Genomic DNA, 56746 nt, shown 5'->3' on the forward strand with positions numbered 1-56746 from the left:
TCGCCGGCATCACCGGCCAGAAAGGCCGCGTGCACCTGCGTTTCGGCACCCCGCTGAACGCCGACTTCGACACTCCCGAAGCCGTGGCTGAGGAGATCGACCGCCAGGTACTCGCGGGCTATCATCTGTTTCCCAGCCACTTTCTGGCACTCGAGGCCCTGGGCGATGCCCCGCACCTGCTCGACATGAGCGAGGTCACCGATGCCGACCGCGCCCGCTTCCAGGCTCGCCTGGCCGACGTTCCCGAGGAACTGCGCGACTGGTGGCTGGCTCAGTACGCCAATCCGGTACGCAACCGCGCCGCCAGGGAGTGACGCCCCATGACCGCCATCCAGGAGCGTTCGACACAGGCCCGCGAAGCCCACAAGGTCACACTGATCGGCGCCGCTATCGACCTGGTGGTGGGCCTGGCCAAGCTGGTCGCCGGCTGGCTGGTCGGCTCGGCGGCCCTGATCGCCGACGGCATTCATTCCTTTTCCGATATCGTCACCGACCTCTTCGTGATCGCAGCCACTCACTTCGGCCGCCAGGCGCCGGACGACGACCACCCCTATGGCCACGGGCGCATCGAGACCCTGGCCACCCTGTGGCTCGGCGGCATGCTGATCTTCATCGCCGGCGGCATCGCCTGGGCCAGCCTGACCCGCTTGCTGTCCGGCGATGTCTCCACGGCGCCCGGCTTCTGGGCCATCGGCGTCGCCCTCGTCGCCCTGCTGGCCAAGGAGTGGATCTTTCGCTATACCCTGCGCATCGCCAGGCACATCGACTCACGGCTGCTCGAGGCGAATGCCTGGCATTCCCGCTCCGACGCTCTCTCGACACTGGTCGTGCTGATCGGCCTGCTGGCCTCTCAGGTCGGGATCGGCTGGATGGATGCCGCCGCGGCCATCGTGGTCGGCGTGATGGTCGGCCAGGTAGGCGGCCGCCTGCTGTGGGAGTCCGGCCAGGAGCTGGTCGACACCGCCCTGCCCGAGGATGACCAGCGCACCCTCCACGACACCGCCATGCAGGTCCCCGGCGTCGAAGGCGTGCACGATCTCCGTACGCGCCGGATCGGGGGCGAAGTGCTGCTCGACCTGCACATCGTGGTGCCCCCCAGAGTGACGGTCTCCGAGGCCCACGAGATCGGCAACGCCGTCAGCCGCCGATTGCGCGATGTCTTCCCCAACCTGTTCGATGTCACCTTCCATATCGACCCCCAGGACGATGCCGGCGAGACCGAACACAGCTTGCGCCCCGGCCTGCCCTTGCGTGCCGATATCGAAGGCATTCTGGATGAGGCCTGGCATGGCATCGCGGCCTGGCACGATCGCGTGGCGCTGGACCTGCACTACATCGATGATCATGTCGATGTCTCGATCTACCTCCACGCCCTGCCCGAGGGCCAGAGTCTCGACGATGCCGCCCAGGCGCTTCGCGACGCCTCACATTCGCTGACCTGGGTGGGCCGCCTGCGGGTCTGGCAAGGACCGGGCAAGGGCTGAACGCAGGCCCATGGTTGGCCATGGGGCCGGCCCGGCGCCAGAAGATACTTGCACTCGAGAGATGCCATCCCGGGTGCCAATCATGATATCGTGCCGCAAGGTAATGACCGTCGCGTACAAGGAGAACGCCATGTCCTCATCGGAGATTCAGAAAACCCGTGTCATCAATGAGCTACGCGGCTTCATCAAGAAACTGCTGCAGGACCCCCGAATCACCGAGCAATCCCTGGAGATCGCGCGTCGGGAGCTCAGCGAAGGCGAGCAGTCGGATGTCATGGCCCGTATCGCCAATCGGATCTCGGAGACCACCAGCGTGCACATCCCGGACGATCCCGCCGACCACTCCGAAGCCGACAAGCTGTTCCTCGAGTTGCTCAAGGAAGTCGTGAGCGAGGAACAGGCCCTCTACTAAGCACCCCAAGCCAAGCGCGCAACACCAGCGGAACGGCCCTCGCTCAGCAGAGGGCCTGCGCAACCACGCCTCGACTGGTAGAATGCCGCGACATTTACTGCTCGCATCGCCGCATGACCTACCTGATCAAGCTCTACCCCGAGATCACCATCAAGTCTCGCTCAGTGCGCCAGCAGATGACGCGCTGCCTGACGTCCAATATCCGCAACACGCTGAAGCGCCATGACGAGGGCGTGCGCGTCCGTGGGCGCTGGGATGCCATTCAGGTACGGCTGTCGCCCGGGCTGGCCCCCGCCCGAGCAAGGGATGCTGAAAGCGCCCTGACGCGGATCTCCGGTATCCACGAGATCCTGGCCGCCGAGGAACTCCAGGTCGACGACCTGGCCTCGATTGCCGAACACGTCGTGCCGCTCTGGGGCCCATCGATTGCCGGACGCCGTTTTCGCGTCAAGGCCAAGCGACGCGGCCAGCACGCTTTCACCTCGATGGATATCGAACGCTACCTGGGTGGCCGCCTGCTCGAGGCAGCACCGGACGCCCAGGTGGACCTCACCACCCCCGAGGTTGTCGTGCCGGTCGAGATCACCCATGACCGCCTGCAGCTGATCCGCGACAAGTGGCCGGGACTCGGCGGTTTTCCCATGGGCATCCAGGGCCAGGTCCTGAGCCTGATCTCCGGCGGTTTCGACTCCCCGGTGGCAGCCTGGCGCATGATGCGACGCGGCGTCAAGTCGCACTTCGTCTTCTTCAACCTGGGCGGCCCCGCCCACGAGGCCGGTGTTCGCGAGGTGGCGCATCACCTCTGGCAGCGCTACAGCGCCTCGCACAATGTCCATTTCATCTCGGTGCCTTTCGAGGGCGTGGTGGGCGAGATCCTGAAAACCATTCCCGACGGCCTGATGGGCGTGGTGCTCAAGCGCATGATGGTGCGTGCCGCCAGCCGGATCGCCGAGCGCGCCGGCATCCCGGCCCTGGTGACCGGCGACGCCATTGCCCAGGTTTCCAGCCAGACGCTGGCCAACCTGGCGCTGATCGACGCGGCCAGCCCGATGCCGATACTTCGCCCGCTGCTCACCGAAGACAAGCAAGCGATCATCGACCAGGCACGCCAGATCGATACCGCCCGCCATGCCGAGGTCATGCCGGAATACTGCGGCGTGATCTCCAAGCGCCCCCACGTCAAGGCCGATCCGGCCAAGGTGGCCGAGGCCGAGACAGACTTCGATTTCAGCGTTCTGGACGCCGCCATCGAGCAGGCCGTCACCACCCGCAGCAATCGCCTGATGGAGCGCCCGGCCCCGGTCACCGACGACGCGCTGCTGATCATCGACTCGCCGGCATCGCTCGACAACGTCGACGCCCCTTGCGTGATCGACATCCGCGCCCCCCAGGAGCGCGAGGAAGCGCCACTGCAACTCGACCGGGTGCCGCAACTGCAGATTCCGTTCTACGAGCTCCAGGAGCGCGCTCCGAGCCTGGATACGAACCACCATTATCTGCTGTTCTGCGATCAGGGCGTGATGAGCCGCATGCAGGCACTGCACCTTCAGGACCGCGGCCTGCGCCACTTTGGCGTCTATCGCCACCCCTGAGCACCGGGCGAGTGCAGCCAGCACGGAAGATGCTACAATCGAGGCCCTGATTTCACGGACATTTCTCGTGGCGACTCCGGCTCCGGAAGACGTCGAGTCGCCACGTCACGCTTCACGGGAAACCCAACGTCGCCATGTCGAATACCGCTCAGCGCAAGATCCTGGTCACCAGCGCCCTGCCCTACGCCAACGGCGCCATTCACCTGGGCCATCTCCTGGAATACATCCAGACCGACATCTGGGTGCGCTTCCAGAAGAGCCGTGGCCACGACTGCCACTATGTCTGCGCCGACGATGCCCATGGCACCGCCATCATGCTGCGCGCCGAACAGGAAGGCATCACCTCGGAGGCGCTGATCGACCGGGTCTCCCGCGATCACCAGGCGGATTTCGCCCGCTTCGGGGTGGGCTTCGACAACTATCATTCGACCCACTCCGAGGAAAACCGCTACTTCAGCGAGTTGATCTACACCCGGCTGCGTGACAAGGGACATATCGCCACCCGCGACATCGAGCAGATGTACGACCCGGCGAAGGGGCTCTTCCTGGCCGACCGCTTCATCAAGGGCACCTGCCCGAAGTGCCGGACCGAGGACCAGTACGGCGATAACTGCGAGGCCTGTGGCGCCACCTACACCCCGGCGGAGTTGATCGATCCCGTCTCGGCGATCTCCGGGGCCACGCCCGAAGTGCGCAGCTCGACCCACTACTTCTTCAAGCTGCCCGACTTCGCCGACTTCCTGCATGAGTGGATCAACGACGGCCATGTACAGCCGCAGATCCGCAACAAGCTGCTGGAATGGTTCGAATCCGGCTTCAACGAATGGGACATCTCCCGTGACGCTCCCTACTTCGGCTTCGAGATTCCCGACGCTCCCGGCAAGTACTTCTATGTCTGGCTCGACGCGCCGATCGGCTACCTGGCAAGCTTCAAGAACCTCTGCGATCGCGAAGGCATCGATTTCGACGCCTACTGGAACAGCGATTCCGAGGCCGAGGTCTACCACTTCATCGGCAAGGACATCGTCTACTTCCACGCCCTGTTCTGGCCGGCCATGCTGCACGGCGCCGAGCTGCGCACGCCCACCGCAGTGAACTGTCACGGCTTCGTGACCGTCAACGGCGCCAAGATGTCCAAGTCCCGCGGCACTTTCATCAAGGCCGCCACCTACGCCGAGCACCTGAATCCGGAATACCTGCGCTACTACTTCGCCGCCAAGCTCACCGCCGGCGTCGACGACCTGGACCTGAACCTTGAGGACTTCGCCCAGCGCGTCAATTCGGACCTGGTCGGCAAGGTCGTCAACATCGCCAGCCGTTGCGCCGGCTTCATCAAGAAGCTCGGCGGCGGCAAGCTCTCCGCCCATTGTGCCGAGCCCCAGCGCCTGGCACGCTTCATCGCCGCCGGCGACGAGATCGCCGAGCACTACGAGACGCGGGAATTCGGCCGCGCCATGCGCCGTATCATGGAACTCGCCGACGAGGCCAACACCTACATCGCCGATGCCGAGCCCTGGGTGCTGGCCAAGCAGGACGGTCGCGAGCAGGAGGTGCTCGACATCTGCTCGGTGGGCATCAACCTGTTCCGTCAGCTGATGGTCTACCTGGCGCCCGTGGTACCGGCCATGGCCGAAGACGCCCGGCGCTTCATGCAGCTCGACAGCCTGTCCTGGGAAAGCCGCCATACGTTGCTGCTGGATCACGCGATCGCCAAGTTCAAGCCTTTGATGACACGTGTCGAGACCGACCGCATCGACGCCATGATCGAGGCGTCGAAGGAGGACCTGGTGGAAGAACAGAAACTCAAGTCAACGCCCAAGGGCCCCTTGGCCGACGACCCGATCGCCGACGAGATTGCCTTCGATGACTTCGCCAAGGTCGACCTGCGGATCGCGCGGATCGCCAAGGCCGAGTATGTCGAGGGGGCCGACAAGCTGCTGCGCCTGACGCTGGATATCGGCGGCGAGACCCGCAACGTCTTCGCCGGCATCCGCTCCGCCTACGCCCCTGAGGCGCTGGAAGGCCGACTGACGGTGATGGTCGCCAACCTGGCGCCTCGCAAGATGCGCTTCGGGGTTTCCGAGGGTATGGTGCTGGCGGCCGGCGACGACGACGGCATCTACCTGCTCGAACCGCATTCCGGCGCGCAGCCCGGCCAACGGGTAAGGTAAGCCTGCGCGGTGACGGAACAGCCGACCCTGATCGAGGCCATCGACGCCACGCTGCCGCAGACCCAATGCGGCAAGTGTGGCCATGATGGCTGTCGTCCCTACGCCGAGGCCATCGCCGAAGGCGAGCCGATCAATCGCTGCCCGCCCGGCGGCGACGAGACCGTCGTGCGCCTCGCGGAGCTGACCGGCCGCTCCGCATTGCCGCTCGAGCAGCCCGCCCAGTCACCGCTGGTCGCGCGAATTCGCGAGGACGAGTGCATCGGCTGCACCAAGTGCATCCAGGCCTGTCCGGTGGACGCCATCCTCGGCGCCGCCAAGCAGATGCATACCGTGATCGAGAGCGAGTGCACCGGATGCGAACTGTGCGTAGCGCCCTGCCCGGTCGACTGCATCGACCTGCTGCCCCACCCCGAGTGGCAAGCCGCCGAAGACGCGCAACAGCGACGTGATTACCTGGCGAAACGCGCGACACTCGGCCGTCAGCGCCACGAAGCGCGCAACCGGCGGCTGGCCCGCCAGGCCGAAGAAAAGCGACGCCGCCGCGCCGAGCGTCAGGCAATACGCCGTACATCCCCGGACGCAGGCGCCGGCGGCACACCAGCCAGTGCCTCGAACAATCTGCGCACGACCAGGGTCAGCCTGCTTGCCAGCCTCAAGCGCCTCGACCGCCAGCGGCAAAGCGATGAACTCAGTGCCGAAGAACGCCAGTCGCTCGAGCAGCGCGCCCATGATCTGCGCTCACGTCTCGCCGATATCGACCGTCAGCTGGAAGGCACCAAAGGCGCTACCCCGACGACATCGGCCGAGCGCCAGCGGCGTTTCGCGGCCAATGCCGCCGAGCAAGCTCGGCGTCGTGCCCGCCAGCAGTTGGCGCACGCTCAGCGTCAGGGCGACGACGACGCCATCGACGCCGCCCGCCATCAGCTCGAACGCGCCGAGCGCATGCTCGAGCAGGCTCGCGACGCTCTCTCCCGCCCGTCCTGATCATCCCGGAACCGATCTGTCATGAACGCTCAGAAACGCCACGAGATCTTCGTCAGATTGCGCGAGCACAATCCCGAGCCGACCACCGAGCTCAACTGGAGCACGCCCTTCGAACTGCTCGCCGCCGTCCTGCTGTCCGCGCAGGCGACCGACGTGGGCGTCAACAAGGCCACCGCACGGCTGTTTCCGGTCGCCAACACGCCCGCGGCCATCCTCGAGCTGGGCCTGGATGGCTTGAAGGAACACATCAAGACCATCGGCCTTTACAACACCAAGGCCGAGAACCTGATGAAGACCTGCCGCCTCCTGGAAGACAAGCACGGCGGCGAGGTGCCCCGTTCACGCGCCGCCCTAGAGGCCCTGCCGGGCGTCGGCCGCAAGACGGCCAACGTGATCCTCAACACCGCCTTCGGCGAACCCACCATTGCCGTGGACACCCACATTTTCCGGGTTTCCAACCGCACCGGCCTGGCCAAGGGCAAGAACGTCAACGAGGTGGAACAGAAGCTGCTGCGCTACGTGCCGAAGGAATTTCGCAAGGATGCGCATCACTGGCTGATCCTGCACGGCCGCTACACCTGCGTGGCGCGCAAGCCCCGTTGCGGAAGCTGCGTGATTGAAGACCTGTGCGAATACCCGGACAAGGTCGATATCTAGGAAAGCGATTCAATGCCCGCGCAAGCAGGGCCAACTACTCGCGCGTCGACGGACAGGGCGCACCGCAGGGAGCACAGGCACTGGCGTCCCGCTGCATCAACGTGGTCTTGGCACGCCCATCGCCCATGTTGAAGGCAAAGGTGGGGCTGTTCAGGTGATCGACGAGGATCAGCACCAGAATGGCCAGCAGGATCCCGACGATACGGTGACGCTTATAGGCATCCGACATGGTCGTCTCTCCTCGTGATCAATTGGCCAGACGGAACCAGGGCCGCAGGCGAATACCCACCAGCGAACCGGCGAAAGCACAGGCAAACCACACCCAGGCGTGCACGCTGGCCGAGGCTAGCCCGGAGAACAGCGCACCGATATTGCAACCGAAGCCCAGGCGAGCGCCATAGCCGAGCAGCAGACCACCCACCACCGCGGCGAGAAAGGGGCGCCCCTGTGGCTTCTGTCGACTGGCCTCGTTGAAACGGCTCGCCATCCCGGCCGCCAGCATCGCCCCCAGCAGCAGGCCGAAGTTCATGACCGACGGAATATTGACAAGCACCGAGTCGGACAGCGCCTGGGCGGGATAGGCCCAGTTCCAGAACTCGAACTGGCCCATGTCGATACCGACCGCCTGCAGCGCCTTGGCCCCCCACAGGTTGAAGGCGAAGGTAATTCCCCAGGGCGAACCGCCGATAAGCAGCGTCAGGGCATTGCCGACGGCCAGCACCAGGGTCGCCCAGAGAAAGGGCCAGCGCCCCGTGAACAGGGCTCGCCACGCCCTTCCCTCGGCCGGGAGAAGACGCAGCTCGCCGTGCTCGATTTCGCCATGGGCGCGGCGTTCGATGCGGTTGACCCAGAGCGTCACCGCGCCCAGTCCCAGCCATTGAACGGCGATGGCGCCGGTCACGCCGACACTGTCGATGAGACTGATCGGGTCCACCGCCGGCAGGTCGAGCCACCAGGGCAAATGGATCGAACCAATCACCGCCCCGATGATGAAGAACAGCAGCGTGACCAGCATCCGCAGATTGCCGGCCCCCACCGTGAACAGGGTACCCGAGCCGCAACCACCACCGAGTTGCATGCCGATGCCGAACAGGAAGGAACCGACGACCAACGAGGTGCCCACCGGAGCCACGGCACCGATCATGTTTTCACGACCACTCCCCAGAAGGGGCACCATGATCAGAGCGGTCAGGGCGAACAGCAGTAGCTGAGCGCGCATGCCGGCCCCACGCTTCTTGGTCACCAGGTTGCGCCAGCCCGCGGTGAAACCGAAGGCACCATGGTAGAGCGCCACCCCCAGCAAACCGCCGATGGCGAACAGCGCCAGCAGAAAAGGCGCGGTCTCCAGGTAGATCAGGCCGCCCAGGACCACCATGCCGAGCAGCGCCAGGCCCACCACGAAACGATCCACGCCCGCCTCACGCACCGGCGGCGCGGCACTTGCCACTTGACTCATGCGCTTCTCACCTTGAAAGACTCCATTGCGATGACGCAGGCGAAAGGGATTGAAAGACTTCTCGCCATCGCTCAGCTACCCAGCCCGAAGATCTCGAGCACCTTGCCGAGGCCACGCTTGGCAACGGCCAGTGGACGCTCCTCGTCCTGCGTCCACTCGGCCATCGAGCCATCGTAGAGGGACACATCCTCGAACCCAGCGATCTCGCTCAGCACGAACCAGTCCGTCGCCGCCCAGTGCCCGGTATTGCAGAAGGATACCGTGGGCCTGTCGCCCTGAAGCCCGGCCTCGCGAATGCGCGATTGAATCACGCCCTGATCCAGGTACCAGGCTTGCTGGCTTTCCCCCAGCAGGGTCTGGTGCGGCAAGTTGCGCGAGCCTGGAATGGTGCCCGGCGCCGTGGCGGCCGGCGACTGGTTTTCACCACGGAAGTAATCGGCGGGCCGGGCATCCACCAATTGGGAGCCCCGTTCACGCGCCGACGTCACTTCATCGGCCGTGGCCAGCAAGTCCTCGCGCAGTTGTCCCTGAAAGTCAGCGAATGCCGGACGCTTGGAGGTGCCGCTCGCCACCTCGTGTCCCTGTGCCTGCCAGCCGGCGAAGCCGCCATCGAGAATGGCCACCTCATCATGGCTCAGCACCTTGAACGTCCAGTAGACACGCGCCGCGCTGCCGAAATCCGTCGGTCCGGTACCTGCCGGCACGATGACGACGGTATCGTCGTTGTCGATGCCCAGGCCGCCGATCAGCCGCTCCAGGCTGGAGATCGGCGGCAGGAGACCGGACACGCCATCCCGGGTCTCCCGCCAGCCATCGTCGGTATAACTGCTATAGAGACTGCCGGGGATATGGCCCGCCTCGAAACTGCCGCGATCGCCGCCATCATCGATACCGGACCGAACGTCCAGCACCACCAGGTTATCGTCGCCGAGCCTCTGAGCCAGCCAGTCGGCCGTCACCAGAGGCGGAACATCAGCCGCCAGGGCCGGTGATATGCCGAGCACCAGCAATGCCGTCGTCAACATGGACCGCCACATAATACTTGACTCCACTACTGGGGTTTAGAGGCATCCATTATCCGACTCATGATTTCGACTTCAATATGTTTCAAGAGAATAAATCGTCAGACTCTCGGAAGGCATCGGCATAAGGGAAAGGCAGGATACTCGCCGAGATCACAACCCCTCGTCTTCCAGATGGTCGGCCAGGGTCTCGAGTACCGGCAGTCCCTGCACATCCGAAGGCAGCCAGGGTAAATGCGGCCGCGGAAGGTGTGAGAAGTCCTCATCGATGCGCGCCAGATAGCTCGCCTCCTGCCGACGCCGCGCCGCCAGGAAATCGCCATCGGCGTTCTCCGGCAGCACGCGGTTGACTAGCGCCGCCGCGACCGGAATGCCCGCCTGCTCGAGCGAACTCACCGCACGTCCGGTCTCGAGGATCGGCAAGCGTTCCGGGGTCAGCACGAACAGGAAGGCATTGGCTTCGGCATCCTCGATCCGCCGTCGCGCCTGGTGAAAGAGACGGCGACGCGCCAGCAGCGTCTCGGCGATGTCCCGAGTGCGCGTATCCAGGCTGTCACGTTTGCCTTCGGCACCCTCGTCGAATGGCGAATCCAGGTCTCGGCCGGAGCCGGGCGTCAGATGATCGAACACCTTGCCCAGCTTTTCGGACTTGCGGTTGTGGGCCAGCAGGCCATCGGTCCAGGCGGCCATGGCTTCCGGCAAGCTCAGCAGGCGCAGGGTGTGCCCGGTGGGCGCGGTGTCGAAGATGATCAGATCATAGGGAGCCTCGTCATCGGTCATCAATCGCGACAGGCGTTCCAGCAAGGCTGCTTCCTGGGTGCCCGGCGACTGTCGCGACAACCGCATCTGGCGCTCCAGCTCGTCCATCATGCCCGGCGCGGCGTACCGGCGCATCTGCGCCGTCACCCGGGAGAGATGAGCCTCGACCTCGATATCCGGGTCGATCTCCATGGCATCCAGGCCCGGCTGAACGCGGCGGGGGCTATCACCCAACGACGTGTCGAAAACGTCACCAAGGCTGTGGGCGGGGTCCGTCGATGCCACCAGGACACGACGCCCTCGCCGTGCGGCCAGTACGCCAAGCGCGGCGGCGACCGAGGTCTTGCCGACGCCACCCTTGCCGCCAACCCAAAGCAGGCGGCGTTCGAGCAGTTCTCTCAACGATTCATCCGGCATGCTCGACACTCAGCAACAGCGAAAGTCGTCCAGCGGCGAGCGCTCCATGCCCATCCGCTGATGCCAGTCGTGGAAGCGCTCCATCAACAATGGTTGCAGCTCCAGGGTGTAGTAGCCGACCGGATTCGGCATGCCCATCAGCTCAGAGAAGACCAGCAGCATGAACAGGTCGTCCTCATCGCGACGCGCCCGGGCGATGGCGCCCCGGTAAGGGGCCGAATAGGCCTCTTCGGCCAGGTAGCGGGCCCGACCGAGCCAGCGCCGCCAGCGCCGGGCCAGAGCTTCATCCCGAGCATCGCGCATCCTTCCCTCCTGCCTTATTTCGCTGCCGCCTGGGCCTCGCCGCGCAGACGCTTGATCGCCGCGGTGCATTCCATGGCCACCAGGACGGAAGCGATCAGCACCACGATATCCAGCCCCAGCAGGAAGTAGTTGCCTGCCTCGTAGAAGCTTCTCAACTGGGCCAACAGCGCCAGCACCGTCACGATCACCAGGAAGACCAGAGGCACCAGGGTATACCAGACAGGACGCCCCTTGCGCACCAGCATCACCGAGACGACCAGCAGCGTCAGCCCCGCCAGTAGTTGATTGGTGGTACCGAACAGCGGCCAGATGATCAGCCCGCCGGAGCCATCGGCGCCAGCCCCGAAGGCCAGGACCAGGCAGCTCCCCACCGCCAGCAGTGTGGCGATCGCCGGCTTCTTCATCCAGGCCAGGTCATAGATCTCCCCCCATTCCTGGAAGATATAACGCTGCAGCCGTAGGCCAGTATCCATGGTGGTACCGGCGAACAGCGCCGCCATCACCGTCAGCAGCGTCGCCGCCGTGGCCTCCGGAATACCGATGCCATTATGGATGATGAAGGCACCGCCCTCGACGAAGGCATTCACGCCGCCCTGGCCGAAGGCATCGTACATTGCCTGCCAGTCACCGAGGCTGGCAAAGCCGGCGGTGGCCGCCAGGATCGCGCCCAGCGCCAGCATGCCTTCGCCGACGGCACCGAAGTAGCCGACGAAGCGCACATCCTTCTCGTTGTTGAGCTGCTTGGAGGTGGTGCCCGAAGCGACCAGACCATGGAACCCGGAAATGGCGCCGCAGGCGATGGTCACGAACAACAGCGGGAACAGCGAGGGCGTCCCGGCCGGCACATTGCTGTTGATGCCGGGCGCAACGATCTCGGGGTTGAGCACCGCAATCGCGCCGTAAAGGATGATCAGCCCGATGAACAGCTGCAGGCCGTTGATGTAGTCGCGAGGCTGCAAAAGCATCCAGACCGGCAGCAGGGAAGCGATGGCGGCATAGCCGAACAGGATCAGGATCCATATCGCATTGCCCGGCATGAACCCGACCTCGGCGGGCATATGCACGGGCACCGACGGCCCGATGCCGATCAGCGCATACAGCGCCAGCACACCCAGCAGCGACACCAGCCCGAGCCCGACGATCCGCCGATAGATCAACTGGCCGATGACCAGTGCCACCAGGATGGCCCCCCACACCGGCACCACGGCCGAGGGAAAGTCCATCATCAAGCCGGCGATCACCACCGCGAAGACCGCGTTGACCATCAGCAGCAGCAGGAAGATCACGATCATGAAGACGCTTCGCGCCCGTGCTCCGACCACCTCGCCGGTAAGCGCTCCCACCGAGCGCGCCCGATTGCGCACGCTGGCCCAGACCGCGCCGGCATCGTGTATCCCGGCGAAGAAGATGGTACCCAGCACGACCCAGAGAAAGGCCGGCAGCCAGCCCCAGATCACCGCAATGGCCGGCCCCACGATGGGCGCCGCCCCGGCGACCGAGGTGAAGTGGTGACCCCAGAGCACGTAGCGATTGGTGGGGACGAAATCGACACCATCCTCGAACTCATGGGCGGGCGTCTGGAAATCGGCGGTCAGGCGAAAGACCTTTTCGGCGATGAACTTCGAGTAGACGAGATACCCGAGTCCCATCGCGCCAAGGCCCAGGACCAGAAGCAGCACGGCACTCATGCGCTGTTGTCTCCTTGGAACAGGGGGCGGGAATGTGAACGACTATTCATTAGCAAGCTTTGCATTATGCGACGAAACGCCGCGCGAATCCATTGCGCTCACACGTGGTACGAAGGTAAACCACTGATTTTCACGGGAGACAAGACCAAAGTCGTAGAGCGTGGCGATACCGCTTACACCACCGAGAACTCGCCTCCTCGCTCAACGGCCCGACGATATGCCTCACGTTCCCGGCAGCGCACCAGGAAGTTCGCCAGGTTCGGCAGCTTCGCGAGGCCACCGCGGCTTTCCAGCGCCAGGATCGGAAAGCTCATCTGGATATCGGCCGCCGAAAAATGCTCGCCGGCAAACCAGGGCGACTCGGCCAGGGCATCGTTCCAGAATCCCGCCAGCTCGCGCAGCCGTGGCCCCAGGAAACGCCGCTCGACACCCTTGGCGAACTGTCGCCCCAACGGGCGCATCAAGGCCGGCACCGGCGGTTTGTCCAGCCGCGAGAAGACCAGTCGCATCACCAACGGCGGCATCGCCGAGCCCTCGGCATGATGCAACCAGAAACGATAATCCTCGCGCGCGTCACTGCCGGCCGGCGGAACCAGCTTCCCCGCCTCGTCGAAGCGCTCCACCAGGTACTCGAGAATGGCGCCCGATTCGGCCACCGCCCGACCATCGCGACCTTCGTCGGTGATCACCGGCGCCTTGCCCAGCGGATGCACGTCCTTGAGCGACGCCGGCGCCAGCATCGTCTCGGGATCGCGCCGATAGGTCACGAGCTCATAGTCGACACCGAGTTCCTCGAGACACCAGAGCACTCGCTGTGAACGCGAGTTTTCCAGATGGTGAACATGAATCATGGAATCCCTCCCTGCTCGAATGCAGTCGCCAGTCTAGATGACACCGGCGGTGCCGACGACCCCGTGCCTGCCCCGGACGTGTTGGCCCAAGGTCGTCTTTGCCCCACCTGGCGAGGCCACTAGACTGCCCAGAAAGGCCTCGTCAATCACAATGAAGCAAGAGGAAGTGCGCATGGCCCGTGTGCTGGTGGTCGACGACGAACCCAATATCGTCCTGTCGCTGGAATTTCTGATGGAACAGGCCGGCTTCGAGGTCACCACCGCCGAGGATGGCGAGACCGCGCTGCGTTTCATCGCCGACGACGCGCCCGACCTGGTGTTGCTCGATATCAGCCTGCCCGGCATCGGGGGCTTCGAAGTCCTCGAGCGCCTGCGCGGCGATTCCGCTCACCGACATCTGCCGATCATCATGCTCACCGCTCACGGCCGTGAGGTGGAACGCGAGAAGGGCCTGGCCCTGGGCGCCGATGACTATATCACCAAACCTTTCTCGACCCGGACGCTGGTCGACAAGGTTCGAGCCCTGCTCGACAAGGACGCCTGATGGCCTGGCGCGTATCCGGTCTACCCCGCCGCCAGCGCCTGGTCGGCCTGTGGTTGTTGCTCAGCGGCGCCGGCCTGCTCGGCGGTGCACTCTTCGCCGCCTGGCTGGACAGTCTCTACCAGCCCCATGGCATGGCCCGCCTGGTCCTGTGGCTCGGCTGTTTCTCCGGCGGTGCCACCCTGCTCGCCTCGGGCTTCGTGCTCGAACGCAGGCTGTTCACGCCCTTGCGTCACCTGCAAGGCCAGCTTGCCCGCCTGGCCGCCCATCCCGATGCCCCCGAGGTGTCACCGCCGACAGGCTGGCTGCGCGACCTGGGGGCCGACCTGGCTCGCATCCATTCTGCCTGGCAGGAAGACCGCCGACGGCTGGACGATGCCCGCACCGAAGGGGCGCGGGATGCCACACGGGTCAGCCAGCGGCTCGAAGCCCTGCTGCAGACGCTGGACACTCCCTTGCTGCTCTGCGATCGCCACCACCGCCTGTTGCTCTACAACCAGGCCGCCGAGCGACTCTTCGCCGGTCACCCGGGCCTGGGGCTGGGCAAAGCCCTCGGTGACCTGTTGCCGACGAAGGGCCTCGCCGAGATCATGGCGACATTGTCCGAGCATGGTGGCTGTCGCGAAGTATTGATCCCGCATGACGAGCACTGGCTGCATGTCGATCTGCGGCGGCTCACCAGCGACGAGACCCTGCTGACGCTCACCGACGCCACCACCACCTGGGCGCGCGAATTCGGCCCCCAGGCCGACGTCGATCGCCTTCTGCCGGCGCTGCGCCGCCATGGCGCCGGCCTGATCAGCGCCGCCGATGCCCTCGCACACCTCCCACGCGACGACTCCCCCGAACTACGTCGGCGACTGGAAACCGTCATCGATGAGGAAGGCGACGCACTGGGCGCCAGCCTGGAACGCCTGGGTGAAGCCCATGACGCCCTGCGTCGCCAGGGCGAGCGTCTGGTGCCGCTCTGGTCCAACGACCTCTGGTCGGCCCTGGACGAACGGTTGACCACACCGACCATCACGCCCGTGGGCATGCCGGCCTGGCTCAAGGGCGATGCGCCGGTGCTGCTCGAGGCACTCGCCGGCTTGCTCGAGACGCTCGCCGAACATACGGGCCTTGCCGAATTCGACGGCGAGCTGTGTCTCGGCAACCACCGGGTCTACCTGGACATCTGCTGGCAAGGTGAGACACTGCCCCATCGCCGTCTGGAAGACTGGCGACATCGGCGCCTCGAACGCCTCCCTCATTCCCCCAGTGTCGAGGATGTACTGCGCCAGCATGCCAGTGATGTCTGGAGCCTTTCCGACGGTAACGGGGCAAGGTTGCGCCTGCCCTTGCCGGCGCTGCCCCGGACCGGAGCGCCTCGCCAGGCCATTCCACCGCGCCCGGAATTTCACGATTTCGATATCGCCAACCTGCCGGCCCCGGATATCGAACGCGCCCACCACGCCTTGCATGAACTCGAGATCGTTGCTTTCGACACCGAGACCACCGGCCTGGCCTTGCGCGAGGGAGACCGACTCATCAGTCTCGGCGCCTGCCGTATCGTCAATGGCCGGCTCCTGGCCGACGAGACCTTCGAGCAGCACGTCGATCCCTGCCGGCCGATTCCGCCGGCCAGCACCGCCATCCATGGCCTGAGCGACCGGGATGTCGCGGGAGCGCCGACGGCCGATCAGGTCCTGCCGCGCTTTCGCGACTATATCGGTAACGCTGTTCTGCTGGCCCATAACGCCGCCTTCGACATGCTGGCCATCCAGACCGGCGCCGCCGATTTCGACATGCCGATAATCGATACCCTCCTGCTTTCGCGCGCCCTCGACCCCGGCCTCGACGGCCACGACCTCGATACCCTGGCGGCGCGTTACGGCCTGCGCTTTGCCCCCGGCACCCGCCACACCGCCCTGGGCGATGCCAGGGTAACCGCCCGACTATGGCTGGCCTTGAGGCGTCGACTCGAGGCCCGTGGCATCGAGAGCCTGTCGGATGCGCTGGCCTTCCAGGCGACGGCCCTCGATCGGGAGGATGCCTGCACCCCATGAATGCCCCGCGCCGAAAGGAGCGTCTCGTCGCCCTGATCGCCCTGGCCACGACGCTGTTCACGCCGCCGCTGCTACTGATCGCCGATCGTCTGGAGGGCGGTCTACCGCTCTATCTGTTCCTGGCCTGGGGCATCGTCATCGCCATGATGGCCTGTTTGATGGAAGATCGGCGCGGGGAGTGAAGGTCCATGAGAGACGATGTCGTGGTCCTGGCGATCGCCTTCGGATATCTGGCGCTGCTCTTCGTCATCGCCGCCTGGGGGGATCGACGCGCCGAGCAAGGGCGCTCGGTCATCGGCTCCCCTACCGTCTATGCCTTGTCCATTGCCGTCTACTGTACCGCCTGGACCTTCTACGGCAGCGTCGGCCGAGCCGCCGAAGCCGGGCCGGGCTTTCTGCTGATCTACCTGGGGCCGACGCTGGCGATGTTCATGGGGCCACTGGTGATCCGCAAGATGGTGCGCATCGCCGCCACCCATCGCATCACCTCCATCGCCGACTTCATCAGCGCCCGCTACGGAAAGAGTACCGGCCTCGGTGCGCTGGTCGCTCTGATCGCCCTGATCGGTACCACGCCCTACATCGCCCTGCAGCTCAAGGCCATCACGCTGAGCCATGCGATGCTGGTCGACTACGCACCTGAAGGTTCCATGGCCACCGCCGAGACGAGTTTCTGGGCCGACCGCTCCTTCTGGGTGGCATTGGTGCTGGCCGTATTCATCATTCTCTTCGGGACTCGCCACCTGGACGCCAGCGAACGCCATGAGGGCATGGTCGCCGCCATCGCCTTCGAATCGCTGGTCAAGCTTGCCGCCTTTCTAGCAGTGGGCATCTTCACCGTTTTCGTGCTCTATCAGGGACCGGCCGACCTCTTCAGGCAAGTTGCCGCCACGCCGGCCCTCACCGAAGCCCTGAGTCTGTCGTCGGTTCCTGGCGGTGCGCTCGGCTGGGTGGGCATGCTGGTACTGGCCTTCCTGGCCTTTCTCGGTCTGCCACGTCAGTTCCAGGTGCTGGTGGTGGAGAATGTCGACGAACGGCACATCCAGCGTGCCGCCTGGTTGTTTCCCCTCTACCTGCTGGTCATCAATCTGTTCGTGATCCCCATCGCCATGGCCGGCCTGCTCGGAGGCGCCGGCGAGGATCCGGACAGCTTCGTGCTGACCCTGCCCATGGCGGCGGGCGTCGATGGCCTGCCGGTACTGGTCTTCATCGGCGGCCTCTCGGCGGCCACCGGCATGATGATCGTCGAGACCATTGCCTTGTCGACCATGGTCAGCAACCAACTGGTCATGCCCTTGCTGCTGCGTTCACGGCGCCTGCACCGCAGCCACTCGGGGTCCCTGGCCAACCGCGTGCTGGGCATTCGCCGCATTGCCATCCTCGGCATCCTACTGCTCGGCTACAGCTACCACGCCTTGATCGGCGATGCCTACAGCCTGGTCACCATCGGCCTAGTGTCCTTCGCCGCGGTCGCGCAGTTCACGCCCGCCCTGCTGATCGGTCTCTACTGGCGCGGCGCCAATCGACTCGGCGCGGGACTCGGCATGTCCGCCGGCATCCTGGTCTGGGCCTGGACCCTGCTGATCCCTGGCTTCGCCCAATCGGGCTGGCTGAATGCCGACTTTCTGGCCCAGGGCCCCTTCGGCATCGCCTGGTTGCGCCCTTATGCGCTATTCGGACTGGAAGGCTGGGACATCTACACCCATTCCCTGCTCTGGAGTCTTCTCGCCAACATCGGCCTGCTGGTCGGGGTCTCGCTGTTCAGCCGCGCCTCGCCGCTGGAACAGGCCCAGGCCGCCTTGTTCACCGAAGCGCTTCATCCACGGCTCGACCAGAGCTCGCTATGGCGCGGACATACCCTGCGAGGTGAGCTGCGCGCCTTGCTCGACCGCTACCTCGGCACCACTGCGGCCCAGCGCGTCTTCGCCGACCATGCGCCCGACGATGACGACCAGTCGGCCTCCACAGCCCTGGTCGCCCGGGCCGAACAGGCCCTGGCCGGCGCCCTGGGCAACGCCTCGGCCCGAGTGCTGATCGATTCGGTGGTTCGCGGCGAGGCACTGGATCTGGACTCGATCCTGCGCATCCTCGATACCACCTCCGAAACCCTGGAGATGAACCGCCGTCTCGAGCAGAAATCCCGGGAGCTTGCCCGCATCGGGCAGGAGCTGCGCGAGGCGAATGCCCGCCTGCGTGAGCTCGACCGCCTCAAGGACGAGTTCGTGGCCATGGTCAGTCATGAGCTGCGCACGCCCCTGACCTCGATCCGCGCCTTCGCCGAGATACTCCGCGACAATCACGAACTTCCCCAGCAGCGTCGCGAACATTTCCTGGATGTCGTGGTAAGGGAAAGCCAGCGACTGTCACGCCTGATCGAGGAGATCCTCGACCTGGCTCGCCTGGAAAGCGGCCGCCTACCCCTGGAGCCGCAGCGGCTGGATCTGGTGACCCTGACCCGCCAGGCCATGGAGGCGATACACCGCCCTCTGGAGAAACGCGGCATCGCGCTGACGTCCTGTTTCGAGGTCGACAGCGCCGAGGTGATCGGCGACCCGGATCGCCTGGAACAGGTGATCATCAACCTGATCGACAATGCCGGCAAGTTCGCCGATCCCCACGCTCCCCGGGTCTCGCTGCACCTGGCACAACACCGGCAGGGCTTCCGTCTCGCTGTCTCCGACAACGGCACGGGTATCGACGAAGCCGAGCGCGAACGGGTCTTCGAGAAATTCCACCAGCTTCCCCATGCCGACACCACGCGAAGCAGGCCGCGCGGCAGCGGACTTGGCCTGCCCATAAGCCGCGGGATCGTCGCCCATCTGGGCGGTCGGCTATGGATCGAGGACGCTTCCGACCTCAGTGGTGCTTGCCTGGTGATGGAACTGCCGGAGGCACCGCACGAGGTCGACGATCTGTCTGGCAGCAACGCCGATGACTAGTCATGTCGAGGGCTAGGCGTGTCGATGCCTCGCCCGACGGACATCATGACGGGCAGGAACGAAAAACGGCGCCACCAGGGCGCCGTTTCTCATCGCAGGACAATGCGAGCGTCAAGCTAGCGCGCGTCATCGAACAGGGCATCACCCAGCTCGTCGATCAAGCGCTCGGCCTTGCTGATCATCAAGGCATCGCAGGCTTCCCGACCGGGGACCACATCGGAGCGCTCGAAACGCTGCTCGCGTGGCTCGCCGCCCTCCGAGGCCGGCTTGCGAATCCAGCCGCTGACGCGGAACTGCCCGCCCACATCCTCGGGCTGGGACACGATCACATAGCCCTTGTACTCCACCGGCTCGCCCTCGACGGACGTCGATCCGGTGCGGGACTCCCTCGCTCCCCCGCCGAACAGGCCGGATAACAGTTTCTTCAGCATGACGCTCTCCCTCGACGTCGCTCAGTCCTGCTGTCGGCCCTTGCCCGCCGCAATCCGCAGCCGCAACGCATTGAGCTTGATGAAACCTTCGGCATCCTTCTGATCGTAGGCGCCGGCATCGTCCTCGAAGGTCGCGATGGACTCGTCGAACAACGAGGCATCGGAACGGCGGCCGGCCACAGTGGCATTGCCCTTGTAGAGCTTCATGCGCACCACGCCGGAGACGTGCTTCTGAGTCTCGTCGATGGCGGCCTGCAGGGCACGACGCTCCGGGCTCCACCAGTAACCGTTGTAGATCACCTCGGCGTACTTGGGCATCAGCTCGTCCTTGAGATGAGCCTCTTCGCGGTCGAGGGTGAGCGACTCGATGGCACGGTGGGCCCGCAGCATGATGGTGCCCCCGGGGGTCTCGTAGCAGCCGCGCGATTTCATGCCCACATAACGGTTCTCGACGATGTCGAGACGGCCGATGCCGTTGTCGCCACCCAGCTGGTTGAGCTTCGACAGCACCTCATGGGGCCGCATCGGCTCGCCGTCGATGGCCACGATGTCGCCCCGCTCGAAGGTCAGCTCCACATAGGTGGGCTTGTCCGGAGCGGCTTCCGGCGACACGCTCCAGCGCCACATGTCCTCCTCGGCCTCGACCCAAGGATCCTCGAGGTTGCCGCCCTCATAGGAAATGTGCAGCAGGTTGGCATCCATGGAGTACGGCGACTTCTTTTTCTGGCTGGAGAAGTCCACCGGGATATCATGCTGCTGGCAGTAGGCCATCAGCTTCTCGCGGGAATTGAGGTCCCACTCGCGCCACGGCGCGATCACCTTGACGCCGGGCTTGAGCGCATAGGCGCCCAGCTCGAAGCGCACCTGGTCGTTGCCTTTGCCGGTGGCCCCGTGGGAGATGGCATCGGCGCCGGTCTGATTGGCGATCTCGACCAGTCGCTTGGTGATCAGAGGGCGCGCGATGGAGGTACCCAACAGGTACTCGCCCTCATAGATGGTGTTGGCACGGAACATCGGATAGACATAGTCGCGCACGAACTCTTCGCGCAGATCCTCGATGTAGATCTCCTCGACGCCCAGCGCCTGGGCCTTGGCACGCGCGGGCTCGACTTCCTCGCCCTGGCCGATGTCGGCAGTGAAGGTCACCACCTCGCAGTCGTAGGTCTCTTGCAACCACTTGACGATGACGGATGTGTCCAGGCCGCCGGAATAGGCGAGCACGACCTTCTTGACATCGGACATGCTGAGAGCTCCTCTAGGTGAACGGTGAGCGTCGTGAAAGCCCGATTATAGCGCGCCATGCCGAGCGCGAATACCGGCGACGGGACGAGTCGGTCCCGAAATGCTAGACTCTCGCGTTTCGGGACTTTCGTGCCCAGCTTTTCGTGCCCAGGACAAGGAGAGGCGCATGACCGAGGCGGTCACCCGCGAACTCATGGCGCAGCGCTTTCGCAGCTTCCTGCCCGTGGTGGTGGACCTGGAAACCGGGGGTTTCAACGCACAGGGCGACGCGATACTCGAGATCGCCGCGGTCACCCTGACCATGGATCCCGAAGGCAACCTGATGCCTGACGCCACCTATGCTTACCATGTCACCCCCTTCGAGGGCGCCAACGTGGAGCAATCGGCGCTGGACTTCACCGGTATCCGCCTCGACGACCCGTTGCGTCGACAAGTCGCTGTCAGCGAGGCCGAGGCGCTGGGAGAAATCTTCCGGCCGGTCCGCAAGGCCATCAAGGCCCATGGATGCACTCGTGCCATCCTGGTCGGCCATAATGCGGCCTTCGACCACGGCTTCCTCAACGCCGCCGTGGAGCGTTGCGCCATCAAGCGCAACCCCTTCCATCCCTTCTCGAGCTTCGATACGGCCTCGCTGGCCGGCATGGTATACGGCCAGACCGTGCTTGCCCGTGCCTGCCGTGCCGCCGGCATCGAATTCGACAACAGCGCCGCCCACTCGGCCCGCTACGATACCGAGCGCACCGCCGAACTCTTCTGCGCCATGATCAATCGCTACAAGGACCTCGGTGGCTGGCGACTGGCGCAACGCGAACAAGGGGTCGAGGAGCCATAGGCCATCACCTTGAAGTTTGAAGAACGCCGCTTCGCGGCTGGAAGAGGAAAGCAGGAAAGAAAGAAGTAAAAAAAGAAAAGAAGTAGAGAAGCGGGAAGAAAACACCCCTGCAGCCATGCTACAGGGGTGTTCCTCTTCCGGCTTCGAGCTTACGCCCACGGGGCGGGCGATCTTCCGGACGCAGGCCGCTCAGCCTTCCGGCTGATCGTCCTGATGCTTGGCGGCGGTTTCCTTGATCAGCGTCTCCAGCTCGCCGTTCTGGTACATCTCCACGACGATGTCACAGCCGCCGACCAGCTCGCCTTCCACCCACAGTTGCGGGAACGTCGGCCAATTGGCGACCTTGGGCAACTCGGCACGAATATCCGGGTTGTCCAGCACATTGACGAAGGCGAAGCGCTCGCCGCAGGCCATCAGCGCCTGGACGGTCTGGGCGGAGAAACCGCACTGCGGTAGCTGGGGCGTGCCCTTCATGTAGATCAGGATCGGGTTCTCGCTGATCTGCCGCTGAATGTTCTCGACGGTGGTACTCATTGTGCTTTCCCTCTGAATCGCGTGTTGACCATCGCATCAGGCAATACCCGAGCACGCTGGTCGGCCTTATGATGAAGCCATTCTACTGATGCACGGCGCATTGCGCATCCCCCCGGGGGTGGCTAGGATGGTCGTTTTTTCCGTGGAGCGATGCCATGGCTACCCGCCATTTTCTGACCCTGCTCGACCTGAGTCCGGAGGAATCTCGTTACCTGATCCAGCGCGCCATTTCGATCAAGAACGGTCTGATGACCCAAGGCCCGACCTATACGCCGTTCGCCAATCGCACACTGGCCATGATCTTCGAGAAATCCTCGACCCGCACCCGGGTCTCCTTCGAGACGGCCATGGCACAGTTCGGGGGCCACGCGCTCTTCCTCTCCCCGCGTGACACCCAACTGGGCCGCGGCGAGCCCATCGGCGACACCGCCCGGGTACTCGCCGAAATGGTCGACATCGTGATGATTCGTACCTTTTCCCACCAGGGACTCGAGGAGTACGCCTCGGCAAGCAGGGTGCCGGTCATCAATGCCCTCACCGACGACTACCATCCCTGCCAACTGCTCGCCGACGTCATGACCTGGACCGAGCTGCGCGGCACTATCCGGGGCCGCACCGCCGTCTGGATCGGTGATGGCAACAACATGTGCCACTCCTGGATCAACGCCGCCCGCCAGTTCGACTTCCAACTACGCGTGGTCTGCCCCGAGGGCTACGAGCCCCGCCAGGACATCCTCGATGCCGCCGGCGACCGCGTGACCATCCATCGCGATCCCCAGACCGCCGTCGACGGCGCCGACCTGGTGACCACCGACGTCTGGGCCTCCATGGGCCAGGAAGAGGAACAGACCAAGCGCGAGTCCGACTTCGCCGGCTTCCAGGTCACCGAGTCCTTGCTCGATCGCGCCGCCGACGATGTGCTCTTCCTGCACTGCCTGCCGGCCCACCGCGGCGAGGAAATCAGCGAAACCCTGCTCGACGATCCTCGCGCCGTGGTCTGGCAGGAAGCCGGCAACCGCCTGCATGCCCAGAAGGCATTGATCGAGTTCTTGTTGCTGGGACGCGTCGAGGCCTGACCCGCATTGCCCCGGCACCTCGCCGGGGCAGCATACGTTCGTCGCCCACACGCCGTAGATTGGCGCATCATATCAAGTCGATGTCGTCTTGTGCTTATTCGACATCGTCATCTTCACGGACACTCCTCTCAGACTCACACAGGAGGTCCGACCATGAACCGCAACGTCATCCTGACCTGCGCCGTCACCGGCGCCGGCGACACCACCGGCAAGAACCCCAACGTGCCGGTGACTCCCAGGCAGATCGCTGACAACTGCATCGAAGCCGCACGCGCCGGTGCCAGCGTGGCTCACATCCATGTGCGCGATCCCGAGACCGGCGGCATCAGCCACTCCCTGGATCACTTCCGCGAAGTGATGGAGCGCGTCCGCGAATCCGACACCGATATCGTCATGAACATCACCGCCGGTGGTGGCGGCGACTGGATTCCCGATGCCACGGACCCGACCCGCGGCGGCCCGGGCACCGACATCCAGACCCCAGCCCAGCGTCACGAGCCGGTGGGTGAACTGCTGCCGGAACTCTGCACCCTGGACTGCGGCAGCCTGAACTTCGGCGACATGGTCTACATCAACACTGCCGACTGGCTGCGCGAACACGCCCGGTTGGTGCAGGCCGCCGGCGTCAAGCCCGAGCTCGAGTGCTTCGATCTCGGCCATGTGTGGTTCGCCCGCCAGCTTCAGCGGGAGGGGCTGATCGACGGCAACCCCTTGTATCAACTCTGCCTGGGCATCCCCTGGGGCGCCGAGGCCGATACCGAAACCATGCTGACCATGCGCAACAAGCTGCCGGAAAACGCCGACTGGGCGGCTTTCGGCATCGGCCGCCATCAGATGCCGATGGTCGCCCAGGCCGCGCTGCTCGGCGGTCATGCTCGGGTCGGCCTGGAAGACAACCTCATGCTGGAGAAAGGCGTACTGGCCACCAACGGCCAGCTCGTCGAAAAGGCCACCGGCATCATCGAACATCTCGGCGGCCGCGTCATGACACCGGCCGAGACCCGCTCGCATCTCAAGCTGCGCGATCCGGTAACCGGTCGCATCGCCGGAGGTGACGCATGAGCCGCCAACTGTCCGTCATCGGTACCGGCGTCATCGGCAACGGCTGGATCGCCCGGGCGCTGGCCCAGGGCTGGGACGTGGTGGCCTTCGACCCAGCACCCGAAGCCGCCGAACGCACCCGCGACTTCGTCGCCAATGCCTGGCCCTCGCTCGAGGCGCTCGGCCTGGCCGAGGGAGCGGCCCCCACCCGCCTGACCTTCGTCGACAGCCTCGAGGAAGCGGTGGCCGGCGCCGACCTGGTCCAGGAGAACGTGCCGGAACGCCTCGAGCTCAAGTGCGAGATTCTCGCCGCCATCGACGCTGCAGCGGCACCCGGCGTGATCGTCGGCTCCTCCACGTCCGGCTTCAAGCCCAGCGACCTGCAGCGCGACTGCGCCTGGGTGCCGGGCCGGGTGATCGTCGCTCACCCCTTCAACCCGGTCTACCTGCTGCCGCTGGTAGAGCTGGTTGGCGGCGAGGCCACCGAACCCCATCAGATCGAGCTGGCCCAGGCGCTCTATCAGGAACTGGCCATGCGCCCGCTGGTGGTGCGTCGCGAGATCGAGGGCCACATCGCCGACCGTCTGATGGAGGCGCTGTGGCGCGAAGCCCTGCACCTGGTCAACGACGGCGTGGCGACCACCGAGGAAGTCGATGCCGCCGTGGTCTACGGCTGCGGCCTGCGATGGGCGCTGATGGGCACCTTCCTGACCTTCCACCTGGCCGGTGGCGATCAGGGCATGCGTCATATGCTCGAGCAATTCGGTCCGGCACTGAAGCTGCCCTGGACCAAGCTGGAAGCCCCGGAGCTCACCGAGGAGCTGATCGACAAGGTCGTCGAGGGCTGCGAGTACCAGGCCGCGGGCCGCCCGGTGGCCGAACTCGATCGCCGCCGCGACGACTTCCTCGTCGAGGTGCTCGGCCTGGTGAAGAAGTACTGGCCCGAGGCGGAAGGCCTCGAAGGACGAATCTGATGGCGCTGCTCGAAACCCGCGTGGCCCCGGAATGGGTCGACTACAACGGCCACATGAACGATGCCGAGTACGCCCGAGCGTTTTCCCTGGCGGTGGAGGAACTGATGCACCGTCTCGGCCTCGACGAGAACGGCCGTCGCCACCATGGGTACACCCTCTACACCCTGGAAACCCATCTCTGCTATCGCCGCGAGGCCCATGAGGGCCAGATACTGCATCTCGAGGCAGCGCTGCTCGAGCGTGATGCCAAGCGCCTGCATGTCTTCTTCGAGATGCGGGACAACGAGGGCAACCTGCTGGCCACCAGCGAGCAGATGCTGATGGGTATCGACAGCCAGGCCGGCCGGCCAGCGCCCTTCCCCAGCGAAGTGAATGAAGCCGTCGCGGCACTGCCCCGAGTCGAGCCCGATGCCTGGCCGGAACTTGCCGGACGGCGCATCGGCCTGCCTCCGGCCAAGCGCTGAACGGCACCATCGACGAGATGCCGCCCGGTCATGAGCGGGCGGCAACGGGATCACCGGCCCGAGGTCCGGATCAAAGAGGATTTCGCTTATCGCTACTTCAACCCCTCCCACTCCGCCCGAGGCACCGCAGGGCGACACTGCCTCGAACCGCGCGACATCGACGGACTACATGGTGACCGAACTGTCCCAGCGGGGGTTCTTCCAGGGTATGCACAAGGGCATGACCCTGGCCTCCGCCGGTCTGGTGCTGGCCTTCGTGCTGTTCACCGGGCTCGGCTCCGACATGGCCGGCAGCGTCTTCGGCACGGCGCGCACCTGGATCGAAGGCACCTTCAGCGGCTACTACCTGATGACCGTCATGCTGCTGATGGCCGTCTGTGCCTTCATCGTGGTCAGCCGCTACGGCAGCATCCGCCTGGGCAACGACGATAGCCGCCCCGAATTCAGCAATTTCGCCTGGTTCTCGATGCTGTTCTCTGCCGGCATCGGCATCGGCATCCTCTTCTTCGGCGTCGCCGAACCGGTCTTCTACCTGGATGACAGCGGCGCCTTCGGTTACCCCAACAATCCCCACGCCGACATGGCCGGTGCCACCGCCATCGGCTACGAACGCGCCATCGACGCCCTGCGCGTCTCGGTCTTCCACTGGGGTCTGCACGGCTGGGCCATCTACGTCATCGTCGGGATGTCGCTGGCCTACTTCGCCTATCGGCGGGGCCTACCCCTCGCCTTGAGATCGGCCCTGTATCCCTTTATCGGCGACCGCATCTATGGACCCATCGGCCATCTGGTCGACATCCTCGGCGTACTGGGCTGCGTGTTCGGCGTCGCCACCTCGCTGGGGCTCGGCGTGAGCCAGATGGCCGTCGGCCTGCAGCGCCTGGTCGGCATCAGTGACGGCCTCGGCACTCAACTCATTCTGATCGCCGTGATCTCGGCCGTCTCTATCCTCTCGGTGGTATCCGGCGTGCAGAAGGGCATTAGGATCATTTCCGAACTCAACATCTGGGTCTCGGTTCTCGTGGTCGGCGCCTTCCTGCTCGGCGGTCCCACTCTATGGCTGATCCAGGCCTTCGGCGCGACTCTGCTCGACTACGCCGCCAACTTCATTCCCATGGGCCTGTGGTATGCCGACGAGCCGGCGTCCGCCGACTGGCAGCAGGCCTGGACCATCTTCTACTGGGGCTGGTGGCTGGCCTGGGCGCCCTTCGTCGGGTTGTTCATCGCGCGCATTTCTCGCGGACGCACTCTGCGCGAGTTCGTGCTCGGCGTGCTGCTGGTACCGACTCTGATCATCTTCGTCTGGCTGGTGATCTTCGGCGGCAATGCGCTCTATCAGGAGCTCCACGCCACGAGTGGTCCCGGCAATGCCGGCATCATCGAGCTGGTCAATGCCTGGAATCTGCCAGCCGCGCTGTTCGCCAGCGCCGACGGCATCGCCGGCACCGGCACGCTGGGCTGGACACTCTCGGCACTGATGGTGTTTCTGCTGATGAGCTGGTTCGTCACCTCGTCGGATTCCGGCACCCTGGTACTGACCACCATCCTGTCGCTCGGCAACGACGATCCGCCCCAACGTTTCCGGGTCTTCTGGGGCGTGGTGATCGGCCTGGTCGCCGCCGTACTGCTGGTGGCAGGCGGACTCAAGGCACTGCAGACCGCCTTGATTGCCGCTGCCCTGCCGTTGAGCGCGGTCATCCTAGTCATGACCGCCGGCGTGCTGGTCTCGTTGCTGCAGGAATCGCGCCGCGCGCGTCGCGCCGCCCAGTGATGCGCCACGAGACCTTTCAGCGACGCTTCGCGCACGCACTCGATGCTATCGCCGGGTTGCCCGTGGAGGCGGCTCGGCAGCGTTACGATGCGCTCTGTTCGGGCTTCGCGCCTGCCGATCCCGCCGGCATGACGGTGCTCGACGAACGCATCGCCGGCGTCAGCGTGCGTCGCTTCCAGCCGGCCAAGTTCAAGGCTGGCCCGATCCTCTATGCGCATGGCGGTGGATGGTATCTCGGCTCACCGCGCAGCCATCACGGCATCACGGCCGATCTCGCCGAGCGGCTGGGCCGCGAAGTGATCAGCGTCGACTATCGGCTGGCCCCGGAGGCCAGCTACGCCGAGGCTCTCGACGACTGTCGTCGAGTGGCCGAGGCCTGCGCCCCCGTGGCCATGGCCGGTGACAGCGCCGGCGGGCGGCTGGTCCTGGATGTCGCCCGGCAATCGCCGTGGCGCGGCCTACTGGGCCTGATCTACCCACCGGTGGGCCGCCTGTCCCCGACAACCCTGGGGCCGGACGCGCCGCTGCTCTCGCGGGACGATATCCTGACCTTGTGGCACGCCATCGCCAGGGATGTCCCGATGTCCGACGATGCCTCGCCACCGGCATGCTGTATCGAGATACTGTCGGTGGAGCGCGACCCCCTCACCCGTCCGCTCGAGATGGCAGTCGACGCCTGGCGCCACGCCGGTGCCGATATCGGCTATCGCCGAGCCCCAGGCATGCTGCACGGCGCCCTGCACGCCCATGCCAGGCTCGATGCCATGCAGACGGCTTGGCATGACGTCTGTCATGCCTTGGCAAACCGGTTGGCATGAGACCGTCGCTCGCCGCTTCAGCTACAAATTCAATTTATATCAGCGGATAGAAATGATCGATTGTGCCGCCATTCCCGCCTGTCTAGGCTTCAGCAGCACTGCCATGTCGCCTCGCACATGACATCCGGGTCATCACTCTCATCAAGGAGTTTCACACATGTCGTCCCGACTGCTTCCCCTCGCACTCGCTGTTGCCGCCGGTTCCGCCCAGGCGGCGGCTGGCCCCTGCCACGACACCACCATGGACCAGCAGGTCGAGACGCTGATGACCCGCCATGACATCCCAGGCGTCTCCGTGGCCATGGTGGATCATGGAAAAGTGTGCGTCAGTCATTATGGCGTAGCCTCCCGGGACACCGGCGCCACCGTGGACGATGCCACCCTGTTCGAGATCGGCTCGGTCAGCAAGACCTTCACCTCAGTGCTCGCCGCCTGGGCGCACCAACAGGGTGGATTCGAGTGGAACGACACTGTCGCCAGCATCGAGCCGGACTTCGATGGCAGCCCCATAGGCGAGGTCTCCATGATCGAACTGGCGACCTACACGGCCGGCGGCCTGCCGCTGCAATTTCCCGAAGGCGTGACGGCTCGAAACGCCCATGATTATTACGCGAGCTGGCAACCAGAATATCCGCCCGGCACCCAACGCCTCTACTCGAACCCCAGCATCGGTCTGTTCGGCGAGCTGGCGTCCCGGAGTCGCGACATTGCCTTCGAGGCGTTGATGCAACAGCGTGTCCTGCCGGCGCTGGGGCTGGAACACACCTGGCTCGAGGTACCCAAAGACCGGGCACGCCACTATGCCCAAGGCTACAATGGTGACGACGAGCCGGTGCGGGTCAATCCCGGCGCCATGGACGCCCAGGCCTACGGCATCAAGACCACGGCACTGGATCTGGTGCGGTTTGTCCAGGCCAACATCGACGCTCATCGACGTGACGACTCGATCTCTCGGGTCCTGCTGGAAACCCAGCACGGCTATGCTACCGTCGGCGACATGCAGCAGGGCCTGGGTTGGGAGAGCTATGCCCTGCCGGTCTCGCTCGACACACTCCAGGCCGGCACCACCTCAGAGATGGCTCTGTCGCCCCAGCCCGCCCGCCTGCTCGACACCGAGGGCGACCCGCAACCACAGCGCTGGTACCACAAGACCGGCTCGACCGGTGGGTTCGGTGCCTACGCCGCCTACATGCCTGCCCGCGAACAGGGCATCGTGATCCTTGCCAACAAGGGGTATCCCAATGAGGAACGTGTCGAAGCGGCCTGGCGCATTCTGACGTCGCCGGATCACTGATCGAGACGCGTCTTCGGCGCGACCCAGGATCGACTCGTGCAGCCGCTCCCGGACATCGCCGGACCGCACCTCATCCCTTTCGGATCTGTCGAGGGGAGCGGCCATAATGTCCGCGAAATGCCCGGGAGAAACTCGAACTCGAGCCGAAACCACAGGCCAGTCCCACGGCCAGGATATCCAGGTCGGTCTCTTCGAGCAGGTAACGGGCCCGCTCCAGCCTCAGGCCCAGATACCACTCCCGGGGCGACTGCCCGAGCTCGCGCTCGAAGAGGCGCTGCAGATGACGCAGCGAAATGCCGCTGCGTTGCGCCACCTCCGCCAGGCTCAACGGTGTCTCCAGATGCTGCTCCATCAGATCGACGGCTTCCACCAGGCGGCGGCGATGCGTTCCCAATCGACGCGCCAGGGTCATGCGTTGCTGGTCGCGGCGCGTGCGGATCCGCTCGTGCACCAACTGTTCCGAGACATCGATGGCCAGCTGGTGACCATGACGCCGGGCGATCACATCCAGGGCCATGTCCATGGCGGCCGCGCCTCCGGCACAAGAGAAGCGCCGGCGCCCGAGCTCGAACAACTCATCCGACGTCTCGATGGCCGGAAAGCGTTCCTGAAAGGCCGGCAGGCTCTCCCAATGCAGGGTGACCCGCTCGCCCTCCAGCAGGCCGGCAGCGGCAAGCAGGAAGCAGCCCGTATCGAGACCGCCCAGCACGCACCCAGCTTCGTCCATGCGGTGCAGCCAGCGCATCAGGGCACGGCTCAGGCAAGATTCTGGATCGAAACCGCTACAGACGGCGAGCGACGGGAGGTGATGCACCTCCTCGATAGACTGGTCGGCGAGCAGCGTCATGCCGTTGGAGGCCGTCACCGGCTCGCCGTCCTGGCTGAGCAGCGTCCAGTCGAACAGCGGTCGGCCACTGATTCGGTTGGCGATGCGCAGCGGCTCGACGGCCGAGAAGAAGGCCATCATCGAGAAGCGTGGCAGCAACAGAAAGCCGACGAGCTCCGGCGTGGGACCGCTGTAATCGAGGCGCATGACGGCAAGCCAAGGGGGAAAACGAGCCGGTCATGATGACCGGCCGGGGACTGTCGGGCAAGCTGGCTTCAATCGAAACGCGCCTTGACGGCCTCGATGGCGGGACGACCGTCGCGGGCTGCAACGCCCTCGAGCCAGGCCGCCACGGTGCCGTAGTGCGACGCGATCCATTCGCTGGCCACCTCGTCGGCGGGCCGCTCTTCGTAACTGTAGGCATGCACCCAGTCGTTCTGGTCGGCCGTGTCCACCACGTACTGCGTCATGAAACGATGGACATCGGCATCCCGCTCTTGCAAGTCATCCGGCACCACGGTCCAGACCGTGCTCTCGATCTGCGCCACGCCGGCGTCGTCAGCGTCCTCGAGATAGACGAGATCGAAGCTGACATTCATCCAGTGCGGCTCCCAACCGACGAAGGTCACCCACTCGCCGTCGCGCATCTTCTGCTCGGCCTGGGCGAGCATCGCCGCCGTGGAACTCTCGCGCAGCGTCCAGTCGCCGAGATCGGCCAGATCCTCGTCAATGGCCGCATTGAGGGCGGTATTGATGCCAGTGCCCGCCTCGATGCCCAGGATGGTAGCGTCGAAGCGCTCACGATGAGCCTCCAGGTCCGCCACCGACTCGATGCCGGCCTCATGGACATAGCGCGGCACCACCAGCCCCGAGACCGCGCCCTGGATGTTGGCGGCGGCCTTCTCTACCTTGCCGTCGGCCACCAGCGGCTCGACCATGTCGGTCTGTACCGGATACCAGCCGCCCAGGTAGGCGTCCAGATCGCCCTGGGCAACGCCATTGAGGATCACGCTCACCGCCAGGTCATTCTGGCGGGTTTCGTACCCCATGGCCTCCAGCAACTGGGCGGCGACCTCGGACTTGACGGTCACCCCCGGCCATGGCGGCACACCGAAACGAACTTGCTCGAGATCGGCCTGGGCCAGGGGCGCGGCCAGGGACGTCAGGGCCAGAGTGGTCCCCAGCAGGGGCCAACGACGTTGCAAACTCAGCATGGCGAACTCCTCTTGGAACGGCAATCCCACCAGTCTGACGCCTTTCCCCATGACGACTTGGCCTGACTCGACCTTGAATCGACATAAAGCGACATGACCACCGCTTTCCTGTCCCTATTCGCATGCCCATTGCAAAGAGCGGGATGCCCCCTACAATCGACGCAACAACGACCGTCCCCCACCGGCCAGGTCCTCCTTCATGCGTCTACAGCCCCGGGTCTGCGCACCGGAATCCATCGGCTTTTTGCTGCTGCCGCGTTTCGCCATGGTGGCCTTCTTCTCGGCCATCGAGCCGCTGCGCATCGCCAACCGCATCAGCCAACGTACGCTGTTCCACTGGGACGTCATCAGTCGTGACGGCAGCCCTGTCACCGCTTCCAACGGCATGCCCCTGGCCGCCAACTGGTCACTGCAGGACGCCCCCGAGACACCCAGCCTGGCGGTCTGCGCGAGCTTCGCCCCCGAACACGCCCTCGACACCGAACTGCTGGACTGGTTGCGCGCCAGGGCCTCGGCCGGCTGCGTGCTGGGTGGCATGGACACGGGGTGCTTCGCGCTGGCCGCCGCCGGCCTGCTCGACAACCAGACCGTGACCCTGCACTGGGAGTCGCTGCCAGAATTCCGCGCGCGATTCCCCGGCATCGAGGCGGTCGAATCGCTCTACGAAGTCTCGGCCGAAGGCTTCTCCTGCGCCGGCGGCAGCTCGGCCATCGACATGAGCCTGGACCTGATCGCCCGCCGACACGGCGACGAACTGGCCGGTCGAGTACGCGAGCAGCTCGTCCACGACCAGGGCCGCCTGCCTGCCAGCCGTCAACGCCATGCCGTTCGTTCGGCAGGCCGAGCCAATCCGCTGCTCGATCGGGCCATCGCCCTGATGGAAACGAATCTCGAAGCGCCACTCGGCATCCAGGCCCTGGCCGATGAGCTCGGGCTCTCCTGGCGAAGGCTCGAGCGCCTCTTCGAGCGTCACCTGGGCCAGACACCGCAGCATTTCTACTTGGAGCGCCGCCTGGCCCATGCCCACCAGCTTCTGATCGACACCCGCCACAGCATCATGGACATCGCTTTGGCCAGCGGCTTCGCCTCGGCCTCCAGCTTCACCCGGGCCTTCCGCCGCCGCTACGGCCTGACGCCGAGCCGACTGCGGCAACGTTGACCGGACGCCTCGACTGTCGAATCGTGCACACTCGTTGTCGAATCGGGTCGCATCGCACCACCTCTCGGCTGGCATCCTGAATTGCCTCATCACGTGATCCCTCTCAGGAGATGCCTCATGACCGAGACCGCCCTTCCGCTGACGCCGGATTACGATGCCTGGCCGATCGAAGCCCACATCCTGACTGTGGAAAGCTCGCCGCGCCAGGTTTCGGTGCGCTGGAGCGACGGCCGTGTCAGCCGCTATCACAGTATCTGGCTGCGCGAGAACGCCGCCGACGAGACCACCGTCAATCCGGCGACCCGCGAGCGCATTCTCGATCTCTCTACCCTACCCGCCTGGCCGGAAATCGGCAGTGTCGGGATCGACGACAGCGGTGCCTTGTGCATCGACTTCGTGCCCGAGGATCGTCGCCTGCGCTTTCACCCCGGCTGGCTGCGTGCCCACGATTACGACAACGCCACCGACGCCGAGGCAGCGCTGGTCCAGGTGACCACCTGGCTCGGCGGTCCCGACGAGCAGCCCGACAGCCTGGACGCCAGCGGCCTGCTCGACAGCGCTCCCGGCAGTGCAGCCGAAGAAGCGATCCTCGCCCCGGCTCTGGAGAGCGTGCTCGGCAAGGGGCTGGTGCGATTGCGCAACCTGCCTACCGAACCCGGCTCGCTGGAAGCCATCGCCCGGCGTATCGGTCCGGTTCGTCCCACCAACTTCGGTGAGTTGTTCAACGTGCGCGCCAAGCCAGACCCGGATTCCAACGCCTACACCGCGATCGCCCTGCCACCCCACGTGGATTTGCCGACCCGCGAGTATCACCCCGGGCTCCAGTGCCTGCACTGTCTCGAGAACAGCGTGGCCGGCGGCGAAGCGGTGATGCTCGACGGTTTCGCCGTGGCCGAAGCCTTGCGCGAACGCGACCCGCAGGCCTATGCCACCCTGACCCGCGTGCACTGGCGTTTCGCCAATACCGCCCGCACTACCGATTACGTCTGGCATGCACCGATGATCTGCCTGGACACTCGAGGCGAGCTGCTCGAAGTGCGCATTGCCGACTTCCTGCGCGGCCCCCTGCAGACCGCTTTCGAGGACGTCGAGCCAGCCTACGAAGCCTTGATGGCCCTGCAACGCCTGCTGCGCGAGCCTGGGTTCGCCATCCGCTTCACCTACCAGCCCGGCGACCTGGTGATCTTCGACAACCGGCGCCTGTTGCACGCTCGGGATGCCTTCGAGGGCGACAGCGGTCATCGCTGGCTGCAGGGGTGCTATCTGGAACGCGACGAGATCCGCTCGCGCTACCGCATGGTCCAGCGCGCCCGGCGTCAACGACGGATCGGCGCCGAGGGCCGCTGAGCTGATGTCTAGCGCCGCATGGTCGAACCTGGTCAGCTTTCAGAGGATACCTAGCCTCGATCGGCCGTCACACTGGGCGCCTCCCCGAAACGCGCCCGGTAGGCCCGCGAAAAGTGCGCCAGATGCACGAATCCGGTGGCCAACGCCGCCTCGGTGACCCGGCAGCGGCTGGCGGCGAGCAGGCGCTGGGCCTGGTCGAGCCGCATGCCCAGATAGCATTGCTTGGGCGTCTCGCCGAAATGGGCCATGAAGCGGCGCGTCAACTGACGCTGCGACTGGCCCACCAACCGGCAGATCTCGGGAATGGGCAGCGCCTGGGCCAGATTCGCCTCCATCACCGCCAGGGCCCGCAGCACACTGCGCGGCAGGTGCGCATAACGCTCGTCACGGCTCGATGAAGGATCATCGTCGCCACGCTGGTGAACCAGCTGGCGACCCACCGCATTGGCCAATGCAGGGCCATAGAGCCGCTCCATCCAGGCCAGCATCATGTCGATGCTCGCCGAACCGCCCGACCCGGTCAGCCGCGACGCATCCAGCTCGAAGCGTGCCTGGCTGATCCTGAGCTGCGGGAACTCGCGACGAAACGCTGGCACGCTTTCCCAGTGCATCGCCACCCGATGTCCTTCCAGCACGCCCGACCGCGCCAGGATGAAGGGCGCCGTGTCCAGTCCACCCAGCCAGCCGCCATGCGCCGCCACTCGGCGCAGCACGGCGAGATCCTGCCCCTGGATGGTGGCTTCCGCCTCATAGGAGGACACCACCATCAGATGCGCGTTATCGGCCACGGTATCGAGTTCGTCATCGACGTCGATACGCACGCCATTGCTGGCGATCACTCCCTCTCCATCGGCGGACAACAACCGCCAGGCGAACAGGTCCCGACCGAAACGGTTGGCCACACGCAATGGCTCCAGCAGGCAGAACAGGCTCAGCATCGAAAACTTGGGTACCAGCCAGACATCCAGGGTGTACTCGGCCTGCTCGGGCGCCAGCAAAGGCGGAGAATCCGGTCGTGGATAGGGCCAGGCGTCGGTAAGCTCGTTCATTATGGCCAAAAATATCAAATATAAGGCGAATTTATGCAAATGGTAGCGGCGCAGTGGCGTTAGGGTAAAGCCAGTCGCGCATCGGCGCCGGTGGCGACGCCTCGTCACGGTCCACGCAACACCCGGAGATAGATCGTCATGACCGCAAGCGACACGCTGTGGCTGTCCTCGGACGGACAGCGCCTGAACCTCGAGACCCAGGGCCAGACCCGCGAATTCGCCGCCCTCTGGCTGCGCGAGCGCGCGCCCGATCCCGACACCCTGGATCCGCGAACCGGCCAGCGCCTGATCGAAGCCGCCGAGCTGCCGCTCGACCTGGCCGTGGAAAGCGCCGAATTGACCGGCGAGCACGTGGCACTACGCTTCAGCGACGGTCACGCCACGGCCTTTCCACTCGCGGAACTGATCGAGGCCAGCACCGAGAACGACACCAGCGTGCCCGACCGCACTCTCTGGGATGCCAGCCTGTCCGAGCCGCCCAAGGCGGACTTCGCGGCCGCCCGACAGGACGATGCCGCCCTGCTCGACATGCTCGAGAACCTGCATCGCTTCGGCTTCGTGCTGGTGTCCGGCGTGCCCACCGAGGAAGACGGCATGCAGGCGCTGATCGATCGCATCGGCCCCTTGCGTCGCACCAACTGGGGCGGCATCGCCGACGTCAAGTCGGTGGCCAATGCCTATGACCTGACCATGACCCAGCGCGGACTCGAGCCGCACACCGACAACCCCTATCGCGACCCCATCCCCGGCTACATCTGGCTGCACTGCCTGACCAATGCCGCCGATGGCGGCGACAACACCCTGGTCGACGGCTACCAGGCCGCGCTGACGCTCAAGGCCCGCGCCCCCGAAGCATTCGACTGCCTGACCCGTATCGCCCCGGGTTTTCGCTACCACGACGACACCACTTGCCTGGAAGGCGAAGGGCCCTTGATCGAGCTCGACAGTCAAGGCCGCCTGTCGCGCGTGCGCTTCAATAACCGCACCGAGCGCGTCGGCGCCCTCTCCACCGATGAGCTCGAACGCTACTACGCTGCGCGACGGACCTTCTATCGCCTGATCACCTCGGACGAGCTGACCGTGCACCTAAAGCTCGACCCCGGCCAGATGCTGATCATGGACAACTACCGCCTGCTGCACGGACGGCGCGCCTACCAGCTCGCCGGCGGCGTGCGCCACCTGCGTCAGGGCTACGTCGATCGTGACAGTACCGCCAGCCGCCGCCTGGTGCTGCGTCGCCAGCTATCCAGCCAACCGTCCCAGGAGGTCAGCGCATGAATCAGGCCCGTTTCCGCCGTTTCGACGAAAGCCGGCTCGACGAATGGCAATTGATCGACGCGCGTTTCCGCGACTACCAGGCCGACGCTCCGCGTCGCGTGCTCGCGCATCTACACCGCCTGGCCGGCGACCATCACGGCTACCCGGTGGATCGCTTCGAGCACAGCCTGCAGACCGCGACCCGAGCCCTGCGCGACGGTGCCGACGAAGAAATGGTCGTGTGCGCCCTGCTGCATGACATCGGCGACGACCTGGCGCCGGCCAACCATGCCGAGATCGCCGCGGGGATCCTCGAGCCGTTCATCGATCCGCTGAATGCCTGGATGATTCGCCATCACGAACTCTTCCAGGGCTATCATTACCGTCACTTCTTCGGCCAGGACCGCCACGCCCGGGAGCAGTTCCGCGACCACCCGGCCTATGTCCGCACGGTGCGCTTCTGCGACCACTGGGATCAGGCGAGTTTCGATCCCGACTACGACACCCTGCCGCTCGAGCATTTCGTGCCCATGGTCGAGCGCGTTCTGGGCCGCCCGCCCTTCGGCGGCCTGCCCGACCCGATCGAGGAGAACGAGCCCCGATGACGTGTGCCCAGCGACTGATCCAGCTCCTCGAGGCCTACGGCGTCGATACCGCCTTCGGCATCCCCGGCGTGCATACCATCGAGCTGTACCGTGCGCTGGGCGAGAGCCGGCTGCGCCATGTGACGCCACGCCACGAACAGGGAGCCGGCTTTATGGCCGACGGCCATGCCCGGGCGAGCGGCAAGCCCGCCGCCTGCTTCATCATCACCGGCCCCGGCATGACCAACATCGCCACCGCCATGGGCCAGGCCCTGGCCGATTCGGTGCCCATGCTGGTGATCTCCAGCGTCAACCAGCGCGCCAGCCTGGGGCGCGGCCAGGGGCGCTTGCACGAGATGCCCCACCAGCGCGAGACACTGGCCGGCGTCAGCGTATTCAGCCACACCCTGCACGACCCCGAGGCACTGTCCGAGGTGCTGGCCCGCGCCTTTGCGATATTCGACAGCGCCCGCCCCGGCCCCGTGCATATCGAGATTCCCCTGGACGTGATGGGCGCTCCGGTCTCCGATGCTCCCGTCACGCCCACCCGTAGCTACCCGCCGGCACCGGCACCCGAGGCACTGAGGCAAGCCGCCGAATGGCTCGGCGCCGCGGTTCGGCCGCTGGTACTGCTCGGCGGCGGCACCGTCGATGCTCCGGGCGTCGCCCGCATCCTGGTCGAGCGGCTCGACGCCCCGGCGTTCACCACCATCAACGCCAAGGGCGTACTGGGGCTCGACCATCCGCTGGATCTGGGCGCCACCGCCAGCCTGCCCGCCGCCCGCCGGCTGGCCCGCGACGCCGACGTGGTGCTGGCCATCGGCACGGAGCTTGGCGAGACCGACTATGATCTGGTCTTCGACGGCGGCTTCGTCCTCGATGGCCGCCTGATCCGGGTCGATATCGACCCCCAGCAGCTCGGTCGCAACCAGGCCGCCGACCTGGCCCTGCTCGCCGAAGCCGGCCAGACCATGACGGCCCTGGTCGAACGACTGCCCGAATCAGCAGCACGCGACGGCACTGCTCGCGCCGAGGCCGTGCGCCGGGAACTCGCCCTGCTCGAAGAGCCCGAGATCGCGCCCTATGCCCCGCTCTTCGCCACCCTGCACGAGGCGCTGCCCGAGGCCATTGTCGTCGGCGATTCCACCGGCCCGGTCTATGCCGGAAATTTCCTGGCTTCGCTGCCGGCACCGCGCCGCTGGTTCAACGCCGCCACCGGCTTCGGCACCCTCGGCTACGGCCTGCCCGCCGCCCTCGGCGCGGCCTTGGCCTGTCCCGATCGTCCGGTGGTCGCCCTGGTCGGCGACGGCGGTCTGCAGTTCGTGCTCGGCGAGCTCGGCACCGCCCGCGACCTGGGCCGCCCCGTCGCGGTGGTGATCTGGAACAACGACGGCTATGACGAGATACGCCGCTACATGGCCGCAAGCGAAATACCCAAGCTCGGTGTCGACCTGGCCGCCCCCGATTTCCAGGCCCTGGCACAGGCCTTCGCCTGCCGCTACCGCCGTATCGCCGACCCGGCCACGCTGGGCGAGGCGTTGGCCAGCCTCAACGACACCACATCGCCACTGATCGTCGAGGTCGACGCCGCCGGCTGGGCCGCATCCCTGTAACACAGCAACTGTCAGCTTCATCGCCAGGCAGTAGACCAAGAGCCGGGGACAGGTCAGAGAGAAGGGTCTACAGCGCCTCCTCGTCGACCTGTCGACGGATCGACCAGAGGGCATAGACCACGGTTGTCCTGCAGAGACAGTCACGCTAATTGACAAATTCAAATCAGGAGACATCCGAGATATGACGACCAGGATCCCCATCACCCTGACTCTGCTCGCCGGCCTGACCCTGGCCGGCCCCACCACGGCCGCCGATCGCGACGACGAACTCCGCCTGGTCGTGCCACCCTGGCCCGGCGTGACCGTCAAGAGCGAGATCCTCGCACAGCTCATCGAGCCGCTGGGATACACCGCCAGCAAGCAGCAGCTCAGCTCCACGGTCGGCTACAACACCCTGCAGACCGGCGACAGCGACGCCTTTCTCGCCGGGTGGCTGCCTGCGCAGCAGGAAAGCTACGACGCCGCCATGCAGGCAGACGCCATCGTCGATCTGGGCAACAACGTCAACGGCGCCCGCATGGGCTTCACGGTGCCAAGCTACGTCTACGAGGCGGGCATCACCGGCGCCGAACAGCTCGCCGATCCCGAGGTGGCCGAACGCTTCGGCAAGACCGTCTACAGCATCGAGAGCGGCTCCACCGTCACCGACATGCTGAACAAGGCCATCGAGGCCGACACCTACAGCCTCGGTGACTGGGAAAGCATGTCCTCGTCCACGCCCGGCATGCTCAGCGAAGTCGAGGCGGCCGTGAACGAAGGTCGCTGGATCGTCTTCTACGGCTGGACACCCCACTGGATGGTGCCGGAGTACGACACCCGCATCCTCGACGACCCGGCAGGCGTCTACGGTGCCGACAACGGTCGCAGCGACGTAAGGACCATCGTCGCCAAGTCCTACGCCGAGGCCAATCCCAACCTGACGCGCCTGCTCGACCAGTTCGTGCTCAGCGCCGACGAACAGAGCGACTTCATCCGCGACTACAGCCTCGAGGAACGCGAACTGGACGTCGTGGCCCATGACTGGCTGGCCGCCCACCCCGAGCGAGTCGCCGAATTTCTCGAGGGCGTCGAGACTCGCGACGGCGGCGATGCGCTCGACGCCCTGAAGGCCAGCCTGTGATGCGTCTTGAAGCCTTCGACACCGCCGACACCACCACCAATCTGGCCACTCCCGAGCGGGCCACTCTGTGAGATTGCCATGCGTTATTCCCGACTGACCGACCGCATCGCCGGCGAAGGCGCCGCCGCCTGGAACATCCACTATCGCGCCCTGGCGCGCCGGGAAGCCGGCGAGGACATCACCGTGCTCTCGGTGGGCGATCCCGACTTCGACACCCCGGCGCCTATCGTCGAGAGTGCCGTAGCCAGCCTGCGTGCCGGCGCGACGCACTATGCCGACGTCCAGGGCAAGGACAGCCTGCGCGACGCCATCGCCGAGCGCTACCGCCGACGTGGCGTCGAAGCCGACCCCGAGCGCATCATCGTGATGGCCGGGGCCCAGTGCGGCCTCTATGCCGTTGCCCAGTGCCTGCTCGACCCCGGTGACGAAGTGATCGTGCCCGAGCCCTGTTACGTCACCTACGAAGCTGTGCTGCGCTCCACCGACGCGACCATGGTGCGCATCCCGCTGCGCAGCGATGCCGGCTTCCGCCTCGACGCCGCCGACATCGAGGCGGCGATCACTCCGCGCACCCGGGCGATCATGCTCAATAGCCCGCACAACCCCACCGGGCAGCTCATCGACGCCGATACCTGGCACGCCATCGCCGAGCTGTGCCGTCGCCACGACCTGTGGCTGGTCTCCGACGAGGTCTACGCCAACCTGGTCTTCGAGGGAGACCACCGGTGCGCCGCCGCCCTGCCCGGCCTGGAGGACCGCAGCGTGGTGATCGACAGCCTCTCCAAGTCCCACGCCATGACCGGCTGGCGACTGGGCTGGGTCCTCGGCCCCCGGGAATTGATTGCGCACCTCGGCAACCTGGCGCTGAGCATGCTCTACGGCTGCCCGGACTTCATCCAGGACGCCGCCCGGGATGCCCTGACCCGGGAGGTCCCGGAACTCCAGGCCATGCACGAAAGCTACCGGGCCCGGCGTGACGCCGTCTGCGCGGCCTTGGCGGATTGCCCGGCCGTGGAGGTCATTCCCCCGGCGGCCGGCATGTTCCTGATGGTCGACATACGCGCCACCGGCCTGTCGTCCCAGGCCTTCGCCGACCGGCTGCTCGACGAACACGGCGTCTCGGTGCTCTCCGGCGAGGCCTTCGGCCCCTCCGCCGCCGGCTTCGTTCGGCTGAGCCTGACTGTCGACGAAGCCCGTCTGACCGACGCCTGCCGACGCCTGGCCCGCTGTGCCGAAACGGCACGCGACACGGCCGGCCCTCTGTTCACCGTTCAATGAGTCGCCTATGACATCATCGCTCGACGATCACACTCCGACCGCCACCGCCGCCCCGGCGGTGCAGGCGCGCCACCTCGTCAAACGCTACGGCGACCTCGAGGTGCTGCGCGATGTCTCCCTCGAGGTCCCCGAGGGCAGCGTTACCTCCATCATCGGCGCCAGCGGGTCCGGCAAGAGTACCCTGCTGCGCTGCCTCAACCTGCTGGAACGCCCCGACCAGGGCGACCTGGCGATTGCGGATGAGGCAATCCGTTTCGACCGCAATCCCCAGGGCGACGTCGTCGGCCTGGACCGGCGCCAGCTGCAACGGCTGCGCGCCAAGGTCAGCATGGTCTTCCAGCAGTTCAACCTGTGGCCGCACTTCAGCGTGCTCGGCAATGTCACCGAGGCCCCGATGCGAGTCCAAGGGCTCTCGCGCCGACGTGCCACCGAGGTGGCCGAGCATTATCTGGCGCGCGTCGGCATGGCCGACAAGCGCGACGCCTACCCGGCCTTTCTGTCCGGCGGCCAGCAGCAGCGCGTGGCCATTGCCCGTGCGCTCGCCATGGAGCCACGCCTGCTGCTGTTCGATGAGCCGACCTCGGCCCTGGACCCGGAACGCGTCAATGAAGTGCTCGGCGTGATCCGCGGCCTGGCCGACGAAGGCCGCACCATGGTGCTGGTCACTCACGAGATGGCCTTCGCCCGGGAAGTCTCCGATCAGGTGGTGTTTCTCGACCGCGGCGTCATCGGCGTCGCCGGCACCCCCGAAGAGGTCTTCGACGATCCACGCTGCCAGCGCTTCGCCGCGCCGGCCGCCTGATCGCCTTCCCTTTCCAATAATGAGCAAGGAGAACACCATGCAACGCGCCCTCATCCCCGCCATCGCCCTTTCCATCGCCACTCTCGGCGGTGCTGCCCAGGCCGCCGAGCCGCTGCAGATCGGTATTTCCGCCGAACCCTACCCGCCCTTCACCTACACCTCGTCCGAAGGCGAATGGACCGGTTTCGAAGTGGAACTTGGACTGGCCATCTGCGAGGCCATGGAAGCCGAGTGCGAAATCCAGCCCACCGGCTGGAGCGGCATCATCCCCTCGCTCAAGGCCGGACGCATCGACATGATCATGAACTCCATGTCGATCACCGAAGCCCGCCAGAAGGTCATCGACTTCAGCGATCCCTACTACTTCACTCCCGGTGCCTATGTCGCCGCCGACGACCTGGAACTGAGCCTGCCCGAAGGGCTGGACGGCCTGGTGCTGGGCGTGCAGAGCGCCACCACCAACGCCACCTATGCCCGGCGCGCCCTGCGCGATACCGGCGTCGATATCCGTCTCTACGACCAGGCCGAGCAGGTCAACCGTGACCTGCTCTCCGGGCGCCTGGACGTGATCCTGGCCGACGAGATCGCCATGAACGAGCTGATCGAGCGCGACGAGGCCGAAGGCTTCGAGATCAAGGGCACCGCGCCGCATCACGAGGCCTACGGCGAAGGCGTCGGCATCGGCATTCGCCAGGGCGACAGCGAGCTGAAGGCCAACCTCAACGCGGCCATCGAACAGGTCCAGCAGGATGGCACCTGCAGTTCGCTCTCCGAGGAGTACTTCGGCACCGACATCTGCACCGGCTGAACACCCTCTACCAATCTCGTGACCCGGGCTGCCGAACGACAACCCCCGCCGGCGGCCCCACCATGTCAACGCAAGCGAGGCGCCGATCCCGCCAGCGTACGGAGAGCCACTGACCTGGCGTTCGGTCGGCACCTGGCAAGGTGCATTACGATCATGAACAACCTTTCGCAAGAAGGCTTGGCCGACTGGGCCGGCCCCATTCTCCAGGGCGCTCTGACGACCCTGGAGATCGCCGTGCTGGCCTATGCCATCGGTCTCGCGCTGGGCCTGGTCGGCGCCAGCGCACGTCTCAGTCCCTGGGCACCGATTCGCGGCCTGGCCACACTCTACTCCACGGCGGTGCGTGCCGTGCCCGAGCTGTTGCTGATCATCCTGCTCTACTATGCCGGTTCCCAGGCACTCACCGCCGTGACCAATGCCATGGGCTTTTCCGGCCAGGTGGCCATCAATGGCTTCGTGACCGCCGTAGGCGTGCTGGCCTTCGTTCAGGGGGCCTACATGACCGAGGTACTGCGCGGTGCCATCCTGGCCATTCCTCGAGGCCAGCTCGAGGCGGCCGATGCTTTCGGTTTTTCGGCCTGGGCACGCTTCCGACGCATCGTCGTGCCCGCCATGCTGCCCAATGCCCTGCCTGGCATGTCGAATCTCTGGCTGATCCTGATCAAGGACACCGCCCTGATCAGCGTCATCGGCTACAGCGAGCTGTTCTTCACCATCCAGCAGGCCGCCGCCAGCACTCGCGCCCACTTCCTGTTCTATGCCGCCGCCGGCGTCATCTACCTGGCGATGACACTGTCGTCCACGGCGCTGTTCGCGCGCCTGGAACGTTACCTGCGTCGCGGCCAGCCGACCACCGAGGAGACCTGACATGGACTTTTCCTGGCTTGGCGATCCGTTCTATCAGGAGTACCTGATCGAGGGCTTCATCAACACCCTGTGGTTGATCGCCGTATCCGCGATCGGTGGACTGGTGCTCGCCGTGGTCGTTGCCATCACGCGGCTCAAGGGGCCTCGCCCCCTGGCGCTGACCGCCCAGGGCTTCACCACGGTGATGCGAGGCACACCATTGCTGGTGCAGCTTTTCTTCTTCTACTACGGCGTGGGGCGCCTGCTCGAAGGCATCCCCGGCATCCAGGACAGTCTCATCTGGCCGCTGCTGCGCGATCCCTTCTTCTATGCTGCCCTGACCTTCACCCTCAGTGTCGGGGCCTATTCCGGCGAGGTCCTGCGCGGCGCCCTGTTGAGCGTGCCGCCGGGCGAACGAGAGGCCGGCCGCGCCTTCGGCCTGACGCCCCTGCAGGTCTTCATGCGTCTCTGGCTGCCCCGCGCCATCCAGCTATGCCTGCCGACCCTGACCGGCGAGATGATCCTGCTGCTCAAATCCGTGCCACTGGTCTCGACCATCGCCATGATGGACCTGCTGCAGGCCGCCAACCTCATCCGCGACGAGACCTTCCTGGTCTACGAGCCCCTGCTGTTGATCGGTGGCATCTACCTGGCCATGACGCTGGTGCTTACCCTGGCGCTGCGTCAGGTGGAACGTCACTTCCCCGGCATGCAGCCCGAACGCGGCCGAGGCTGGCTGCCACGCCGTCTTCCGCACAGTCAGAGAGAAGCCTCATGAGCACACTGACACACCACTTCATCGACAACGCCTGGGTGGCAAGCCGTGCCACGCGATGCCTGAATGTCATCGACCCCTATCGCGAGACGCCCATCGCCGAGGTCACCGCCGGCGACCCCGCGGACGTGGATGACGCCGTGGCTGCCGCCCGCCGCGCCTTGCCCGGCTGGCGCGAACTGTCGAGCAAGCGTCGTGGTGCCTTCATCGATGCCATCGCCGAGGCGCTCGAGGCGCGCCGTGCCGCGCTGGTCGAGCTTTCCAGCCGCAACAACGGCAAGCCGCGAGCCGAGGCCGATCAGGACCTGGTCGACGCCATCGCCTGCTATCGTTACTACGCTGGCCAGGCACGGGCACTGGACGCACGCCAAGGCGAGACGGTCGACACCGGCGAAGCAGGACTGGTATCGCGCCGCTACCAGGACCCGGTTGGCGTGGCCGGCTTGATCACGCCCTGGAACTTTCCGCTGGTCAGCAGTGCCTGGAAAATCGCCCCGGCACTCGCCGCCGGCTGCACGGTGGTCTTCAAGCCCTCCGAGGTCACCCCGCTGCCCGAGCAGGCACTGGCCGAGATCGCCCTCGAGATCGGACTGCCGTCCGGCGTTTTCAATCTGCTCCACGGCGACGGCCGAGGCGTGGGTGAGGCGCTGACCGCCCATCCAGGAGTCGACAAGCTGTCCTTCACCGGCAGCAACGCCGTGGGCGAGGCGGTGATGGCCGCTGCCGCCCGGGGAACCCGCAACGTTTCCCTGGAGCTCGGCGGCAAGTCGCCGATTCTGGTCACCGCAGATGCCGATCCGGAGCTGGCCGCCGAGCTGGTGCTGGCCGGTTTCTGCTACAACGCCGGCCAGATGTGCTCGGCCACCTCACGGCTGCTGGTCCACGAGTCGCTGGCCGATGACCTGCATGCCCGGCTGGATGCCGCCATCGCCGACCTTGTCCCGGGCGACCCGCTGGACGACGCCACCACGCTGGGACCGCTGGTCAACGCCGCTCAGCACCAGCGGGTGGAGGCCTACCTGGCAACGGCCGAAGCGGAAGGACTCGTGCCCACCGCAAGGTCCCGGATTGCCCTGCCCGAACACGGTCACTTCATTGCCCCCAGGATCTTCCGCGACGTGCCCACCACCAGCCGCCTGTGGCGGGAAGAGATCTTCGGCCCGGTGCTGTGCGCCCGTACCGTCAGGGACGACGACGAAGCGGTGACACTGGCCAACGACAGTTCCTTCGGTCTGGCCGCCACCGTGGTCGCCGGCGACAAGGGCCGCGCCGCCGATATCGCCGCACGGCTCCAGGCCGGTAATGTCTGGTGCAACGCTCACCAGGTGGCCCCGCCAGCGCTCGGCTGGGGCGGCATGAAGGCCAGCGGCATCGGGCGAGAGCTTGGCCGAGAGGGGCTCGAGGCCTATCTGGAGACACGCTACGTCACCCTGCCGAGTGCCGACTAGCCGACGCGCGGCGCCCGAGCCAGCCACTGCCGATCAGCGCGCCGCCGCAGATCAGCAACGCGGCGAGCAGCAGCGTCGGGCTGGCCGTGGCCAGTCCAGCACCGATCAACACCAGGGTCGAAAACAGCGGCGTGGCATACGAGAGCAGACCCAACAGGCGCACCTGGCCACGCTTCATGCCGATGTCCCAAGTGAAGAAAGCGCTGCCGACCGGCCCCAACCCCAAGGCCAGGATCGCCCAGAGATTCGCCCCCTCGGGCCAGCCCCACGGCTCCCAGGCCAGGTGGCAGAGCAGTGCCAGCATGGCGGCGCCCAGACAGTTCCAGGCCACCGCCGTGGTGGGGATGCGCGCCAGCAACCGCGAGGCCACCGAGTAACCGCTCCAGATGAAGGCGGCCAGCAACGCTGCCAGATAGCCCGGCGTGTATTCCCCCGCCCAGTCGAGGCCATCCGGCCCCACCAGCAGGGCCGCGCCGACGAACCCACAGGCTCCGCCCAGCAGATGGATGGCCTTGAGGCGTTCACCCGGCAGCACCAGCCCGGCCAGGATGACGATCAGCAAGGGCCAGAGGTAGCTGATCAGGCCGGCGTTGGCGGCCGGAGCGTTCTGCTGGGCAATGAAATAGAAGAGGTGATAGCCGAACAGGCCGCCGACGCCAAGCACCCAGCCCAGCGGCGGCTGCCCGAGAGCAGTCATCAGTGCGCGACGCTCACCCCGCCACAGGAACATCAGCACCGCCAGGCCGCCAGCCAAGCCGAAGCACAGCGCCGTCAGCAGGAAAGGCGGTACCGGACCGGCCCATTGAGTGAACAGTGCCAGCGTCGCCCAGTTGATCACGGTGGTGGCGCCCCACAGGGTCGCGCGGTGCGATGCAGCGGATTCGGTCGACATCTCTCGGCTCCTTGGCGGTTCGCCGGAAAGTGTTGCCGACCTGGCCGGTCAAGGCTTGTCGATTTCGGCCATCATGGCCGGCGACGAAAGTCACTCGGCGTCATGCCCCGCCAACGGCGGAAGTGGCGGCTGAACTGGGCCCCGTCGGCAAAGCCGCAGGCCAGGGCAATCTCGGTGATCGTGGCATCACCGGTTATCAGCAGACGCTCGGCCCGGGCCAGGCGCTGGCCCTGCAGCCACTGCCAGGGAGACTGGCTGGTCGCCTCGAAGATGCTGCGACGCAACTGGCGCTCCGAAAGTCTGGCGGCCTCGGCCAGGCGTGCCAGGCTCCAGGGCGCGGCCGGATCGTCCTGCACCAGCCGGGTCAGCCGCGCCATATTGAGCCGCGGCCCATACCAGGGCGGCGCGCCACCGAGCCGTGCCAGCAGGGCATCATCGTCCAGACCACGAGCCTCCTCCGGCGACAGGCACAGGAAGCGGATGCGCTCGAACAACGCATCAATGGCATCTTGGCCGACCGGCAAGTCCAGCACACGGCAACGGTTGTCGATACCCAGCCCCAGGTAGTAATGGGTCGCGGCGGCGGGAATCACGCAGACACCACCGGGTACCACGGCCGCACCACGCCCCTCCACTTCGACGTCCACACGGCCGTCAAGCCCCACCAGCAACTGATGGTGATCATGGTTATCGCTGAGGCAATCGGGCGGGTAGCATCGCTCGACGCTGCCAGCCCCATGGTGAAATTCGATGCTCATGACCTACAGGATGCCGGGGCCGCAACGTGGATGCCAGTGCCCGATGCTTGAACCGAGCGCGATCGGCAGATGACCGCAAGGCGTCTGGCTCCCTCGATCGCGCAAAAGATTACGATGGGATTCGACAACTCATGGGCAGGTATCGGCAGCGCCCATGAGGGCAAGACTTCCCCCTCCGGCCGATCTACAGACGCAGCCGCGGCGCGACGAAGTCCAGAAAAGCGCCGATCCGAGCCGACAGGGCCGTGTTGCGGTAGTAGACCGCCTGAACCAGCTCACGCGGATTGGGGCTGATGATACGATCGGCCATCAGGCTGACCAGTCTTCCCCGGGCCAGCTCGTCCTGGATCATGAAGCGCGACAGACAAGCGATGCCCTCGCCGGCCAGGCAAAGCTGAAGCATGACCTCGCCGCTGGACGTGCTCAACTGGGGCTGGATATTGGCTCCGTGCCGGGACAGGCCCTCCACGGGCCAGTGGTTGAGATTATCGACATTGAGAAACCCCAGCAGCCGATGATCGTGCAACGCGGCTGGGCTGACCGGAACACCGTGGCGCTCCAGATACTGCGGACTGGCCACCAGCTGCAACGGCGAACGCCCCAGTGGGCGGGCGTGCAGGGTGGAGTCCTCCAGGCCACCGATGCGGATCGCCACGTCGGTGCGCTGCTCGAGCAGGTTGATGATGTCGTCCGAGGCTGACAACTCCAACTCGATGCCCGGGTAGCAGTCCCGGAAGCCTCCGATCAGCGGCACCAACTGATGCAGCATGAAAGGCGTCGCCGCATCCACCCGCAGCGGCCCGCTGGGCCGCTTTCGACTGAGGCGCATGGCTTCCTCGGCCTCGGCGAGCCGCCCCAGCCCTTCGCGCACCTGCTCGACGAACACCCGGCCCTCGCTGGTCAGCGTCACGCTGCGGGTCGTGCGATTGAGCAGCGGTGTATCGAGTCGTCGCTCGAGTCGCTGCACGGCGCGCGACACCCGCGCCACCGGGATATCCAGCCGCCGGGCAGCGGCACTGAATCCGCCGCTGTCGACGACCGCCACGAGCAGCTCGAGGTCTTCCGTACGACTCTGCAAGTCTGATCCTCCTCGCCGGACACGACTTACTATTGCAATTTCCGTAAAAGTGTTTCCATTTTACCCACATTTATCATACGGAAAAGTCGGCACAGACTGCCCAACCGTCGAGGCTTCTGAACCACCCACGACCCGATCACCGCCCGTGATATTCGCGTGATGGCCTCGTCCCAAGCCACACCTTTGCGTCCATCGAGAAAGTGTTTTTCGCTGGACGAACATTGAAGGCCACCGCTTTCGCACGCATCTAGCGGGCACGCAACTCATTAGCCACTTAATGGATTTTATGAATATTCTGCTACTCAACGGTGCCAAGGCCTTTGCCCACTCCGGTGGTCGCTACAATGACACCCTGCACGAAACGGCTCGCCGCACCCTGGCCGAACAGGGTCACCAGCTGCAGGAGACCCGCATCGACGACGGCTATGACACCGAGGCCGAAGTCGAGAAATGGCTCTGGGCCGACGCCATCATCCTGCAGATGCCCGGCTGGTGGATGGGCACGCCCTGGACCGTCAAGCGTTACCTGGACGAGGTACTCACCCAAGGCCATGGCAGCCTGTACGCCAGCGACGGCCGCTCGCGCCATGACCCCAGCCTCCAGTACGGCAGCGGGGGCCTGCTGCAGGGCAAGCATTACCTGCTGTCGCTGACCTGGAATGCGCCGAGAGAGGCTTTCGACCAGCCCGGCAACTTCTTCGAAGGTCGCGGCGTCGACGGTGTTTATTTCCCCGTGCACAAGGCCATGGAGTTCCTTGGCATGAGTGCCCTGCCGACCTACCTGGCCAACGATGTGATCAAGGCACCGGACATCGACACTCATCAGGACGAGTACCGTGCGCACCTGGAACGTGTCTTCGGCGACGCCGTCACGACCGGCGCTTGACTCCGGCGACCCTAGCCCCCACGACGTCAAGGACCGAGGACCCACGAAGCGAAAGTGACGACGACCTCACGCCCGCCCAGGGCTTCGTCACCTTCCGGCTCGCAGGCGTACTTGCCTGACGACGCTCATCGCCGGGCCAGGCAGGGCTCCGCCAGGCCCGGCGTTTCCACCTCGAGTGCCAGCAGGCTGCCCGCCAGCGGGTAACGGCGACGCGCCTCTGCGTCCATGTCCTGGGTGGCGGTGGTGATGTAGAGCGTACGCAAGTCCTCGCCACCGAACGCCACCATGGTCGGATTCGGACAAGGCACGGGGTATTGCGCCACGAGGCGCCCCTCGGGATCGAAACGCGCCACCCGGGCGCCCCCATAAAGCGCGCTCCAGTAGTGGCCATCGCAGTCCACCGCGGCACCGTCCGGTACGCCGGGCAGGTCATGCATGTCCAGATCGATCCAGACCTCGCCCTCGCCGATCTCGCCGGTCCCGACATCGAAGGCATGGCGCATCACCTGGCGCGACGGTGAATCGGTGTGATACAGCCAGCGGCCATCCGGGCTGAAGGCCAAGCCATTGGCGATGCCAAGCCCCCTCTTGATCGCCACCAGGCGCTCGTCGTCCAGTCGATACAGCGAGGCATCTCGCCCGTCGGGATTCAGGGTACCGACCCAGAAGCGCCCGGCCGGATCGCAGCGGCCATCATTGAAGCGGTTGCCTCCCTCGAGCCTCCACTCTGGATTGCTCACGCCCGGATCGCAGCGCTCGCCAGACGGCAGCGACAGATGCGTCAAGCCAGGCGCGGTGGCTACTCGCTCAGTGCCACGCAACCGACCGTATGCTCGAAATCGTGCCGCTGCGGCGCTTGCCGGGAATCCGGCGACCAAGCATAGACATGACCGCGATTGATATCGACCCAGTACAGCACGTGATCCTTGGCGGACCAGACCGGACTCTCGCCCAGGCTCATGTCGAGCTCGACGGCGAGATCCACGGCATTCGATGGCGTTGTCATCATCCCTTCCGTTCGTTTCATCAAGTGATGCGATTATCCTGCCCCGACGAGGCGCTATCCAGACGACTGCCACGACGACAAAAGCCCCCGGACGTCATCAACCCCCGGAGGCTTCATGGTGACTGCTGCTCAGGCATTGTTCGATGCCGGTCTACGCCTAGGCTCGACTACGTCGCGTCTGTTTCCAGCGATCGAACATCACCGCCAGCAGCAAGATGGCGCCGCGAACCAGGTATTGATAGAAGGTCGGCACATTGAGCAGTCCCATGGCGTTCTGCACGCAGCCCATGATCAATACCCCGACCAGCACGCCGGTGATCGAGGCGATGCCCCCGGACAGCGCCACGCCACCCAGCACACAGGCCGAGATCACCGCCAGCTCCAGGCCCAGCGAGGTGTTGGGATCGCCCAGACCCATCCGCGACGTCAACAAGACGCCGGCGATGCCCGCGACCACACCCTGCAGGCCAAACACGATGATCTTCAGGCGACGCACGTTGACCCCCGCCAGGGCCGCGGCTTCAGCATTGCCGCCGGTCGCCAGCACATTACGACCGAAAGAGGTCATGTTGAGCAACACGCCGAAGACCACGAAGCAGCCGATCATGGTCCACACCGGCAGGGTGAGGCCAAGGAAGGAGGCACTGCCGAGCTCGAAGAAGGCCGGCACGGTGATCATCACCGCATCGCCGCCCGAGGTGATGTAGGCCAGGCCACGCACGAACTCCATGGCCGCCAGGGTGGCGATCAACGAATTGATCCCGAAACGCGCCACCACGAAACCGTTGAAGGCGCCCACCGCACCACCGGCGGCCACGCCTCCCAGCACGCCGATCACCACGCTGCCGGAGGCACTGGTGACCACGGCGGCCACCACGCCGGCGAAGGCCACGATCGAGGCCACCGACAGATCGACCTCGCCGAGGGCCAGCACCATCATCATGGTGGTGGCAATGGTGCCGATCAGGGTCACCGAGAGCAGCAGCCCGACCATGTTGCGGCCGGTCAGGAAGTCGGGAATCATCACCGACAGCCCGATGAACAGCAGCGCGAAGATGGCGAACAGGCCCGAGGTATCGAGCAGGGTGCGCAAGGGCTTGGCCAGCCCCTGGCGCCCTTCGGGAAGGGGCGACGGGACACTGTCGCCCTGGACAGTCTTTTGGGTTGTCATGGACATCTCTCTTTCGCGTTTTATTGTCATCAAGACGTCAGGCCGGCAGCGCCAGCCCCAGCAGTCGTTCCGGCGTGGCCTCGTCGCGGGACACGATGTCGACCAGCTCGCCGTCGCGCATCACGCCGATGCGGTCGCAGATGGCACTGATCTCCGCCAGGTCACTGGAGATCACCACCACGCCCTTGTCGTTGTCGGCCAGGTCGTAAAGCAGGGAATAGATGTCGCGGCGGGCACCAACATCGATGCCGCGTGTCGGCTCGTCCATGACGAACAACTCGATGCGTTCCGAGAGCCAACGCGCCAGGATCACCTTCTGCTGGTTACCGCCGGACAGGTTGCTGATGCGCGTGCGCGGTCCCGGCGTCTTGATGCTGAGCCGCTTGATATAGTCCTCGGTATTGGCCAACTCGCGGCGGGGATGACGAAAGCCACCAAGCCGCTTGAAGAAACGCCGGCAACTGATGTTCAGGTTGTCGGTCACGCTGGCGATGGGAAAGATTCCCTGGGACTTGCGATCCTCGGGGCACATGGCGATACCGGCACGGATCGCCTCGCCCGGGGTCGCGAAGCGTCGCGCCTCGCCGTCGATCAGCACCTGCCCCTCGCTCGGCGACTCAACACCGCACACCAGCCGCATCAACTCACTACGCCCGGCCCCGACCAGGCCGAACAGGCCGAATACCTCGCCACGATGCACCGAGAAGCTGACCGGCGCCTTCACACCCCGCCCGCACAGGCCATCGACCTCCATCAGCACCTCGCCGGTGGAGCGCGGCCGGTACCCATAGACATCGTCGATGTCGCGGCCGACCATCTCGCTGACCAGGGTGTCGTGATCGAGCCCCGTCATGCGTTCGTGGGTACGGATGTGCTTGCCATCGCGGAATACCGTGACGGCATCGCACATCTCGAACACTTCCTCCATGCGATGCGTGACATAGAGCACGACCCGCCCCTCATCGCGCAGCCGCTGGACGATGCGCTTGAGCTGCCGGGTCTCCTGTACCGAGAGGCTACTGGTGGGTTCATCGAAGGCGATTACGCGGGCATCGCGCAACAGCGCCCGGCCGATCTCGATCATCTGCTGCTGACCGATGGAAAGATCGCGAACCTTGGTGGCAGGATGCACCGATGTCTCGCCCAGCTCGGCGAGAATCTCTCGGGCTCGCGCGTAGAGCTCACGGCGGTCGAGCATGCCGCGCCGTTCCGGCAACTGACCGAGCAGCAGATTCTCCGCCACCGACAAATTGGGCGACAGCGTCAACTCCTGGTAGATGATGGCGATACCCTCGGCCAACGCCTGACGGGCATTGGCGAAGACATGTCGTTCGCCATCGAGCCACAGGGCTCCCTCGCTGAGCCGGTTGACGCCGCTCAACACCTTGAGCAGGGTCGACTTGCCGGCGCCGTTTTCCCCCATCAAGGCGTGCACTTCGCCGGCCCGGGCGGAGAAGCTGACACCATCCAGCGCCTTGACCCCGGGAAACTCGACCGTCACGTTCTCCACGCTCAGGTAGGCGTCGGCCGCTCCGCCGACGCCTTCCGCGGCAACCGCGGCGACACCATCAGAGGCCCAGCTCATCGCGTACCGCCTCCCAGTTCTCGCGCGTCATCAAGGTGCCGGTGGTTTCGGTATTGGCCTTCGGCTTGTCACCCTCGGTGACCCAGTCATAGAGATTCTGCGCCGTCTGGCGGCCATGCATGGTGGAACTCACCGCCACGGTGCCGTGAAAGCCGGTCGGCTTTTCCCGGGAGAATTCAGCAAAGGCTGCACCGGAACCATTGATACCGACACCAATCACATCCCCGGCAGTCAGGCCGTACTGCTCGGAGGCTCTCACTCCGCCCAGCACGCTTTCTTCGTTGAGGGCATAGATCACCCAGTGCTCGTAGTCGCCGTTCTGGGAGAAGATCGGCGAGGCCGCCGAAAAGGCACTGGACGTATCAGTGTTCTGCTGTGGCGCATCGAAAATGTTGTCTTCCTGGAACCCTCGCTCGAGCAGGGCATCGGTCGCCCCATCGGTGCGCTTCTTGGCCGTTGGCAGTTCATAGTTGGTGATGCGCAGCGCCGCGACGTCGTCGGGATCCCAATTCCTGGCCTCCATCTCGTCGGCGATGGCGTTGCCGACCTGACGGCCGATCTTGTAGCCCGACATGCCGAGGTGCGGCACCGCCTCCATCGGCTCGCCATCGGCATCGACGAAGCGGTCGTCCACGGTCACCACCTTCATGCCGTACTGCTCGGCACGACGCATGATGGTGGGGCCCAGACGCACATCGGGCGGACAGATGACGAACCCCTGGGCGCCCTGGGAATGCAGGTTGTCGATGGCGCTGAGCACCTCCTGGCCGTCCTCCCCGGCCAGCCTGACCACCTCGAAGCCCTTCTCCTCCCCCAGTCGGGTAGCCGCATCCTGTTCATTGATGAACCAGGCCTGTTCGGGCTTCTTGACAATGAAGCCCAGCTTGACCTCGTCCTGAGCTTGCGTCAGTGGCGATAGCGCCAGACAGGCACCGAATGTCAGGGGAGCGAGGATCGGGAAGCGGGACATGGACGTCTCCTTAGCCCTGAGCGGGCATTTGTTGTTGTCGCGTGTTGAGGAAGATGCTCCGGCAATGTCATGCCTCGCACCGGATGCGCCTCTACCCTATGCCGTGGCCACATAACCATCCAATGCGCTTAACGTCAGCATGCAATATCCTTTTTGTTATCACTTTCATGCCAAGGACCGAACTACCGAGACCACCCGCGTCACGGATGCTGCCACGCTGCGACTAAAGTGTGTTGCCCTGTGCCGATGACGGACACGTCAACGCCCCGGTGAAGGCCCGGGGCGTGGAGGGATGAGGCATGATGTCGGCAAGCGGGGAGGCCCGCTCGATGCTCAGTTCGCGCCGTCGTCAGTTCGCCGAAGCGCTAGCCGCAACGGTGGAAAAAACATACCGGGTCTGGCTTTGGTAGGTTTCTCCTGGCTGCAGCAACGTTGAGGGGAAGTCGGGCTGGTTGGGCGAGTCCGGAAAGTGCTGGGTTTCCAGGGCCAGGCCGAAGCGATGGCCGTAGGTCGTCCCCCTCTTGCCGATCAAGGAGCCATCGAGGAAGTTACCCGAGTAGAACTGGAGACCGGGCTCGGTGGTGAATACTTCCATCACCCTGCCGCTGTGCCCGGCCTCCAGGCGAGCCGCCATCACCAGTTCGTCATCGCCCAGACCATTCTGATCGAGCACGAAGTTGTGATCATAGCCTTGCCCTCTGGCCAGCTGGGCATTGTCGGCTTCGATGCGCTTGCCGATGGCCGTGGGCTCCCGGAAATCGAAGGGTGTCTGCGCTACGGAACGCAGCTCGCCGGTCGGAATCAGCCCCTCATCCACCGGCGAGAAGGCCTCGGCATTGATCGTCAGGCGGTGATCGAGAATATCGTCGCCATCGGCCCGTTCACCGGTTACGCCATCGAGGTTGAAGTAGCTGTGCTGGGTGAGATTGACGGGCGTGGTGGCGTCGGAAGTGGCCTGATAGTCGACGATCACGGCATTGTCATCGCTCAACGTATAGCGAACCCGAGCCTGTAGTTCCCCCGGATACCCCTGGTCTTCATCGGGGCTGGTCAGCGTCAGGATCACCCCCACGCCCCGGTCGTCCTCGACGGTTTCGGCCTTCCAGAGACGTCGATCGAAGCCTTGATCGCCACCATGCAGGTGGTTGTCGCCGTCATTGGTGGGCAAGGTATGTACCTTGCCGTCGAGGGTGAACTCACCGCCGGCGATACGGTTGCCATAGCGTCCGATCAGTGCCCCGAAATAGGGATTGGCCTGTCGATAGGCCGGTGACAGATAGTCCTCCAATCGGTCGAATCCCAGCACGACATCCTCGAATTCACCCCCGGCATCCGGCACCTCGAGGGCGACGATGATCCCGCCATAAGGCGTCACCGACAGACGCGCTCCCCGAGCATTGGTCAAGGTATACAGCGCCACCTCGCTACCGTCCGGCAGGGTGCCGAAAATCCCTTGCTCGATACTTCGCTGCTGCTCCATTTCCGTTCCGTCCTGCTTTGTCTGCTGAGCGAAAGCGATACCGGCCATCAGCGGCAGAGCTGTCAGCAAGGCCCATGCTCCGTTGCGAATTCCGGTCCTTGAGCCAGGTGCTGCCGAGGTACCTGAGAAGCGGTCGAATGCGGTCATTTGTTGTTGTCTCCTGCCTGGAACATTCCACTGAACGTCGACCACATTAGACAGATGAGAGATTAACCGCTAATAATGACTTATCGTGTAATTAATACCCATTTGGTTATCACCATATGACCCGTCGCTCCGCCATGGGTGAATTGCCGCCCGATTGGTTTCTCAAGGTAAGACTAAAGTTACGCCACCTGCAGTTGTTCCTGGCCCTGGACGACCACCGCAATCTACACCGCGCGGCCGCCAGCCTTTCCATGAGCCAGCCCGCCGCGTCCAAGCTGCTCGGTGAGCTGGAGGGACGCCTGGGCGTGCGACTGTTCGAGCGCCACTCCCGGGGCATCGAACCCAACTGGTATGGCGAGGTGGCGGTGCGTCACGCCCGCAACATCCTCTCCTCGCTGCAACAGACCGGCGACGAACTCAATGCCCTGAATGCTGGCAACGCCGGCGCGGTCTCCATCGGCACCGTGATGGCGCCGGCGGTAACCCTGATCTCGCGGGCCCTGGAGCGTGTCCATCACCAATTGCCAGGACTCAAGGTCAACGTCGATGTGGACGTGAGCCCCGCCCTGGTGCCTCGGCTGCTGGAGGGCGAACTCGACATGGTCATCTCGCGCATTCCCGCCGGCTTCGACCCCGGCCACTTCGTCTTCGAGGAAATCGGCGAGGAGGCCATCAGCGTGGTATGCCGACGCGGGCACCCTCTGGCGGATGCCGCTTCTCCCTCACTGGCCGAGATGACCGCCTACCCCTGGTCGCTCCAGCCCCCGGGCGCCCTGATGCGGCAGCGTGTCGACCACCTGCTGATGTATCATGACCTCTCGCCTCCCACCCGCATCATCAATACCTCGG

The 56746-nt window shown here is 65.3% G+C and carries 55 protein-coding genes (2 of these 55 running past the window's edge); 33 read left to right on the plus strand and 22 right to left on the minus strand.

Translation table 11 applies throughout. From position 1 onward, the window contains the following. From A9O65_RS13140 to nth, 7 genes are all read left to right on the plus strand, one after another. On the plus strand, positions 1-314 hold the 3' portion of the coding sequence (locus tag A9O65_RS13140; protein ID WP_064702324.1) for a 1-acyl-sn-glycerol-3-phosphate acyltransferase. The gene continues 850 nt to the left of window position 1, outside the view; 314 of the gene's 1164 nt are visible here — the last part of the coding sequence; the start codon falls outside the window, past its left edge; the stop codon is at positions 312-314. A gap of 6 nt (positions 315-320) precedes the next feature. Continuing rightward, a complete protein-coding gene (locus A9O65_RS13145; protein WP_064698540.1) occupies positions 321-1484 on the plus strand; it encodes a cation diffusion facilitator family transporter in 1164 nt (387 codons plus the stop codon). A gap of 130 nt (positions 1485-1614) precedes the next feature. Continuing rightward, on the plus strand, positions 1615-1896 hold the full coding sequence (locus tag A9O65_RS13150) for a hypothetical protein (RefSeq protein WP_064698541.1): 282 nt from the start codon (positions 1615-1617) through the stop codon (positions 1894-1896). A gap of 113 nt (positions 1897-2009) precedes the next feature. Next, positions 2010-3488 carry a tRNA uracil 4-sulfurtransferase ThiI gene (gene thiI, locus A9O65_RS13155; protein WP_064702325.1) on the plus strand — a complete coding sequence of 493 codons (1479 nt, stop codon included), beginning with the start codon at positions 2010-2012 and terminating at the stop codon, positions 3486-3488. Positions 3489-3622: 134 nt separating this feature from the next. After that, positions 3623-5659: a methionine--tRNA ligase gene (gene metG, locus A9O65_RS13160; protein ID WP_064698543.1), complete on the plus strand. Its 2037-nt coding sequence runs from the start codon at positions 3623-3625 to the stop codon at positions 5657-5659. A gap of 9 nt (positions 5660-5668) precedes the next feature. Next, a complete protein-coding gene (locus tag A9O65_RS13165) occupies positions 5669-6643 on the plus strand; it encodes an RnfABCDGE type electron transport complex subunit B (RefSeq protein ID WP_064702326.1) in 975 nt (324 codons plus the stop codon). A 21-nt stretch (positions 6644-6664) separates the two neighbouring features. Next, positions 6665-7300, plus strand: coding sequence for an endonuclease III (gene nth / locus A9O65_RS13170; RefSeq protein WP_064698545.1), 636 nt, complete (start codon positions 6665-6667; stop codon positions 7298-7300). A 34-nt stretch (positions 7301-7334) separates the two neighbouring features. On the opposite strand, the gene A9O65_RS13175 is transcribed toward nth, so the two are convergent. From A9O65_RS13175 to A9O65_RS13205, 7 genes are all read right to left on the minus strand, one after another. Next, positions 7335-7529 carry a hypothetical protein gene (locus A9O65_RS13175; RefSeq protein ID WP_013332487.1) on the minus strand — a complete coding sequence of 65 codons (195 nt, stop codon included), beginning with the start codon at positions 7527-7529 and terminating at the stop codon, positions 7335-7337. Between the two features lie 18 nt (positions 7530-7547). Then, positions 7548-8756 carry a YeeE/YedE family protein gene (locus A9O65_RS13180; protein WP_064702327.1) on the minus strand — a complete coding sequence of 403 codons (1209 nt, stop codon included), beginning with the start codon at positions 8754-8756 and terminating at the stop codon, positions 7548-7550. Positions 8757-8827: 71 nt separating this feature from the next. Beyond that, the gene (locus tag A9O65_RS13185; RefSeq protein ID WP_064702328.1) at positions 8828-9793 is read right to left on the minus strand and encodes a sulfurtransferase; all 966 of its coding nucleotides are present in this window, start codon (positions 9791-9793) and stop codon (positions 8828-8830) included. Between the two features lie 138 nt (positions 9794-9931). Beyond that, positions 9932-10954 carry an ArsA family ATPase gene (locus tag A9O65_RS13190; protein WP_064702366.1) on the minus strand — a complete coding sequence of 341 codons (1023 nt, stop codon included), beginning with the start codon at positions 10952-10954 and terminating at the stop codon, positions 9932-9934. 9 nt (positions 10955-10963) lie between these two features. Further along, positions 10964-11257 (minus strand): cory-CC-star protein, encoded by a 294-nt coding sequence (locus A9O65_RS13195; RefSeq protein WP_064698548.1) that lies wholly within the window; start codon positions 11255-11257, stop codon positions 10964-10966. Between the two features lie 14 nt (positions 11258-11271). Then, a complete protein-coding gene (locus A9O65_RS13200; protein ID WP_064702329.1) occupies positions 11272-12945 on the minus strand; it encodes a carbon starvation CstA family protein in 1674 nt (557 codons plus the stop codon). A gap of 173 nt (positions 12946-13118) precedes the next feature. Beyond that, positions 13119-13796, minus strand: a complete 678-nt coding sequence (locus A9O65_RS13205; protein WP_064698550.1) for a glutathione S-transferase family protein — start codon at positions 13794-13796, stop codon at positions 13119-13121. Between the two features lie 172 nt (positions 13797-13968). Between A9O65_RS13205 and A9O65_RS13210 the strand changes: the two genes are divergently transcribed. The 4 genes from A9O65_RS13210 to A9O65_RS13225 are packed head-to-tail and all read left to right on the plus strand — an operon-like array spanning position 13969 to position 19321. Next, on the plus strand, positions 13969-14340 hold the full coding sequence (locus A9O65_RS13210; RefSeq protein ID WP_064702330.1) for a response regulator transcription factor: 372 nt from the start codon (positions 13969-13971) through the stop codon (positions 14338-14340). After that, positions 14340-16382 carry a 3'-5' exonuclease gene (locus A9O65_RS13215; protein ID WP_064702331.1) on the plus strand — a complete coding sequence of 681 codons (2043 nt, stop codon included), beginning with the start codon at positions 14340-14342 and terminating at the stop codon, positions 16380-16382. The genes A9O65_RS13210 and A9O65_RS13215 overlap by 1 nt, the downstream gene beginning before the upstream one ends. Further along, positions 16379-16564, plus strand: coding sequence for a hypothetical protein (locus A9O65_RS13220; protein WP_064702332.1), 186 nt, complete (start codon positions 16379-16381; stop codon positions 16562-16564). Before A9O65_RS13215 ends, A9O65_RS13220 begins: the two co-directional genes overlap by 4 nt. A 6-nt stretch (positions 16565-16570) precedes the next feature. After that, a complete protein-coding gene (locus A9O65_RS13225; RefSeq protein WP_064702333.1) occupies positions 16571-19321 on the plus strand; it encodes a sensor histidine kinase in 2751 nt (916 codons plus the stop codon). A 116-nt stretch (positions 19322-19437) separates the two neighbouring features. Here the strand turns inward: A9O65_RS13225 and A9O65_RS13230 are convergent, their stop codons facing one another. Together A9O65_RS13230 and A9O65_RS13235 are read right to left on the minus strand one after the other, a co-directional pair. Next, complete coding sequence (locus A9O65_RS13230; protein WP_064698555.1) at positions 19438-19752, minus strand: HlyU family transcriptional regulator; 315 nt, start codon at positions 19750-19752, stop codon at positions 19438-19440. Positions 19753-19773: 21 nt separating this feature from the next. Next, positions 19774-20994, minus strand: a complete 1221-nt coding sequence (locus tag A9O65_RS13235; RefSeq protein WP_064698556.1) for an argininosuccinate synthase — start codon at positions 20992-20994, stop codon at positions 19774-19776. Between the two features lie 166 nt (positions 20995-21160). Here A9O65_RS13235 and rnt point away from each other — a divergent pair, with 166 nt between their 5' ends. Beyond that, positions 21161-21826, plus strand: coding sequence for a ribonuclease T (rnt, locus tag A9O65_RS13240; RefSeq protein WP_064698557.1), 666 nt, complete (start codon positions 21161-21163; stop codon positions 21824-21826). 189 nt (positions 21827-22015) lie between these two features. On the opposite strand, the gene A9O65_RS13245 is transcribed toward rnt, so the two are convergent. Continuing rightward, complete coding sequence (locus tag A9O65_RS13245) at positions 22016-22360, minus strand: Grx4 family monothiol glutaredoxin (protein WP_064698558.1); 345 nt, start codon at positions 22358-22360, stop codon at positions 22016-22018. 155 nt (positions 22361-22515) lie between these two features. Here A9O65_RS13245 and argF point away from each other — a divergent pair, with 155 nt between their 5' ends. From argF to ampC, 7 genes are all read left to right on the plus strand, one after another. Continuing rightward, on the plus strand, positions 22516-23436 hold the full coding sequence (gene argF, locus A9O65_RS13250) for an ornithine carbamoyltransferase (RefSeq protein WP_064702334.1): 921 nt from the start codon (positions 22516-22518) through the stop codon (positions 23434-23436). A gap of 153 nt (positions 23437-23589) precedes the next feature. Further along, entirely contained in the window at positions 23590-24498 is a 909-nt protein-coding gene (locus A9O65_RS13255; RefSeq protein ID WP_064698560.1) for a beta-keto acid cleavage family enzyme, read from the plus strand. Beyond that, a complete protein-coding gene (locus A9O65_RS13260) occupies positions 24495-25451 on the plus strand; it encodes an L-carnitine dehydrogenase (protein ID WP_064698561.1) in 957 nt (318 codons plus the stop codon). Before A9O65_RS13255 ends, A9O65_RS13260 begins: the two co-directional genes overlap by 4 nt. Then, positions 25451-25915: a thioesterase family protein gene (locus A9O65_RS13265; protein WP_064702335.1), complete on the plus strand. Its 465-nt coding sequence runs from the start codon at positions 25451-25453 to the stop codon at positions 25913-25915. Before A9O65_RS13260 ends, A9O65_RS13265 begins: the two co-directional genes overlap by 1 nt. A 169-nt stretch (positions 25916-26084) precedes the next feature. Further along, positions 26085-27686, plus strand: a complete 1602-nt coding sequence (locus A9O65_RS13270; RefSeq protein WP_064702336.1) for a BCCT family transporter — start codon at positions 26085-26087, stop codon at positions 27684-27686. After that, positions 27686-28504, plus strand: a complete 819-nt coding sequence (locus A9O65_RS13275; RefSeq protein ID WP_064702337.1) for an alpha/beta hydrolase fold domain-containing protein — start codon at positions 27686-27688, stop codon at positions 28502-28504. Before A9O65_RS13270 ends, A9O65_RS13275 begins: the two co-directional genes overlap by 1 nt. Positions 28505-28661: 157 nt before the next feature. Continuing rightward, complete coding sequence (gene ampC / locus A9O65_RS13280; protein ID WP_064698565.1) at positions 28662-29798, plus strand: class C beta-lactamase; 1137 nt, start codon at positions 28662-28664, stop codon at positions 29796-29798. A 70-nt stretch (positions 29799-29868) separates the two neighbouring features. Here ampC and A9O65_RS13285 read toward each other — a convergent pair whose 3' ends face one another. Both A9O65_RS13285 and A9O65_RS13290 read right to left on the minus strand, forming a co-directional pair. Next, the gene (locus tag A9O65_RS13285) at positions 29869-30831 is read right to left on the minus strand and encodes a GlxA family transcriptional regulator (protein WP_064698566.1); all 963 of its coding nucleotides are present in this window, start codon (positions 30829-30831) and stop codon (positions 29869-29871) included. A gap of 68 nt (positions 30832-30899) precedes the next feature. Then, a complete protein-coding gene (locus A9O65_RS13290) occupies positions 30900-31838 on the minus strand; it encodes an ABC transporter substrate-binding protein (RefSeq protein WP_064702338.1) in 939 nt (312 codons plus the stop codon). Positions 31839-32037: 199 nt separating this feature from the next. Between A9O65_RS13290 and A9O65_RS13295 the strand changes: the two genes are divergently transcribed. Both A9O65_RS13295 and A9O65_RS13300 read left to right on the plus strand, forming a co-directional pair. After that, positions 32038-32997 (plus strand): GlxA family transcriptional regulator, encoded by a 960-nt coding sequence (locus A9O65_RS13295; RefSeq protein WP_064698568.1) that lies wholly within the window; start codon positions 32038-32040, stop codon positions 32995-32997. 117 nt (positions 32998-33114) lie between these two features. Further along, positions 33115-34344: a TauD/TfdA family dioxygenase gene (locus tag A9O65_RS13300; protein ID WP_064702339.1), complete on the plus strand. Its 1230-nt coding sequence runs from the start codon at positions 33115-33117 to the stop codon at positions 34342-34344. Between the two features lie 50 nt (positions 34345-34394). On the opposite strand, the gene A9O65_RS13305 is transcribed toward A9O65_RS13300, so the two are convergent. Then, complete coding sequence (locus A9O65_RS13305; RefSeq protein ID WP_064702340.1) at positions 34395-35393, minus strand: GlxA family transcriptional regulator; 999 nt, start codon at positions 35391-35393, stop codon at positions 34395-34397. 138 nt (positions 35394-35531) lie between these two features. Here A9O65_RS13305 and tmpA point away from each other — a divergent pair, with 138 nt between their 5' ends. The 10 genes from tmpA (at position 35532) to A9O65_RS13355 (ending at position 45924) form a co-directional block, all read left to right on the plus strand. Then, positions 35532-36671, plus strand: a complete 1140-nt coding sequence (gene tmpA, locus A9O65_RS13310) for a 2-trimethylaminoethylphosphonate dioxygenase (RefSeq protein ID WP_064698571.1) — start codon at positions 35532-35534, stop codon at positions 36669-36671. Then, positions 36668-37255: an HD domain-containing protein gene (locus tag A9O65_RS13315; protein WP_064698572.1), complete on the plus strand. Its 588-nt coding sequence runs from the start codon at positions 36668-36670 to the stop codon at positions 37253-37255. The genes tmpA and A9O65_RS13315 overlap by 4 nt, the downstream gene beginning before the upstream one ends. Beyond that, a complete protein-coding gene (locus tag A9O65_RS13320; protein WP_064702341.1) occupies positions 37252-38847 on the plus strand; it encodes a 5-guanidino-2-oxopentanoate decarboxylase in 1596 nt (531 codons plus the stop codon). Before A9O65_RS13315 ends, A9O65_RS13320 begins: the two co-directional genes overlap by 4 nt. Positions 38848-39028: 181 nt before the next feature. Next, positions 39029-39967 carry a glycine betaine ABC transporter substrate-binding protein gene (locus A9O65_RS13325; protein WP_064702342.1) on the plus strand — a complete coding sequence of 313 codons (939 nt, stop codon included), beginning with the start codon at positions 39029-39031 and terminating at the stop codon, positions 39965-39967. A 78-nt stretch (positions 39968-40045) separates the two neighbouring features. Continuing rightward, the gene (locus A9O65_RS13330; protein ID WP_064702343.1) at positions 40046-41245 is read left to right on the plus strand and encodes a pyridoxal phosphate-dependent aminotransferase; all 1200 of its coding nucleotides are present in this window, start codon (positions 40046-40048) and stop codon (positions 41243-41245) included. Between the two features lie 7 nt (positions 41246-41252). Continuing rightward, positions 41253-42047 (plus strand): ABC transporter ATP-binding protein, encoded by a 795-nt coding sequence (locus A9O65_RS13335; protein ID WP_064698576.1) that lies wholly within the window; start codon positions 41253-41255, stop codon positions 42045-42047. 37 nt (positions 42048-42084) lie between these two features. Continuing rightward, complete coding sequence (locus A9O65_RS13340) at positions 42085-42855, plus strand: transporter substrate-binding domain-containing protein (protein WP_064702344.1); 771 nt, start codon at positions 42085-42087, stop codon at positions 42853-42855. Between the two features lie 153 nt (positions 42856-43008). Beyond that, positions 43009-43722: an ABC transporter permease gene (locus tag A9O65_RS13345; protein ID WP_064698578.1), complete on the plus strand. Its 714-nt coding sequence runs from the start codon at positions 43009-43011 to the stop codon at positions 43720-43722. Between the two features lies 1 nt (position 43723). Further along, a complete protein-coding gene (locus A9O65_RS13350) occupies positions 43724-44479 on the plus strand; it encodes an ABC transporter permease (protein ID WP_064698579.1) in 756 nt (251 codons plus the stop codon). Further along, entirely contained in the window at positions 44476-45924 is a 1449-nt protein-coding gene (locus A9O65_RS13355) for an aldehyde dehydrogenase family protein (RefSeq protein WP_064702345.1), read from the plus strand. The genes A9O65_RS13350 and A9O65_RS13355 overlap by 4 nt, the downstream gene beginning before the upstream one ends. Here A9O65_RS13355 and yddG read toward each other — a convergent pair. The 3 genes from yddG to A9O65_RS13370 all read right to left on the minus strand — a co-directional run bounded on the left by yddG (position 45902) and on the right by A9O65_RS13370 (position 48652). Then, positions 45902-46816, minus strand: a complete 915-nt coding sequence (gene yddG, locus A9O65_RS13360; protein WP_064702346.1) for an aromatic amino acid exporter YddG — start codon at positions 46814-46816, stop codon at positions 45902-45904. The two genes, A9O65_RS13355 and yddG, sit on opposite strands and share 23 nt — an antisense overlap. A gap of 71 nt (positions 46817-46887) precedes the next feature. Then, on the minus strand, positions 46888-47574 hold the full coding sequence (locus tag A9O65_RS13365) for an AraC family transcriptional regulator (RefSeq protein WP_064702347.1): 687 nt from the start codon (positions 47572-47574) through the stop codon (positions 46888-46890). Positions 47575-47758: 184 nt separating this feature from the next. Next, complete coding sequence (locus A9O65_RS13370) at positions 47759-48652, minus strand: LysR family transcriptional regulator (RefSeq protein ID WP_064698583.1); 894 nt, start codon at positions 48650-48652, stop codon at positions 47759-47761. 286 nt (positions 48653-48938) lie between these two features. Between A9O65_RS13370 and A9O65_RS13375 the strand changes: the two genes are divergently transcribed. Then, positions 48939-49538, plus strand: a complete 600-nt coding sequence (locus A9O65_RS13375) for an NAD(P)H-dependent oxidoreductase (RefSeq protein ID WP_064698584.1) — start codon at positions 48939-48941, stop codon at positions 49536-49538. A 125-nt stretch (positions 49539-49663) separates the two neighbouring features. Here the strand turns inward: A9O65_RS13375 and A9O65_RS13380 are convergent, their stop codons facing one another. From A9O65_RS13380 to A9O65_RS13400, 6 genes are all read right to left on the minus strand, one after another. After that, complete coding sequence (locus A9O65_RS13380; protein WP_254783084.1) at positions 49664-50278, minus strand: SMP-30/gluconolactonase/LRE family protein; 615 nt, start codon at positions 50276-50278, stop codon at positions 49664-49666. Positions 50279-50337: 59 nt separating this feature from the next. Next, the gene (locus A9O65_RS17485; RefSeq protein ID WP_254783083.1) at positions 50338-50544 is read right to left on the minus strand and encodes an SMP-30/gluconolactonase/LRE family protein; all 207 of its coding nucleotides are present in this window, start codon (positions 50542-50544) and stop codon (positions 50338-50340) included. Positions 50545-50701: 157 nt separating this feature from the next. Then, the gene (gene araH, locus A9O65_RS13385; RefSeq protein WP_064698585.1) at positions 50702-51715 is read right to left on the minus strand and encodes an L-arabinose ABC transporter permease AraH; all 1014 of its coding nucleotides are present in this window, start codon (positions 51713-51715) and stop codon (positions 50702-50704) included. Between the two features lie 37 nt (positions 51716-51752). Further along, on the minus strand, positions 51753-53300 hold the full coding sequence (araG, locus tag A9O65_RS13390) for an L-arabinose ABC transporter ATP-binding protein AraG (protein WP_064698586.1): 1548 nt from the start codon (positions 53298-53300) through the stop codon (positions 51753-51755). Then, complete coding sequence (locus tag A9O65_RS13395; RefSeq protein WP_064702348.1) at positions 53284-54270, minus strand: arabinose ABC transporter substrate-binding protein; 987 nt, start codon at positions 54268-54270, stop codon at positions 53284-53286. The genes araG and A9O65_RS13395 overlap by 17 nt, the downstream gene beginning before the upstream one ends. Positions 54271-54619: 349 nt before the next feature. Then, positions 54620-55819, minus strand: a complete 1200-nt coding sequence (locus A9O65_RS13400) for an aldose epimerase family protein (protein ID WP_064702349.1) — start codon at positions 55817-55819, stop codon at positions 54620-54622. Positions 55820-56013: 194 nt separating this feature from the next. Between A9O65_RS13400 and A9O65_RS13405 the strand changes: the two genes are divergently transcribed. Beyond that, positions 56014-56746, plus strand: the 5' portion of a protein-coding gene (locus A9O65_RS13405) for a LysR substrate-binding domain-containing protein (protein ID WP_082919930.1). 242 nt of this gene lie beyond the right edge of the window; 733 of the gene's 975 nt are visible here — the first part of the coding sequence; its start codon is at positions 56014-56016; the stop codon falls past the right edge of the window.

This window comes from Halomonas caseinilytica, assembly GCF_001662305.1.
GTDB classification, from domain to species: Bacteria; Pseudomonadota; Gammaproteobacteria; order Pseudomonadales; family Halomonadaceae; genus Halomonas; species Halomonas caseinilytica.

Coding starts and splice junctions, on each gene's coding strand:
- A9O65_RS13305 (WP_064702340.1), bottom strand. CDS start 35,393: ATGAACGAGCTTACCGACGCCTGGCCCTATCCACGACCGGATTCTCCG.
- A9O65_RS13260 (WP_064698561.1), top strand. CDS start 24,495: ATGAGCCGCCAACTGTCCGTCATCGGTACCGGCGTCATCGGCAACGGC.
- nth (WP_064698545.1), top strand. CDS start 6,665: ATGAACGCTCAGAAACGCCACGAGATCTTCGTCAGATTGCGCGAGCAC.
- argF (WP_064702334.1), top strand. CDS start 22,516: ATGGCTACCCGCCATTTTCTGACCCTGCTCGACCTGAGTCCGGAGGAA.
- A9O65_RS13270 (WP_064702336.1), top strand. CDS start 26,085: ATGGTGACCGAACTGTCCCAGCGGGGGTTCTTCCAGGGTATGCACAAG.
- A9O65_RS13190 (WP_064702366.1), bottom strand. CDS start 10,954: ATGCCGGATGAATCGTTGAGAGAACTGCTCGAACGCCGCCTGCTTTGG.
- A9O65_RS13375 (WP_064698584.1), top strand. CDS start 48,939: ATGAATATTCTGCTACTCAACGGTGCCAAGGCCTTTGCCCACTCCGGT.
- A9O65_RS13220 (WP_064702332.1), top strand. CDS start 16,379: ATGAATGCCCCGCGCCGAAAGGAGCGTCTCGTCGCCCTGATCGCCCTG.
- A9O65_RS13365 (WP_064702347.1), bottom strand. CDS start 47,574: ATGAGCATCGAATTTCACCATGGGGCTGGCAGCGTCGAGCGATGCTAC.
- A9O65_RS13175 (WP_013332487.1), bottom strand. CDS start 7,529: ATGTCGGATGCCTATAAGCGTCACCGTATCGTCGGGATCCTGCTGGCC.
- tmpA (WP_064698571.1), top strand. CDS start 35,532: ATGACCGCAAGCGACACGCTGTGGCTGTCCTCGGACGGACAGCGCCTG.
- A9O65_RS13195 (WP_064698548.1), bottom strand. CDS start 11,257: ATGCGCGATGCTCGGGATGAAGCTCTGGCCCGGCGCTGGCGGCGCTGG.
- A9O65_RS13275 (WP_064702337.1), top strand. CDS start 27,686: ATGCGCCACGAGACCTTTCAGCGACGCTTCGCGCACGCACTCGATGCT.
- ampC (WP_064698565.1), top strand. CDS start 28,662: ATGTCGTCCCGACTGCTTCCCCTCGCACTCGCTGTTGCCGCCGGTTCC.
- A9O65_RS13245 (WP_064698558.1), bottom strand. CDS start 22,360: ATGAGTACCACCGTCGAGAACATTCAGCGGCAGATCAGCGAGAACCCG.
- A9O65_RS13300 (WP_064702339.1), top strand. CDS start 33,115: ATGACCGAGACCGCCCTTCCGCTGACGCCGGATTACGATGCCTGGCCG.
- metG (WP_064698543.1), top strand. CDS start 3,623: ATGTCGAATACCGCTCAGCGCAAGATCCTGGTCACCAGCGCCCTGCCC.
- A9O65_RS13230 (WP_064698555.1), bottom strand. CDS start 19,752: ATGCTGAAGAAACTGTTATCCGGCCTGTTCGGCGGGGGAGCGAGGGAG.
- A9O65_RS13330 (WP_064702343.1), top strand. CDS start 40,046: ATGCGTTATTCCCGACTGACCGACCGCATCGCCGGCGAAGGCGCCGCC.
- A9O65_RS13180 (WP_064702327.1), bottom strand. CDS start 8,756: ATGAGTCAAGTGGCAAGTGCCGCGCCGCCGGTGCGTGAGGCGGGCGTG.
- A9O65_RS13265 (WP_064702335.1), top strand. CDS start 25,451: ATGGCGCTGCTCGAAACCCGCGTGGCCCCGGAATGGGTCGACTACAAC.
- A9O65_RS13185 (WP_064702328.1), bottom strand. CDS start 9,793: ATGTGGCGGTCCATGTTGACGACGGCATTGCTGGTGCTCGGCATATCA.
- A9O65_RS13340 (WP_064702344.1), top strand. CDS start 42,085: ATGCAACGCGCCCTCATCCCCGCCATCGCCCTTTCCATCGCCACTCTC.
- A9O65_RS13395 (WP_064702348.1), bottom strand. CDS start 54,270: ATGTCCCGCTTCCCGATCCTCGCTCCCCTGACATTCGGTGCCTGTCTG.
- A9O65_RS13335 (WP_064698576.1), top strand. CDS start 41,253: ATGACATCATCGCTCGACGATCACACTCCGACCGCCACCGCCGCCCCG.
- A9O65_RS13325 (WP_064702342.1), top strand. CDS start 39,029: ATGACGACCAGGATCCCCATCACCCTGACTCTGCTCGCCGGCCTGACC.
- A9O65_RS13200 (WP_064702329.1), bottom strand. CDS start 12,945: ATGAGTGCCGTGCTGCTTCTGGTCCTGGGCCTTGGCGCGATGGGACTC.
- A9O65_RS17485 (WP_254783083.1), bottom strand. CDS start 50,544: ATGACAACGCCATCGAATGCCGTGGATCTCGCCGTCGAGCTCGACATG.
- A9O65_RS13320 (WP_064702341.1), top strand. CDS start 37,252: ATGACGTGTGCCCAGCGACTGATCCAGCTCCTCGAGGCCTACGGCGTC.
- A9O65_RS13350 (WP_064698579.1), top strand. CDS start 43,724: ATGGACTTTTCCTGGCTTGGCGATCCGTTCTATCAGGAGTACCTGATC.
- yddG (WP_064702346.1), bottom strand. CDS start 46,816: ATGTCGACCGAATCCGCTGCATCGCACCGCGCGACCCTGTGGGGCGCC.
- A9O65_RS13205 (WP_064698550.1), bottom strand. CDS start 13,796: ATGATTCATGTTCACCATCTGGAAAACTCGCGTTCACAGCGAGTGCTC.
- A9O65_RS13290 (WP_064702338.1), bottom strand. CDS start 31,838: ATGCTGAGTTTGCAACGTCGTTGGCCCCTGCTGGGGACCACTCTGGCC.
- thiI (WP_064702325.1), top strand. CDS start 2,010: ATGACCTACCTGATCAAGCTCTACCCCGAGATCACCATCAAGTCTCGC.
- A9O65_RS13225 (WP_064702333.1), top strand. CDS start 16,571: ATGAGAGACGATGTCGTGGTCCTGGCGATCGCCTTCGGATATCTGGCG.
- A9O65_RS13150 (WP_064698541.1), top strand. CDS start 1,615: ATGTCCTCATCGGAGATTCAGAAAACCCGTGTCATCAATGAGCTACGC.
- araH (WP_064698585.1), bottom strand. CDS start 51,715: ATGACAACCCAAAAGACTGTCCAGGGCGACAGTGTCCCGTCGCCCCTT.
- rnt (WP_064698557.1), top strand. CDS start 21,161: ATGACCGAGGCGGTCACCCGCGAACTCATGGCGCAGCGCTTTCGCAGC.
- A9O65_RS13145 (WP_064698540.1), top strand. CDS start 321: ATGACCGCCATCCAGGAGCGTTCGACACAGGCCCGCGAAGCCCACAAG.
- A9O65_RS13235 (WP_064698556.1), bottom strand. CDS start 20,994: ATGTCCGATGTCAAGAAGGTCGTGCTCGCCTATTCCGGCGGCCTGGAC.
- A9O65_RS13215 (WP_064702331.1), top strand. CDS start 14,340: ATGGCCTGGCGCGTATCCGGTCTACCCCGCCGCCAGCGCCTGGTCGGC.
- A9O65_RS13315 (WP_064698572.1), top strand. CDS start 36,668: ATGAATCAGGCCCGTTTCCGCCGTTTCGACGAAAGCCGGCTCGACGAA.
- A9O65_RS13210 (WP_064702330.1), top strand. CDS start 13,969: ATGGCCCGTGTGCTGGTGGTCGACGACGAACCCAATATCGTCCTGTCG.
- A9O65_RS13355 (WP_064702345.1), top strand. CDS start 44,476: ATGAGCACACTGACACACCACTTCATCGACAACGCCTGGGTGGCAAGC.
- A9O65_RS13255 (WP_064698560.1), top strand. CDS start 23,590: ATGAACCGCAACGTCATCCTGACCTGCGCCGTCACCGGCGCCGGCGAC.
- A9O65_RS13295 (WP_064698568.1), top strand. CDS start 32,038: ATGCGTCTACAGCCCCGGGTCTGCGCACCGGAATCCATCGGCTTTTTG.
- A9O65_RS13285 (WP_064698566.1), bottom strand. CDS start 30,831: ATGCGCCTCGATTACAGCGGTCCCACGCCGGAGCTCGTCGGCTTTCTG.
- araG (WP_064698586.1), bottom strand. CDS start 53,300: ATGAGCTGGGCCTCTGATGGTGTCGCCGCGGTTGCCGCGGAAGGCGTC.
- A9O65_RS13345 (WP_064698578.1), top strand. CDS start 43,009: ATGAACAACCTTTCGCAAGAAGGCTTGGCCGACTGGGCCGGCCCCATT.